Origin of the sequence: Limobrevibacterium gyesilva (assembly GCF_025989185.1) — a bacterium.
GTDB lineage: Bacteria > Pseudomonadota > Alphaproteobacteria > Acetobacterales > Acetobacteraceae > Limobrevibacterium > Limobrevibacterium gyesilva.
The window spans coordinates 1-54,709 of the sequence record NZ_JAPDNT010000030.1 but is presented as its reverse complement, the minus strand read 5'-3'; the positions used below and the strand labels follow the sequence as shown (position 1 = coordinate 54,709).

Sequence of the window (54,709 nt, the reverse complement as noted above, 5' to 3'; positions counted from 1 at the left end):
CCGGACGCGCGAACCCACCCTCACCAGCCACCGGACGTGCCGCACCGCCCTCGCCAGCAACCGGCCGGGCAAACCCACCCTCACCAGCAACCGGCCGGGCAAACCCGCCCTCACCAGCAACCGGACGCGCCGCACCGCCCTCGCCAGCGACCGGCCGGGCAAACCCGCCCTCACCGGCAACCGGGCGCGCGAACCCGCCCTCACCGGCAACCGGACGTGCGAACCCGCCCTCACCGGCCACCGGACGTGCGAACCCGCCCTCGCCGGCCACCGGACGCGCGAACCCGCCCTCGCCAGCAACCGGACGGGCAAAACCGCCCTCGCCGGCAACAGGGCGGGCAAACCCGCCCTCACCAGCCACGGGACGCGCTGCACCGCCCTCACCGGCCACCGGACGCGCGAACCCGCCCTCACCAGCAACCGGACGTGCGAACCCGCCCTCGCCAGCAACCGGACGGGCAAAACCGCCCTCGCCGGCCACCGGACGGGCAAACCCGCCCTCACCAGCCACGGGACGCGCCGCACCGCCCTCGCCAGCAACCGACTTCACAAGCGGGCATCCATCAGGCCCCAAGCCGGATGTCTGGACATTGGGCGTCGGGGCATTAGGCGCCGGGGCATTGGGCGTCTGGGCGTAAGCACCAGCAGACAGCACCAGCGCCAATGCCGTTCCGGCCAGCAGTTCGTTGATTCTCATGATCGATCTTCCTGGTTGGCCGCGCATTCCACTGGAGCGCCAGCCGTTGCAATCCCGAGTCATCGCGGATACCGAAAACCTGCCTGCGCCCTGATTATAATAACGTTCCGGTCGACCCGCTTATAAATACGACACGCTAAGCAGCGTTATGTTACGAAACTTCGTGCAACTGTCGTTTGGTGACGCAAAAGGGCACTCGAGGGCTGCCTGAGTTCACGGCCATACTGCCGTGGCACTTGCCGGTTCGCCGTGGCTTTCAATGCGCTAGGCGGATTTTCCACCAGACAACATAATCTCGGGTCTCTATCTGTCTGGTGAGCGCCCGGCGCACCCGCAGTCAGCCACCGCGCACGCGTGGCACCAGCCGTCCCGACCGATATGGGACCCGCCGGGGGCGGGACAATCTTGCCGCCTCATCACAGCTGCGCGAGGGCAGCGGCCGTGCGCAGGCCGTCCGTGTGGACGCCGTTCCGGCTGTTCAGGTCGGGCCACTCAGGCCCGGACCAGCTCCGGCAGCAACCGGGCCCAGGCGGCGAGCCCCTCATCGAAGCTCGACAGCCGGAAGAACTCGTTGGGCGCATGAATGCGCTCGTCGGCGATGGCGTAGGACAGCATCACCGTCTCCAGCTCCAGCATCTCCTTGGCCATGGCCGAGATCGGCAGGGTGCCGCCCACTCCGACGCGCAGCGGCTTCGCGCCGTGCACGCGCTCGACCACCCGCTCCACGGCTGCCAGATAGGGGTCGTCCTCCGGCACCGCATAGGCAGCGGTGCCTTTGCGCTCGTGGCTGATCTCCAGTTCCACCCAATCCGGGCAATGGGCGCGCAGATGCGCGTCCACCGCGTTGGCCACCTGCGCGGGCGCCTGGCCCGGGCCCAGCCGGCAGCTGATCTTGGCCCGCGCCTCGCACGGAATCACCGTCTTGCCGCCGGGACCGTCATAGCCCCCGGCAATGCCGTTCACCTCCAGCGTCGGGCGGAACCACAGCGATTCCAGCAGCGACACGCCCGGCTCCATCGCACCCGGCCGGGCGCCGATCTCGCTGAAGAACGCCGCCTCGTCGAAGCCCAGCGCATGCATGCTGGCGATGTCGGCGTTGCCCGGCCGTTGCAGGCCGTCGAAGAAGCCGGGCACGGCGATGCGGTTGCGCTCGTCGTGCAGGCTGGCCAGCAGCCGCGCCAGCGCCATCGGCGCATTGCCCACGGGCCCGCCGAAGCGCCCGGAATGCAGGTCGCGCGCCGCCGTGCGCACCGTCAGCTCCAACGCCACGAGCCCGCGGCTGTTGGTATTCACGCTCGACACGCCCGGCCGCCAGCGCCCGCCATCGGCGGAGATCAGCACGTCCGCCGCCAGCAGGTCGCGATGCGCCGCCATGATCGCCGGCAGGCTCTGGCTGCCCACCTCCTCCTCGCCCTCCAGCAGCAGCTTCACGTTCACCGGTAGCCGGCCGGCGACCGCGAGCCACGCCTCGATGGCCGACACCGCGATCCACAGCGGTGCCTTGTCGTCCGAGGCCCCGCGGGCATGGATCCGTCCGTCGCGCAGCGTCGGCTCGAACGGCGGGGTCTCCCACAATTCCAGCGGATCGGGCGGCTGCACGTCGTAATGGCCATAGACCAGGATGGTCGGCTGCCCCGGCGCCCCGAGCCATTCGCCATAGACGCTCTTGTGGCCGCCGCCATCCAGCAGCCGCACATTGTCCAGGCCGATCCGTCGCAAGCGGCCCTCCAGCAGCGCGGCCGCCTGCCGCATCCCCTCGGCATAGGCCGGGTCGGTGGACACGCTGGGGGCACGGATGAAGGCGAACAGCTCGTCCAGCAGCCGCTGGCGGTGCGCCGCCAGCCAGGCGTCGACCGCTTCGATCACCGGCCGCCGTCCACCTGGATCACCTGCCCGTTCACGAAGCCCGCCAGCTCCGAGGCGAAGAAGATCACCGCATTGGCGATGTCCTCGGCGCTGCCCAGCCGCTTCATGGCGATGCGCTCCACCAGCGCCTTCTGCCCGTCCGCCCCATAGCTCTCCCACTGCTTCTCGGTGGAGGCATTGGTGCGGATGAAGCCGGGCGCCACCGAGTTGACGGTGATGCCGAACGGCCCGAACTCGTGCGCAAGCTGCCGGGTCAGCCCGATCACCGCGTGCTTGGCGCTGCAATAGGCCTGGATGCCCGTCAGCGACGCCTGCAGCCCCGCGCCCGAGCTGATGTTGACGATGCGCCCATGCCCCGCCTTCTTCATCGCCGGCGCGGCCGCCCGCGACAGCACCATGGCGGCGCCCACGTTGATGGCGAAGATGCGGTCCCAGTCCTCGTCGGGCACCTCGTCCAGCGGCCGGGGCGCCTGGCCGGCCACGCCGCCGGCATTGTTCACCAGGCAGAACACCGCCCGGCCGCTCGACTGCGCCTCGATGTCATGGATCCACGCCGCCGCCGCCTTGCGGTCGGTCAGGTCCACCACCCGGGTGTAGATGTTGCCGTGCCGCGCGGTTTCGGCCAGTTCCTCGGCCGAAAGGTCGCAACCATGCACGACGGCGCCGAGGCCCGCGAAGGTCTGCGCGATGGTGCGCCCGAAGCCGTGGCCGGCGCCGCTGACCACGACGACCTTGCCGTCGAAACGAAGATTCATGCGGGGATCAACTCCAGAAGGTTGTCGTCGGACATCGGACGCTTGCCGTCCTCGATTTCGTGGATCATCGCCACCAGCTTGGCCACCGTCGGGCAGGCGATGCCGTGCCGCGCGCCGATCTCGGCGATCGGGGCGATCTGCACGTCGATCTCGGTGCGCCGCTTGCGCACCGCGAGGTCGCGCCACACGCCGGAATGGGTCTTGGCGTTGGGACGGTTGAACGCCACCATCGCCTCGACGCAGGCGCGCGCCGCATCCATCGGCGCATTGGGCATGAACGCGCGCGGATCGAAGCCGTTGAAGCCCTGCGGGTCCACGCCTTCGGCCAGCGCCACCTCCACCGCCTCGCGGCCGAGCGCGCGCCAGACCGGCAGCAGCTCGGGCCGCGCCAGGCAGTCGGCGATGCCCTTGTCGCCCAGCGCCTGCGCGAACAGCATCGCGCCATAGCCGAGCTTGCCCCACAGATAGCCCCAGATCGCCGGCGTGGTGATGGCGTTCGGCTCGAAGTCCAGCATCACCCGGTGCAGCTCTTCCAGGCGCGGCGTCATGCGCCCGGTCACCTCGCCCAGCACCGCCGCGCCGCGGCCGCCGAACATGATCTCGCCGGGTGCGATCCAGTCGGCGCTGAAATTGACGAAGGCGCCGATGGTGCGATCGCGCCCGACGATGCGTTCGATCACCGTCTCGCACAGCCCGTTCTGCAGCGACAGCACATAGCCGTCCTGCGCCAGATGCGGCATCAGCGCCCGGCAGGCGGCCTCCGTGTGGTGCGCCTTCACCGCCAGGAAGATGTGCCGCCACGTGCCCGTCACCTGTTGCGGCGTCAGCGCCGGGGCGACGACCGAGAACTGCTCCACCGGTCCGGTGATGCGCAGGCCGGGGCCGCGGATCGCCGCCACATGGTCTTCCACCACATCGACCATGGTCACGTCATGGCCGGCCCGCTTCAGCCAGGCGCCGACCGAGCCGCCGATGGCGCCCGCGCCCCAGATCAGGATCGGCTGCATCACCATGTCTCCAGCATCGCGCGGGTTTCCTCCACGGCGATGTTCCAGATCGCCATCAACTCGTTGTCGCCGCGCTGGGTGCGGCCGCCGAAATTGCCGTCCTCCAGCAGCGTGCGCGCCTCGAACGGCGGCAGTGTCTTCAGCCGGTCGGTGTCGACCATCTCCTTCGCCTCATCGGCCGGCGTGGTCGGCAGGCGCGTCCAGGGGAAATTCTCCATCCAGCTGCCGTGGCTCGCCACGCGGTCGGTGGCCTGCACCTGCGCAAACGTGCGCGGCGCGCGCCACCAGTCGTGGAAGCGCACGCGGCAATCCGGGTTGTCCATCATCCATTCCTGCGCCAGCGCCGCCGCCGGCTGGTTGCCGCCATGCCCGTTGACGATGACGATGCGCCGGAACCCGCTGCGCTTGAGGCTGTCCAGCACGTCCGACACCACCGAGCACAGCGTGGCCACACGCAGCGTGATGCTGCCGGGATAGGCCTGGAAATACGGTGCGAGTCCGAAGGGAATCGCCGGGAACACCGGAATGCCCAGCGGCTCGGCCGCTTCCACCGCCACGCGCTCGGCCAGGATGGCATCGGTGAGCAGCGACAGCCCGGCATGCTGCTCCGTGCTGCCCAGCGGCAGGACCGCGCGGTCGTCGTTGCGCACCCAATCCTCGATCATCCGCCAGTCCATCTCGGCGACGCGCATCGAATCCCCCGGCCTGCTGTTGCGGGATGCACGCTGCCACAGATGGCGCGAAGGTCAATCGGGTGGTTTGTTCAATGGCGCGCGGGCCCGGCCAGGATCACTGAATCCTGGCCACCAGGATGTCGCAATTGGTGCGGCCGGCCATCAGGCAATCCTCGATCGCCGTCTTGGACTGCAGCTCCTTGAACACGAACAGGCAGACGACGACGATGAGCAGGGTCAAGGCCAGTCCGGCCAGACTCGATGTCTGGCGATCCGCTGCCTCGAGATCGTCGTCGGTCGCAACGAGCCGGTAGATCTTGGTCATGACCACGGTCCTTCGGAGCCGTCTCGCGGCAGGGAGCCGAACGAGCCACCTGTCGGATTCCCGCCCGACGTGCTGCAATCTAGCGCCCGCCGCCGGGGACGAAGCAAGCAGCAAGAGCTTGCCGGACACGCGGCACGCGTGCGGTTCACGCTGTCGTGACATCCATCGGTTGCTGGCATGCTGACTCCATGACGCTGCTGATCCAGGCCCTGCCGCTGCTTGCGCTGGTTGCGCTGCTCGCCTCCGGGCGCACCGGGCCGGTGCTGGCCTGCGCCGTGGCGCTGGCGCTCACCCTGCCGGCGGCGTGGCTCGCCGAGCCGGGCGCCGGCGTCATGGCAAGCTTCGTGGCGGACAGCGCCGCCCAGGGGCTGTGGCTTGCGGTCATTCCGGTCGGCATCATCATCGGCGGCCTGGTGTTCCATGCCGCCGTCGGCGCCCATCAGGACACTGCGCAGCCGGACCGGCCCGGCGATGCGGCGGACGTGCTGTTCACCGGCGCCTTCCTGCTCGGCCCCTTCGCCGAGACCGTCACCGGCTTCGGCGTGGGCTGCGTGTTCGCCGTCGCCAGCTTCCGGCGCATCGGCGTCGCCGGCGCGCCGGCCGCGGCGATCGGGCTGTTGAGCCAGTTGCTGATCCCCTGGGGCGGGTTGGGGCCGGGCACCGCCGTCGGCGCCGCCCTCGCCGGCGTGCCGGCGCAGGAGCTGGCGGCGCGCAACGCCATCATCCTGGCGGCCGAATTGCCGTTCGTGCTGCTGCTGTTCTGGCGCCTCAGCGCCATCGCCGGGCATCCTGTTCCCAATTCGCGACGGGCCGAGCAGCTTGCCTGGGTCGGCGCCGTCGGCGGCCTGCTGGTGGTCTGGCACCATCTGGTGCCGTGGGAGGTGTGCGGCCTGCTGGCGACCGGGCCGGTGCTGGCGGCGAAGCTGTTGCGCAACGCGCCCCCGCGCGGCCGCGAAGGCTGGCAGCGCGCAGTGGCCGCGGCCTTTCCCTACACGTTGCTGGCCGCCGTGCTGCTGGGCAGCCGGCTCTGGCGCGACGCTCCCGCCCTGCGCCCTTTCCCCGACCTGCCCGCGCTGCCGCTGAACCACGCCATGGCGGCGCTGTGGCTGGTGGCGCTGGCGCTGTTGCTGCGCCGTGCCAACCCGGCCGGGGTGGCGCTGGGCGCGCTGCGGCGGGCACAGCGGCCGGCGCTGGCCCTGCTGATGTTCGTGCTGCTCGCCCGCTTCCTGTCCAATGCCGGGGTGCCGCAGGCGCTCGCCACCGCGCTGGCCGGCGCGCTCGGCCAGTTCGCGCCGTTCGCGGCGCCGCTGCTGGCCGGGATCGCCGGGTTCTTCGCCGGCACCAATGTCGGCTCGAACGCCGCCATGATGCCGTTGCAGGCCGCCCTCGGCCGCGTCGCCGGGCTCGGCCCCACGGTGCTGCCGGCGGTGCAGAACGGCACCCTGTTCCTGGTCCTGTCGCCCCAGATCAGCGCCATTGCCAGCGGGCTTGCCGGCGACGGCGCCACGCCCGCCCGCGTCTGGCGGCTTGCCTGGCCGCTGTTCGCGCTTGGCCTGGCGGTGGGGCTGGTCGCCGTCGCGGTCGGATGACATTGTTCGTTCCATGAGCGACGCCCTCACCCATCTCCGCCGCGCCTGCCCGAAGATGAAGGCGCTGATCCGCCGCACCGGCCCCTGCGGCCTGGAAGTCAATCGCCACCAGCCTTACGAGGCGCTGGTGCGTGCCATCGCCCATCAGCAGCTCCATGGCACCGCCGCGCGCACCATCACCGCCCGCTTCGTCGCCCTGTATCCAGACACGCCCTTCCCCACGCCCGAGCAGGTGCTGGCGACCGACGAGGCCGCCTTGCGCGGCTGCGGCTTTTCCGCCGGCAAGGTCGCCGCCATCCGCGACATTGCCGCCAAGGCCGCCGACGGCGTGGTGCCCACCCGCCGCGCCGCCGCGCGCCTGTCGGACGAGGCGCTGATCGAACGCCTCACCACCATCCGCGGTGTCGGCCGCTGGACGGTGGAGATGCTGCTGATGTTCACCCTGGGCCGGCCGGACATCCTGCCGGTGGACGATTTCGGCGTGCGTGAGGGGTTCCGGGTGCTGCACGGCCTCGACGCGCAACCGAAACCGAAGGAACTCGCGATGCTCGGTGCCATCTATGCCCCCTATCGCAGCACCGCCGCCTGGTACTTGTGGCGCGCGGTCGACGAGGGCAGGAAGACGAAGATGGTGCTGCCGGGCGGGTAAGGATGCAGCCCGCGGTTGGCCTCCCGTACCTATCGGCACCGCAGGCTCGCGACGCTGGTCAGGCGACCCGCTGGGCGCCGTCAATCCGTCCGTCGTCCTGTGCCGTCGCCTCTTCGGTCCAGACGTCGAACTGCGTCAACGTATGCGCGCCGAAACTGTTGATGAGAGGCACGTCTGCGGCATCGCGGCCACGCGCCATCAACACGCGCCCAATGCGCGGCGTGTTGTGCCGGGCGTCGAATGCGTACCACGTGCCATCGAGATACGCCTCGAACCAGGCGCTGAAATCCATCGGAAAGGGCGCCATCGGCACCCCGATGTCACCCAGATATCCCGTGCAGTAGCGCGCCGGAATATTCATGGCCCGGCACAGTGCGATGGCCAGATGGGCAAAGTCCCGGCACACGCCCTTGCCTTCGCGAAAGGCGTCGACCGCCGTGCGTGTCGAGCGGGCATTTTCGTAGCCGAAGCGGATGTGGCGATGTACGAAATCGCAGATCGCCTGTACCCGCGCCCACCCCGGTTGCGTCGCTCCGAAAAGCTTCCAGGCCGTCTCCGATAGTTCATCCGTTTCGCAGTACCGGCTGCCCATAAGGTAGAGCAGGGCGTCATCGGGAAGCTCGATGACGGGAGTCTCGGCCGCGTCAACTGCGACACGGTCCGGAAGGCCAGTGTCCCTGATGATTGCCTTGTTGACGAACCGCGCCCGGGGCGGTGCGACCACGCGTGTGCAAATATTTCCGAAGCTGTCCCGGTATGTCCGAAGCGGTTCTACGGTGTCGCAAATGACCTTGTCGCCTGCGATGACGTCGCCGGCCCGTGTTGGATGTACGTTCAGCATGAGCACCATGGGCGTCGGCTGCGGGCACTCACACACAATATTGAAGCCGATTCTGATAATCATGCTTTCATACCCCAATCCCTGTCCGGCCCGACATGCGTATCCGCGCATCACTCGATCACGTGTCACGTGAGCGAGATGCGACGTCATCCCGACAACGCCAAGTTCCCGGGCCGGTTCCCATCCTTTCGCTGATGCCGGCAAAACGCGTCCTCCCCAGACGCAACCAACACCGCCAAACCACGTTCTGTGCGGGTGCAGTCGCCGAGGCGGCACGCGCGCATCCATTGGTGCCGAAATCACAAGGGCCCGCATATGAGTGGCATTTCATCGGCCGAAGCGACCCAGGACAAGCAGGCGGCGCGGCCGAAACTGCTGGAGGTGTTGGGCCCCGGGTTGATCACGGGCGCGTCCGACGACGACCCCAGTGGGATTGCAACCTATTCGCAGGTTGGCGCGCAATTCGGTTATGGCCTCGGATGGACCCTGCTCCTGACATTTCCACTCATGTGCGCGATACAACAGATCAGCGCACAGATCGGCTGCGTCACCGGCCGGGGCTTGGCCGGCAATATGCGCCGGCAGTCTTCCGCCTGGGTTCTGCACGCGATCGTCGGACTGCTGGTTGTCGCCAACACGATCAATATCGGCGCCGACCTTGGCGCCATGGGCGCAGCGCTGACACTTCTGGTCGGAGGCCCGACGCTCCTCTACGTCGCGCTGATCGCACTCATCACCGTCGTCCTGGCGGTGTTCGTGCAATATTCTCACTACGTTTCCGTTCTGAAATGGCTGACCTTGTCGCTGTTCGCCTATGTGGCAACGGTATTCGTCGTCGACGTGCCCTGGGGCCAGGTGGGCGCCAACCTGGTCTATCCGCACATCAGCTGGGACAGCGCGTATCTGACGGCCGTGGTCGCTGTGTTCGGGACCACGATCAGCCCCTATCTTTTCTTCTGGCAGGCCGGGCAGGAAGTCGAGGAGCAGAAGGAAGACCCCGCCACCAGCCCGCTGCGCGAGGCGCCGGAGCAGGCTCCGTCCCAGCTCACCCGTATCCGGCTCGATACCTATGTCGGAATGGCGCTGTCGAACCTCATCGCCCTGTGCATTGTCATCACCGCCGCTGCGACATTGCACGCCAACGGCCAGACCGATATCCAGACTTCGTCGCAGGCGGCCGAAGCGCTGCGCCCGATTGCGGGAAAGTTTGCGTTCACCGTCTTCGCGGCCGGCATCATCGGAACCGGATTGCTGGCACTTCCCGTTCTGGCAGGATCGGCAGCCTACGCGCTGGGTGAGGCGTTCCAATGGCCGGTGGGTCTCGCGCGACGGCCCTACGCCGCCCATGCATTCTATGCGACCATTGCGATCGCCACCCTGATCGGCGTGCTGATCAACTTTTCACCAATCGATCCGGTCAAGGCGCTATTCTGGAGCGCGGTCATCAATGGCGTTGTGGCCGTTCCGGTGATGGTCATGACGATGCTGCTCGCCAGCCGCCGCGCCGTCATGGCGCAATTCGCCTTGGGAACGCCGCTAAAGACCATGGGGTGGGTCGCCACGGGCGTGATGACGGCGGCCGCCGTGGGGATGTTCGCCACTCTGTAGCCGCGGTCCTGTCCGGACCGCGGCAGAGCCTCCACTTTCCGCAGGCCCCGAGTGCCGTGTCAAACGTTGATCGGGACGCGGACGTACTCGGGCGGCGCCGACGTGCAAACACAGCGTTCATGAATGGGGAATCTCCGATGGATGACGACACTGCCAGCACGATGGTGTGGAAGCTGATCGGTGACATCGGCACCTGCATGATGGTGACGAACGACGACGCGTGGATGCGCTGCCGTCCAATGGCCGGAATCGCGAGGCCGGATGAAAATGCGATCTGGTTCTATACGGACCGCGGCGCCGACAAGGACAATGAAGTAAGGCGTGATCCGCGCGTCTGCCTGGCATACTCGGACGTGAAAGCGCAGTCGTTCGTGTCCGTCTCCGGCCGCATGGAGATTGTCCACGACCGCAGGATGATTGAAGAGCTGTGGAATCCTGGCGCCCAGCTCTACTACCCCGAAGGGCCGGACGATCCAAACATCCTGCTGCTCCGATTCACCCCTGAATTCGGCGAGTACTGGGATGCGCCCTCAAGCAAGATCGTGCTCGCAATCAAGTTCCTGCAGGCGAAGATTTCCGGGGATCCACCCGAGCTGGGCAGGAATGCAGCCACGAAACTCGGATGACGACCCCACCGATCCGGGAACCTTGGATCGCATCCAGGCGTTGAACATGACCGCACCTGAGGCCGGGCCCGCTGTCACGCAACGCAGATGACAGGGTGATCTCCACGACCCGGAGATCCGTCGGGTGCGCATCACCCTGGAAGAAGGAGCAGATCATGGCGACAACGAATGAAAGCGATATCAAGATACTCAACGGCCTTATCGAAACGACGCTCGATAGTGCCGATGGCTATTCCGAGGCTGCGAAGGAGGCCCGCAATCCGCGCTTCACGACGCTGTTCCAGGCTCGCGCAACCGAGCGCCAGCACCTGATCCGGCAGCTACAGGCCGAAGTCGTCCGCCTGGGCGGCGCGCCGGAAGACAGCGGGACAATGCTGGCGGCGGCGCATCGCGCCTTCCTGAACCTCAAGAGCAGCGTCACCGGCAGCGACCAGAGCGTCGTCGACGAAGTCGAAGCCGGCGAGGACCATGTCAAGGCGAAGTTCGAGGCCGCATTGGACAACGAAGAGCTGTCCCCGAGCGGCAAGGCGCTGGTGACGCGCATCTATGGCTCGATCAAGGCCGGGCATGACGAGATGAGCCAGCTCAAGCACGAACTGAAGTTGCGCGCGGCCTCCTGACCTGACGCGGCAACGCTCGGTCCGATGACGGCACCGGACCAGGATCCAACCCACCAAGGAGTATCGAAAATGGACAAGGACCGCATCGCTGGCGCTGCAAAGCAGGTCAAGGGAACGGCGAAAGAAGTCGCCGGCAAGGTCATTGGCGACGCCAAGCTGCAGGGCGAGGGCAAGGCCGAGAAAGTCGCCGGCAAGGTGCAGAACGCCGTCGGCGGCGCCAAGGACGCGCTCAAGGACAAATAGGTGCCTGGTGCGCTTTCCGGATTAGCCACATGTACGGGCAGGTGGTTCCCCAAGAACGATCTGCCCGTCACTGTCTGAGGAGTAATCAGGATGAGGACTGCCAATTTCATGGTGGTGGCCGTCACCGGCGCCGCATTGCTGGGGCTCCCTGCCTTCGCGCAGGGCGTCAAGCAGACCGTGGTGTTGATGAAGGTGGACCCGGCTTCCCTGGCCACCGGATATCGTACGTCGAAGGTGGTGGGCAGCACGGTGACGAACGAGGCGGACGAAACCGTCGGAACCATCGATGACCTGATCGTGACACCTGGCGAAAAGGTACCCTTCGCCGTTCTGTCCGTCGGCGGTTTCCTTGGAATGGGCACGAAGCTGGTCGTTGTGCCGTTCAATGCGATCAAGGTCACCGACAAGCATATGATGCTGCCAGGCGCCACGCGGGATTCGCTGAAAGCGCTTCCGGAATTCAAATATGCCTACTAATGGACGCTGAGCGCAAAGGAATCGACCGCCACCACGCCGCTGCGCGGCCGTCGGCATCCTTTGCGCTCAGCGGCACCGCCATGCGGGTGAAACCAGCCGCGCAGATGAAGGGTGCCGTTCAGAGCCGCGATCCTGACAACGCCCTATGGAACAAGAAGCTATGTACCCTGCCTCCCGCTTCCCGCCGCCGCCAACGAGATATCTGGCTGCACCTCCGGCTTGCGATCCGGCCCGAACTGCTTATCGGGACGGGCGCTCAATAGCTCCGCCAATTTCTCGCGCGCCCGATGGACCCGACTCTTCATCGTGCCGATGGCACAGCCGCATAGCTGGGCCGCTTCTTCATACGAAAGCCCCGACGCACCGACAAGGATGAGCGCCTCTCGGTGATCGTCGGCAAGGCGGGACAGCGCGGTCCGAAAGTCCTGAAACTCCAGATGGCCGTCCTGCGTCGGATGGGTCGCCAGTTGCGCGGCGAACAGGCCGTCGCTGTCTTGCACCTCGCGGCGGCGCTTGCGGAATTCGCTGTAGAATTCATTCCGCAGGATCGTATAGAGCCAAGCCCCCATGTTGGATCCCGGCTCGAACGAACTCATGTTCGCCCACGCCTTGACCAGCGTTTCCTGAACCAGGTCATCGGCGCGGTCGGGCCTGCCGCATAGTGGCAGCGCAAAGGCACGCAACCGCGGAATGGCTGCAAGCAGGGCAGCCCTCGGGTCTGCCGGCGCGGTCATGATTGGCCGCTCTTCTTGCGTTCCAATTCGTCGAGCAGTTTGACGAAGCGGTCGGGGACCGGTTGGTCGGCAATTTCGGCGTAAAGCGCGCGCAGCTGTCGGCCAATATGCGCCTGAAGCGAGGAGTCCAGAACGGCCCCCTGTGGTGACGCGCGCGGTATCTCTTGCCCTGCGGCAACCGGCTGCTGCGTCGTCTTCGACGCCCGATCAGGGGGGGGGCGGTCACGATCGCTCATGGACATCTCCTATGGCCACGGGTCGGATCACATATCGCGTCGGCGTGCCGGGGCATCGTGCCTTCCTCGCGGGCCGATCGTTGGAATGCGCCAGACGCAAAGAAGTTCCAGGTCGTCGGGAACAATTCTGGATTATGGCCGTTATTCGGCATTACGGCTGCCGCCGATGCGTCCGCTTTGTCACCAGGGGTCAAGAGATGTCAACATCAACCAGGATGGCACCGCTGCTGCCCCAGCTCCGGCGTTTTGCCCGCGCCCTCACCGGAACCCAGGCCGCAGGCGATGCCTATGCCGTCGCGACGTTGGAGGCCATTGTCGCCGGGCCCGGGGTCCTCGCCGACGATATCGACCTTCGGGCGGCCCTTTTCCGGGTTTTCCTGAAGATCTGGACCTCCGTCCCGATCAATCATGAAGCCGGTCGCGAGAGCGACGACACCACCACGGAGATGCCCACGCGGCATCTCGGGGCCATGACTCCGCTGCCCAGGGTGGCCTTTCTCCTGCACGCCGTAGAGGGCTTCGACCGTGACCAGATCGCCACCATTCTCGATCGGCCGGTTGCCGAGATCCAGGCCCTCATCGAGCGCGCAGGGCGCGAGATCGCCGCCGAGATCAGCACCGACGTGCTGATCATCGAGGACGAACAGCTTATCGCCATCGACCTGGAAGCACTCGTCGAGGATCTTGGCCATCGGGTCACGCGGATCGCCCGCACCCATGCGGAAGCGGTCGCCGCCATCGCAGAGAAGGCGCCGGGGCTGGTGCTGGCGGACATCCAGTTGGCCGACGGCAGTTCGGGGCTGGAGGCCGTGAACGAGATCCTTCTGCACGTCCAGGTGCCGGTGATATTCATCACGGCGTTTCCCGAACGCCTGCTGACCGGTCAGCGGCCGGAACCGGCGTTCCTCATCACCAAGCCGTTTCAGCCGGACACGGTCAAGGCCATCATCAGCCAGGCGCTCTTCTTCGGCCAGAATGCCCGCATTCCGAACAAGGCCAGCCCGGCTGCATGACGAAGCCCGGCAGCCACTTGGCGTCCGGCACGCAAGACGAGCCAGGAACCGCTGCACGGGACAGCACCGAACCTTGCTTGACCGCTTGCCCGTTGGACGATGCGGACGAGGAGCCGAACGAACAGGCCAGTGAATTATCCAGCCCCGACATGACGGCGCCATCTGCGCTTCGCAGGGGCCGGGCGCACGGCCGGCGCAACCGGCGCGCAACGCTCACGATCATCACCGGTTTCACCCTTCTTGTCCTCGCCGGCGCGTTGCAGGTGCTGCTGGTCCTGGACAACAATCGAAAGACAAGCGCGGTTCGCTCCGGCTGGGTCATCCACGACGCGGTCGCGCACGTCCTTGGCAACCTCGTCGATGCGGAAACCGGCCAGCGTGGATATCTGCTGACGGGGGACGAGACGTATCTCGAGCCGTTCTACAAATCGCGTCAGGAACTCTCGGGATTGCTGACGCGGCTCCGGGAATTGGCCGCGCCGCTGCAAGGTGTCGTCGGGCTCGTGGAGCAAGTCGATCAGTCGACAATGGCCGACCTGCGCCTGATGGAGGAAGTCATCGCACTCCGGCGGGTGGAGGATTGGCAGAAGATCCGGCAGCTCAATCTGAATGCCGAGGGCAAGAGCCGTATGGACGTCACAAGACGACTTATCGGCGATCTTGAGTCCGCCATCAATGCAGATCAGGTTGTCAAGGCAGATGCTCTCGACGGGGTGGCGAATGCGCTGATGGGTGCTGTCATTGGCGCGTTACTGTGTGTCATTGCTCTTGCCGCCCTGCTGATCCGAGACACCCGGCGGCACTTGCATCTTCTCGAGCGGCGAGAGGGGGCCCTGCGTGTTCTGTCTGCGACGCTCGAGCGACGTGTGTCCTGGCGGACCCGGACGCTTCTGGAGATGAACCAGAGATTTGCCGCTGCATTGTCGGCGTCGGGTGTGACCGTGTTCACCCAGGATCGTGATCTTGTCTACACCTGGATCAGCCAGGCCGACCCTGGCACCGCATTCGCACATTTCCTCGGCCGCTCCGACGACGACGTCATCCCACCCAGAAGCCGCCGCCTGATCGTCGATCTCAAAAGGGACGTCATAGCCACAGGCCAATCCACCCGCACTGAAATCAGCCTCGATATCGACGGCACGGAACGGTGGTACGACGTGGCGCTCGGGCCCCAACGGGCGGTGGACGGCGCGATCGTCGGCGTGATCGGCGGGGCGGTGGAAATCACCGAGCGGAAGGAAACCGCGGCACGAATCTGGTTGCTGATGCGTGAGGTCACGCACCGGTCGAAGAATCTGTTGAGCGTGATCCAGGCGATTGCCCGTCAGACGGCGACAACCAGCGGGTCGATCGAGGACTTCCTGCGGCGGTTCGGCGCACGACTCCATTCGCTGGCCGGATCGCATGACCTCCTGGTCCAGGAAGACTGGCGCGGCGCCTCGATCCGGGAGCTCGTGCAAACCCAACTGGGCCATTATTCCGATCTTGCGAACCCGCAGATCCGACTGATGGGCGACCCGTTGCGCATTCACCCCGATGCCGCGCAGCATATCGGCATGGCGCTGCATGAGCTTGCGACGAATGCCGCAAAATACGGCGCCTTGTCGGTGCCCGAGGGTGAGGTCCAGATTTCATGGACGTTGACCGCGGAGGGCCCCGACGGACCCCGCTGTCGATTGACCTGGGAGGAAAGGAACGGGCCACCGGTCCAGGCTCCAAAACGGCGCGGGTTTGGCCATGTCGTCATCGAACGGACCGTCGCCCGAGCGCTGGGTGGCACAGTGCGACTGGTACACGCGCCTGAAGGGGTTCAATGGACTCTGGATTTTCCCGGCAGCTACATCGTGCACAACGGAACCTCGTCGACATAGGTGCAATGCCGCTCGACGCGAGCCTGCAACTTTCTGCCGCATTTGACGTTGTTTGTTCGAGCACCACGCCTGGTCAAAGCGCCGCAAAGCCATAGAGGACGCGCGATCATGTTCGCCACCGCAATCACATGCCTTTCCGTGGCATTCACGGACGCCATCGTCGGGCTCTCCGGAATCACGACCCCGGCTGGCACTGCAGTCGCACAACACATCTTCGTCATATTCATGGGCATGTTTGCCGTGGCGGCAATGGCTGTCATCTTCGATGTGGAACCGCGCGCTCTAGCCCGTTTGGCCAAGGCTCGACTGCGCCGCAACTGACGGTTTCGGCTACGGACGAGGGAGCGCGCAGGTTCAGGCGCCAAGACGAGGATGGCATAGGCCTGGTTCCGCTCACTGCGCGGCCCGATGATGGACCTTCGTCGGCGTTCGTGGCCGTCACCACGCGGGCGTATGATTCCCTTTCATCGTTCACGATCCGGCAACGCCATCAGGCAATGCCGTAACCTTCTGTCCATTTCACGATGTCGCAGACATTCCCGCCGCACCGAAGTGGTCGCTGATGACGCCCGCGAGCCGGCGGGCGTCATCACCGATCCTCATGAGCGGCGTTCGTCCCTGGCGCGGTCAGATCGGCGGTGGTCGACCGCGCATCACATGCATGACGATGCTGACCAGAAACAGGACCAGAAAGATGACAAACAGCACCTGGGCGATGCTGCTCGCGCTGGCGGCGATGCCGCCGAATCCGAAAGCGGCGGCAACGATCGCGACAAGCAGGAACATCAATGACCACTGAAGCATGACGGCTCCTATTGGAACGTTGGCACGGAGAAGAACGCCCGATTCGAGGACCACAGCCGGTCCGGATACAGAACGCGGATCGCAGATTAATGTTCCGCACAACGCTGCGCCGCTTTCTCACGATTGCGATACCGCAACATGCCAATACGCGCGTAGATGGCGCCCTGTCATGCCGTAACCTCTTTGTTGCCATCCCGTGAGGTATCGGAGCCGACAACCAGCGGCGTCGTGGTCCGCTCGCCGAAATGGAATGTGGGTGGATCCGAAAGCCGCGGACCGTAAGCGGCCAGCGGCACGGTGTAAGACTGTGACCGGTTGTTCCATGCCCATGCGGTGGCGTCGACCACTGTCTCGCGCCGACCCGTATCGTACTCACGGGCGAAGCGGGCCATGCGCACCGCGAGTCCGATCAGCCACATGGATTACATCCGGCTCAGTATCCGTCACGTTGACGACCGCCGAGTGCGGCGGCAACGCAGGCGATAAAGGCTCCGATCAGCATCGACAAAGCCGTGAAGATCGACGCGGAGGAAGCGGCCTTGCGGGCCGCGTCCGCCACCTGACGAGCCTCGGCGGCGGCGCCTTGTTCCTGGGTGACAACCTCGTCGATGCGCTTTTCGGCATCGACCTGGGAGATGCCGGTACGACCCGAAATGAGTTGGGCAAGATAGGTGCGGTCGGCTGGCGGGATCGCCCCCTTGCTCATGCCCATCGCGAGAATGTGGGCACTCTCCGTGCGGACGTTCTGATCGGGCGTGTTGGCGTGGGATTGATCAGAACGGAACAGGCGGTCGAGGTAGTAGGCGCCGGGGTTGAAAGCGTTGCCGGACTGGGCGCCCGCCTGGTCGGCTGCCTGGGCTGTTCCCGCCGCGACTGTGGCCGCCGTGCGGGCCCCGCCACTTACTGCCGACGAGACCACGGCAGCGAGCACGGCCGTGCCGATGATGGCGGCAACGGCCCATGTCAAGAATCCATGCGCCGTATCCCGGAAGAACACCTCATGGGTATGCAAGCCGACCCATTTGGTGCGCAATCGCCCCGTCAGATACCCCCCGACGCCGGATGCGACCCATTGCACGAAAACGAGCCATATCGCCGTCATGACAGTGAAGGTCGTCGCCGACGCGCCGGCATTGGGCCAGGGCGATACCGACGCCAGACCGAGGCCGGCGCCAAGCGTGACGAGGATCAGCGAAGCCGCGGCCATAACGAAAGCCCCGCCGATGATCGCGGGCCAGGAGACGCCGGAGGCGGACGCTTCCACGGTGGCGCCCTGCTCGCCGGCGCCAAAGGTGCCGGCGGGGCCAAGGGCTGGAGTGATTTGCATGGTCATCTTTCCTGGTGGGCGGGCCTGGTGCGCAGACCGTTGCCAGATGGGTCAGTGCCAAGTGCAGGTCGGCACCGGTGCGATCAGTGCCAGAGCAACGCGAGAAGGATGATGATGGGGATTGGCACACCCAGAAGCCAAAGCAGGATACCGCGACCCATGGAGCCCTCCATTCATGTGATGCGAGCATGAACGCAGTGGCGTGCGGCTGGTTCCGGAACCACGGGCATTTGATGACGAGCGCGTGAGTCTGGGACAACGATGAGGCGGAAGTATCCCGTGTACGTCCGCAAGCCTCCGCCTGACAGTTGCACCTGCATTCACGAATGGCGCACAAACATAGCCGGGTTTCCGGAGCCGCTGGCAGGCGCCGAACGGTGGAATGGCACCAAAGAGATCCGCCATCGTCGATGGCTCGACATTCATGCGGCGGCAATTCACAACCACGTGTTCGTCAATATCGGCGGGCGGGAGTTTCCCGCAGCGTCGCGATAAGCGGGAAGGTGAACAGCGTTCAGCCCAATATATTGATTGTATGGGTTGACCGGATGTTCCCACTGGGGCTGCCAGCGGTCTTGACGGCACCACATCGACCGCTATCTCGGTCGATTGAAGAACGACCCGGAGAGGAAGAACGACCCGGAGGCCAATCGATGGATGACACTGAGGCGCTGCGTCTTGAAATCGCTGACCTTCGCGCGGCCATGGGTGCAAATCGTTTGATGCTGCAGGCGATGATGGTGGCGATGGGCTTTACCGACGATGAGATTGCCGAGTTCGGCCGCGTCGCTATGGTCAATGCAGGCAGCGCGGACGTGTCGCGCTTGCTCAGCAATTCATCCGATCCTGCGCTGGTCAAGCAGGAGATCGGCCGCTTCATCGCGAGCTTTCGTGAATCGCCGGCCTGAATAACACGCGCGTGAGATGCCGGGCGCCAGACGCGCACCGCGCCCGGAAACGAGCCGCCGTCCGGGAACCTCTATTGGTGAGGCACGTTCATCGTTCCACATCCCCCGAGGAGGACAAGATGGACAGGATTCCGAAGCCGCCCGCCGGAGCCGGACACCGACAAAGCGACCATCACAAGCGCCAGGAAGAACGGCTTGACCGGGCCCTCGATGACACGTCGCCTGCCAGTGATCCGCCGGCGATCACCAACCCGTCGCGAAGCGTCGTGAAGGTACCGCACCCCAAGTCCGGGGGCGCCAAGAGTCAGCGCCATCAAGGACGCGTCTGATGGCCAGCCTGCCGCAGCCGCCGTCAGCGCCTGAAATGCCGCCCCCGCCAGGCAAGCCAGATCCGCCGCCCGCCGGTCCTCCGATCGAGATCCCGCCCGGACGCGACATTCCATCGGGCGAACCGCCGCCAATCAGGGCCCAGCCGACGCACCCGACCAAACCAGTCGCGAGGCAGGCCCGGCTCACGCCATGAACGTATCGACCACAGCCACGAACCCGTCGGGGTTGTCGGCGTGCAGCCAGTGGCCGGCATCCTTCAGCGTGGCGAAACGCGCCGCCGGAAACAGCCTGCGGATCATCGGGCGGTGTTCGGGGCGAATGTACTCGGACCGGGTGCCGGCCACGAACAATGCCGGGCCGGGATAGGACGGCCCCTCCAGCTCCGGCCAGCCCTCGATGTCAGCCAGCGCTGCCGCGATTTCGGCGAGCCCGATCTTCCAGGCCGGGGCCGCGCCGAAGCGCAGGTTCTGTAGCAGGAAGGCCCGCACCGCCGGCACCTCCACCACATCGGCCAGCGCTGCGTCCGCCTCCGCCCGTGAGAGATCTGGCCGCAGCCTGATGGCCTGCATCGCCTGGGCGAAGGCGCGAAACGCGGGCGGGTAGCGCACCGGCGCGATATCGGCCACCAGCAGCCGCTCGATCGCCGCCGGCGCCTCGATCGCCGCCGCCATGGCGACCTTGCCACCCATGGAATGGCCGGCCAGCGCGCAGGGCAGCGCCGCGTGCTGGCGCAGCGTCTCCAGCACGTCCTCGGCCATGCCGGGATAACTCATGCGCGGCGCGTGCGGGCTCGCGCCGTGGTTGCGCAGGTCCAGCGCCAGCACGCGATATTTCGCCGCCAGCATCTTCTGCACCGTGCCGAAATTGGCGGCCTGGCCGAACAGCCCGTGCAGCAGCGCCAGCGGCCGGCCCTCTCCCTTCTCGACGGTATGGAGAATCATGTCCGCATCACTTCCTTTGCGGCCAGGCCGCACAGCCCACGCCGCCCAGGATCAGCGCCGAGCCCAGCAGCAGGTCGCTGCCAAGCGGCTCGCCCAGCCACCAGGTGGACAGCGCCAGCCCGGCCGCCGGCGTCATCAGGAAGCCGACCGAGGCCACCATCGCCGGCAGCGTCGCCGCCACCTGCATCACGCACCACGTGCCCACCGGCCCCGCGAGCAGGCCGATATAGGCGATCGACCACACCACCGGCGCCGGCCAGGCGCCGATGCCGCCGCCACGCCACAATGCCAGCGGCACCAGTGCGGCGGTGCCGATGGCAAAGCACCAGGGCAGCAGCTGCAGCATCGACAGACGCGGCGGCGCCGCGCGCACCACCGTCATCGCCAGCGCGAAGCAGAACGCGGCGGCAAGCAGGAACACGTGCCCCACCAGCACATCGCGCACCGACCAGTCGATCGCCCAGGGCCCCATCAGCACCACCGTGCCGCCCACGCCCAGCGCCGCCGCGATCCAGCGCCGCGGCGGGATCGCCTCGCGCAGCACCAGCAGCGACAGCGGCACGATCCAGATCGTCGTCACGTTGCACAGGATGGCCGTGCGCCCCGCCGGCACCCAGGCCACGGCCGCATGCGCGAAAGCGAAGAACCCGGCAAGCTGCAGCAGCCCCACCGCCAGCAGCGTCGGCATGTCCTGCCGCCCCGGCAGCCGCAGCCGGCCGAGCAGCCCGAGCACCGCGAAGGCGATCAGCCCGGAGAACCCGGCCCGTCCCACCGCGAACCACAGCGGCGGCGCCCCCGCCGCCAGCGCCGTCTTGGTGATCGGCCAGGCGCTGCTGAGCAGGATGACCGAACTCGCAAGCTGCACCATGCCTGCGGCCGGAACGCCCTGGCGCGCGGCGGCCGCCTGAACCGCGCCGCCGGCGACCATCAGCTCATCATCCAGCCGCCGGCGACGTCCACCGTCTGGCCCGTGACGAAAGCGGCGTCGGGCCCGGTCAGGAAGCACACCATGGCGGCGACATCCTCGGGCGTGCCCAGCCGGCGCAACGCCGTTGCCGCGACGATCGCCTCGTTGGTCGCGGGATCGACGGTGCGCATCAGCGGCGTGTCGATGCGCCCAGGCGCGATGGCGTTGACGGTGATGCCATGCGGCCCGAGTTCGCCCGCCACATGCCGGGTCAGCCCGATCAGCGCCGCCTTGGTGGCCGCGTAATGCGCGCCGACGAACGGCACGAACGCCTTCGCGGCGATGGAGGACTGGTTGACGATCGCCCCGCGCCGCGCGGCCACCATGCCCGGCGACAGGCGGCGGATCATGTTCCACGCCCCCGTCAGGTTCACGCCGACCACGCGGTTCCATTCCGCCGGGTCCATCGCGTGCACCGGCGCCGGCGCGCCGCCCTGGCCCCCTGCCGCATGCTTGGGGCTGATCCCGGCATTGTTCACCAGGATGTCCGGCGCCCCCAGCGCCGCCTCGATCGCCGCACAGGCGGCATCGACCGCCGCATAGTCGGCCACGTCGCACGCGGCCGGGACGCCGCCGATCTCCGCCGCCACCGCGGCGGCGTGCCCGGCATTCACGTCCAGCACCGCCACGCGCGCGCCGCGCGCGGCCAGCGCCCGGGCGATGGCCGCGCCGATGCCCTGGCCGGCGCCGGTCACCACGGCGATGCGGCCGGCATGGCTCATGCCGCGACGTGCAGCACGATCTTGCCGATATGCGCGCTGCTCTCCATCAGCGCATGCGCCGCCGCGGCCTCCGCCAACGGAAACACCTGATGGATCACCGGACCGCATCGCCCGGCATCCAGCACCGGCCAGACCTTGGCGCGCAGCTCGGCCGCGATCGCGCCTTTCTGCGCCGTCGTGCGCGGGCGCATCGTCGAGCCCGTCACCGTCAGCCGCCGGGTCATGATCGGCATGAGGTCGAACCCGTCGATCTTCGATCCCTCCAGGAACGCGATCTGCACCAGCCGCCCGTCCAGCGCGAGGCAGCGCAGGTTGCGCGGGAAATACGGCGCGCCGACCATGTCCAGCACCACGTCGACACCGCGCCCGTCGGTGAGCGTCTTGATCTGCTCAAGGAAATCGGCGTTGCGGTAGTTGATCGCCGCGTCCGCACCGAGTCTGCGACAGGCCTCGGTTTTCGCCTCCGAACCGGCGGTGGCATAGACGGTGCTGCCAAACTCTTTCGCCAACTGGATCGCGGTGACGCCGATGCCCGACGTGCCGCCATGGATCAGCGTGCTCTCGCCGCGCGCCAGCCGGCCGAGCATGAACAGGTTGGCCCAGACGGTGAAATAGGTCTCCGGCAGCGCCGCCGCGCGGATCGGATCATAGCCTTTCGGCCAGGGCAGCGTCTGCGCTGCCGGGGCCACGCAAAACCCGGCATAGGCCCCGCCATTGGTCAGCGCGCACACAAGGTCGCCGGGCTTGTAGCTGGTGACCTCGGCGCCCGTGGCCACCACCTCGCCCGCGACCTCCAGGCCGAGGATCGGGCTCGCGCCCGGCGGCGGCGGATAGGCGCCCTTGCGCTGCTGCACGTCCGGCCGGTTCACCCCGGCGGCCAGCACCCGGATCAGCACTTCGTCCGCCTTCGGCTCCGGCAGCGGGCCGGTGGCAGGCTTCAACACCTCGGGCCCGCCCGCGCCGGCGGCGGCGATGTATGTCATGCTGTCGGGCAAGGCCATGGCCGGGGATCCTTCTGGTCGCTCAGGTCGGGCAATTGGTCGGCCGGACGGGCCGCGCCGTCAAGTTGCCAACGGAATGCGGCTTGCACGCCCCGCTGGCGCGGCGGAGACTTGCGGCAAAGCGTGAATGTTCCGGAGGGATGACCATGCAAACCACCCGCCGCAGCCTGCTGCTGGGTACGGGCCTTGCTGCCACCGCAACTTTCGCCGCCCGCGCCCAGGCCAACACGCTGGCTCTCGGCGCCCTGTATCCGTTCTCCGGCGGTCTCGCTTTGCTCGGGGACGAAAGCTATCGCGGCCTGGAACTCGCCGCCGACGAACGCAATGCCGCCGGCGGCCTGCTGGGCAAGCCGATCCGCCTGGTGAAGGGCGACGCGGTGGACCAGAACCAGGCCATCAGCGAGGCCCGCCGTCTCATGAGCGCCGAGCGCGTGCCGGCGATCTTCGGCACCTATTCCTCCGCCCTGGCTTTCGCCGCGACCCAAGTGACCGAGCTCGCCGGCGTGCCGTATTTCGAGCTCGGCGCCATCAGCGATCCGATTACCGAGCGCGGCTTCAAGTATCTGTTCCGCAGCTGCGCCGTCGCCAGCAACTTCGCGGTCGTGTCGGTGGACACCATCGGCGACGCGCTGGCGCCGCTGTGGAAGGTCGAGGCGAAATCCCTGAAGATCGCGATCCTGCACGAGGACGCGCTGTACGGCAGCACCGTTGCCGGCTTCCAGGAGAAGCGCTGCAAGGAGCAGGGCCTGAACGTCGTCGAGAAGATGGCCTATGCCGCCAGCACCACCGACCTGTCCTCGACCATCCAGCGCTTGCGCGGTGCCGACGTCGATGTCGTGCTGCACACCGGCTTTTCCAACGACATCGTGCTGCTCTACCGCGGCATGAAGCAGGCGGGCTGGAAGCCGCGGATGATCATCGGCTCCGGCGCCGGCTATTCGCTGAACGACACGATGCAGGCGGTGGGCGCGGATTTCGAAGGCACCATGAACGTCGATTTCACGCAGTACAAGGTGAACGAGAAGATGGCGCCAGGTGCCGCCGCCGTGGCCGTCGCCTACCAGAAGAAATACGGCGCGCCGCCGCGCTCCGGCCATTCGCTCGCCAACTACATGGGCGGCAAGCTGTTCCTCGACGTGATCGCCCGCGCCGGCTCCACCGACAAGGACAAGGTGCGCGCCGCCGTGCTGGCCACCGACATCCCGATCGGCCACACCGCCACCGGTTGGGGCGCGAAGTTCGACGACAAGGGCCAGAACACCCGCGCCCAGCCCTTCCTGCTGCAATGGCAGAAGGGCATGCAGGTGACAGTCTTCCCCGCCGACGCCGCGGTGGCCGAACCGCTGGGCGTGTTGGGCAGCTGATCACGCGCAGGCCGCCGATGCCGTTCCTGACGTGCCCGTCTGCCCCGCTTCTATCCCGGCGCGCGGTCCAGCATCACGATGTCAGGCAACCCCCGCATCCGCCCCAGCCACGCCGAGACGCCCGGCCAGCGCGCCAGCTCGAAACCGCCCTCGTCGGCAACCTGGGTGTAGCCGCACAGCGCGATGTCGGCGATCGTGGGCCCCGCATCGGTCAGCCACTGATGTCCCGCCAGCCGCCGCTCCATCACATCCAGCGCCCGCTCCCCGCCCACGCGGCACTGCTCCAGCCGCACCGCCTGCTGCTCGCTCTGGCGCAGGAACGACACGATATTGCGGGCGACGGCGATATAGGGTTCGTGGCTGTACTGCTCGAAGAACAGCCACTCATACACCCGCGTCCGCGCCAGCCCGGCCGCCGGCAGCCAAAGCGTGCCTTCCGCGAAATGCCCGAGCATGGCGTTGGATTCGATCAGCACCGTGCCGTCCTCCAGCTCCGCCACCGGAATCTTGCCGACGGGATTGCGCGCCAGGAATTCCGGCGTGCGCGTCTCGCCCGCGTTGGAATCCACCTCCACCCAGCGAAACGGCCGCCCGGCCAGCCGCAGGATCGTTGCCACCTTCCAGCAATTGCCCGAAGGCGTGTAGCCATACACCGTGATCATCCCATCCCCCGCCCCATATTTCCCCACCCGCCGATCACCCTGTAAGCTCGCGGCCCATGCAGGACCCGATCACCGAAGAGCTGTTCCGCAACGCCATCGTCGCCCTCGGCGACGAGATGGCGCTGACCATCTATCGCGCCGCCTATTCCGGCGTCCTCAAGAACATCATGGACTACAGCACGGCCATCTGCGATTCGCAGGGACGGCTGGTGGCCCAGGGCCTCAGCCTGCCCGGCCATATCTGTTCCATCCCCGTCGCCCTGCAATCCTGCCTGCGCCATTTCGGCGCCGACATCCACGAAGGCGACGTGCTGACCATGAACGACCCCTATGACGGGGGCATGCATCTGCCGGACATCTTCGTGTTCCGCCCCGTCTTCGCCGACGGCAAGCCCATCGCCTGGGCCGCCACCATCTGCCACCACACCGATGTCGGCGGCCGCGTGCCCGGCTCCAACGCCTCCGACAGCACCGAGATCTATGCCGAGGGCCTGCGCATCCCGCCGCTGAAGCTGCACGACCGCGGCGTGCCCAACGAGACCCTGCTGCGCATGATCGACCGCAACGTGCGTCTGCCCGCCCGCGTGATGGGCGACCTGCGCGCCCAGCTCGCCGCCTGCGAGATTGCCGCCCGGGGCCTCGCCGACCTGCTCGCCCGCCACGGCGCCGCCGGCCTGCGCGCGCTGATGGACGCCACCATGGCGCACAGCGAGCGCCTGGCCCGCCACTGCCTGTCCGAACTGCCGGACGGCGAGGCCACGTTCACCGACTGGATCGACGACGATCAGATCGACGCCGGCGTTCCCATCAAGCTCGTCTGCACCGTGCGCAAGCAGGGCGAGCACATGTCGTTCGACTGGACCGGCTCCTCTCCGCAAGTCAAAGGTGCGATCAACAACACCTGGAGCTACACAGCCGCCGCCTCGTTCACCGCGGCGAAGTCGGTACTGTCCGTCAACATGCCCAACAACGACGGCGTGTTCCGCTGCATCGACGTGACCGTGCCCGCCGGCACCGTCACCAACGGCGTGCTTCCCGCCGCCTGCGCCGCCCGCGGCCTCACCGGCTTCCGCGCCGCCGACTGTGCGTTCGGCGCCCTCGCCTTGCTCTACCCCGACCGCGTCTTCGCCGCCTCCGACGGCGGCAACACCGGCATCACCATCGGCGGCTACGACGAGGAACGCCGGCCGTACATCTATGTCGATTTCCTCTCCGCCGCCTGGGGCGCCCGCCCCTGGGCCGACGGCCTCGACTGCAACACCACCATGTTCGCCAACATGGCCAGCTTCAGCATCGAAGTGATCGAGGCGGAAAACCCGCTTGAGATCCTCGACTACGGCATGGTGCCGGACACCGGCGGCCCCGGCCGCTTCCGCGGCGGCATGAGCCTCGCCCGCACCTGGCGCATGCTCGCCCACGAAGGCATCCTGCAGGTCCGCGCCGACCGCCACACCCACCGCCCCTACGGCCTGCACGGCGGCGGCCCCGGCACGCCCAGCCGCAACGCCCTGCTGGGCGAAAGCGAGCTCGCCGCCAAGCTGACCATGACGCTGAAGCGCGGCCAGGTCTTCCGCCACGAACTGCCCGGCGCCGGCGGCTGGGGCAACCCGCTGGACCGCAGCCTCGATCTCGTTGCGAAAGACCTGCGCGACGGCCTCGTCACCATCGAGGGCGCGGCGCGCGACTACGGCGTTGTTGCCGGTGGCGATCCGCCGATCATCGACCACGCCGCTACGCACGCCTTGCGTACGCAACTTCGCGCGAAGCGCAAGCCTGCGCCGATTGTCGCGTGGCGGCCGTTGCATGATGACAATTAAGGCAAGGCCAGGGGCTTTGCCCCTGGACCCCAGCCAAGGCGGAGCCTTGGCAATCCCAGACTCTCTCGGCTGTATCAACGACCTTCAATTGATATCAACTGAAGGAGACAGCCGCAGCCAAGAGCAGATCGGGTTTGCAAAGGCCCCCGGCCTTTGCCGGGTCGAGGGCAGAGCCCTCGCCTTCCTCACTCACAATCACCGGAATCCCTGAATGTCCCTCCGCATCGGCATCGACATCGGCGGCACCTTCACGGACCTTGTCGCGATCGCCCCCGACGGAACGGTGCGCACGCACAAGACCGCCTCCACCCCGCACGACTACAGCCAGGGGATCGCCACGGGGCTCGCCGCCCTGCTGACCGGCGAGGCTGTTGCGGAAGTCCTGCACGCCACCACGGTCGGATCGAACACGATCCTGGAGGGCAAGGGCGCCCGCACTGCCCTGATCACGACCGCCGGCTTCCGCGACGTGCTGGAAATCCGCGACCTGCGCATGCCCCGCCTCTACGACATGCACTGGACCAAGCCGCCCGCGCTCGTCGAGCGCCGGCTGCGCCTGGAGGTTTCCGAAAAGACCCGGCCGGACGGCAGCATCGCCGTCCCGCTCGATCCCGCCAGCATCGCCGCCTGCATCGAGCGCATCCGTGCCGAGGGCGTGCAGAGCGTCGCCATCTGCCTGCTGCACAGCTACGCCAATCCCGCGCATGAACGTGCGGTCGCCGATGCCCTGCGCGCCGCCCTGCCCGACGTCGCGCTGTCGGTCAGCCACGAGATCCTGCCGGAGATCAAGGAGTATCCGCGCACCAGCACGACGGTGGTGAACGCCTATGTGCAGCCCGTGGTGCGCGCCTATCTCACCGCATTGAGCGCCCGGCTGCGCGCGTTGGGCATTACCGCCCCGCTGCACCTGATGCAGTCCAATGGCGGCCTCGCCGCGGCCGGGCACGCGGCCGCCTTCCCCGCCCATATCGTCGAAAGCGGCCCCGCCGCCGGCGTGGTCGGCGCCGCCGCCCTGGCGGCACGATTGCAGGAAGACCGCCTCATCACCTTCGACATGGGCGGCACCACCGCCAAGGCCGGCCTGGTCGAAGACGGCCACGTGCTGCGCACCGAGGCAATGGAAGTGGGCGCCGGCGTCATGGCCGGGGCCCGCCTGCTGGTCGGCGCCGGCTACATGCTGAAGCTGCCGGCCATCGACCTCGCCGAGGTCGGCGCCGGCGGCGGCTCCATCTGCCGGCTCGACGCGGCCGGCGCCCCCAAGGTTGGCCCGCATTCCGCCGGCGCCGATCCCGGCCCGGTCTGCTACGGCCGCGGCGGCACCGAGCCCACCATCACCGACTGCAACCTCGTCCTCGGCTATCTCGATCCCGCGGGCCTCGCCGGCGGCGCCGTGAAGCTGGACCGCGAAGCCGCCCTGCACGCCGTCACCGATCACATCGCGGCACCGCTCGGCCTGCCGCTGGAGCAGGCTGCGCACGGCATGCTGCGCCTCGCCGCCGCCACCATGATGCGCGCCATCCGCGCCGTGTCGGTGGAGCGCGGCCGCGACGTGCGCGGCTTCTCGCTGCTGGCCTTCGGCGGCAACGGCCCGCTGTTTGCCGCCGGCATCGCCGCCGAGCTCGGCATCAGGCGCGTCATCGTCCCGCCCATGCCCGGCCTGTTCAGCGCCTTCGGCCTGCTGCTGGCCGACACCGAACACCACGCCACCCGCTCGCTGCGCATGCGCACTGCCGACCCCGCCGCGCTGCAGACCGCGCTCGACGCCCTGCTGCAGGAGGGCGCGGACCGCCTGGCCGAGGACGGCTTCCCGCCGGACCGCCGCAGCGCCACGCGCACCGCCCGCGCCCGCTATGTCGGCCAGTCCAGCGAGCTCTCCGTGCCGCTGCCCGACGGCGACGCCCCCGCCATCCTCGCCGCCCTGCCCGAAGCCTTCGCCGCCGAGCACGCCCGCACCTACGGCTTCCGCGCCCCGCCCGGCGAGCCGGTGGAACTGATGGGCCTGTCCGTCATCGCCCGCGGCATCCCCGAGCACCCCCGCCTGCCCGCCCGTATCCCACCCGCCACCGCCACGGTCCCGCCCTGCCGCCGCGCCTGGTTCGAGGCCACCGGTTGGACCGACACGCCGGTGCTGGCCCGCGCCGGCCTGGCGACCACGCCGCGCCAGGGGCCCCTGATCGTGCAGGAATACGACGCCACCTGTCTGGTGCCGCCTGGCGCCTCGGCGGCGCTCGATGCGTTCGGGAACGTGCGGATCGAATTGCAGTAGAAGGCACCGGACACAGGAACCGCAGCCATGCCCGACGCAGCGGACCAGGACTCGCCCCGCCCTGTCCTGACGGCCGCCGAGCCGCAGCTCTTCGTCTCCGACATCAAGGCATCCTGCGATTTCTTCACCGTCAAGCTCGGCTTCACCATCGCATTCGTCTACGGCGATCCGCCATTCTACGGCCAGGTGTGCCGGGACGGCGCGCGGCTCAACCTCCGGCATGTCGATCGACCCGTCTTCGACAGCGCGCTGCGCAAGCGCGAAAGCCTGTTGTCCGCCGCCATCGCCGTCGAAGGCATCAGGCAGCTCTTCCGGGAATTCCAGTCCGCAGGCGTCCTGTTCCATGAGGCGCTGACACGGCAGCCCTGGGGTGCGGAGACCTTCATCGTCGAGGACCCGGATGGCAACCTGCTGCTGTTCGCAGGTCGCGCGGACTGAGGCAGTGGCCCTAGAAGGAAACGGCGAGGACGGCCTCGCGCCTTGCCGAACATCCCGGGAGGGACGACCCTGCCAGCCAATTCCAGAGGGGTTGTCATGCCTTGGGTCTATCTCTTCTTCGCCGGCGTGTTCGAGATCGGCTGGGCGATCGGGCTGAAATACACCGAGGGCTTCACCCGCCCGCTCCCCACCGCGCTCACCGTCCTGAGCATGATCGTCAGCCTCGGCCTGCTCGGCCTCGCGTTGAAGACGCTTCCGGTGGGCACGGCCTACGCCGTGTGGACGGGTATCGGCACCGTCGGCACCGCGCTGCTCGGCATCTATCTGCTGGGCGAACCCGCGACCGCCATCCGCCTCTCCTGTATCGGCCTCATCGTGGCAGGCATCGTCGGGCTCAAGCTCGTGGCGTGAGGGCGGACTCCGCGTCATTGGCGCCTCGCGCCGCAGTCGTCTCCCTCCGCAATGTGATCGCCGGCCGCGCAAAGCGGCACGCCAACGTCCCGCCCCTGGCGCTACAGTGATGACCGGCCGATTGCCTCGACGGGCCAACGAACAGACCTGCAACGTTCCTGTGGCGGAGGGATCATCATGGTTGCCTGGCGACACGGGCCGGCTGCGCTGGCCCTTGGCATCGCATTGGCCGGCTGCTCCGGCCAGCCACCCCTGGCCACGCCGGCCGCGGCACCGCCCAGCCCCGCATATGACGGGACGTACCGGGGCGCGGTCGACATCACCTATATCGACCCCATGGCGCAGAAATCGTTCTGCAACACCGACAGGGACGTGACGCTGCAGGTGACAGGCGGAACGTTCACCTACGCCCAGCCGCATCCTGGCTATCCTGACCGGAGGACAGTGACCTATACCGCGGCCGTCGCCGCCGATGGCTCGTTCAAGGGCAACGGCGACCAGACCGGAACGATCAGCGGCCGGATCGCCGGCGGCCACATGACCGGCAACGTCGACGGCGTTGCCTGCTTCTACACGCTGAACGCCGACCGGTCGTGAACGGCCCAACCGCTCACTGAACGCCCGGACACGGACGTTACCCGGCCTGGCGGCGGCGGATCAGGCCAAGGCAGGCAAGCCCGGCACCGAACAGCGCGAGAGACGCAGGTTCGGGTATGGGTTGTGACGCAGGCCCCAGGTCCAGAAGCACGACGTTGTCCAAGCCGTTGCTGTTGTCATTCGCGGGATCGCCGTTGATGAACGTCAACGTCGTTGCGCCGGCACTGGCCACGAAGTTGTGCGTGAATTGCTGCCAATTCAAGGTTGTCGGGCTGGCATTTGAATTGGTGTCGCCGAACGCCGGCACGCCATTGAGGGATACGTTCACCGTGCTGGTCGTTCCGAAAATGCCTCCGCCGGTCGTGTTGCCGATGAAATAAGACAGCTGATACAGGTCGCCTGGATTGGTGGTCACCGCCTGCGCGACCCCCTCCGTGGTGTTGCTGTTGAGTCCGGTGAGATCCAGCCACTGGATACCGTCTTGGGCGGGGAACAAAACCCCGTTCTGCGAGAATGTTCCGCTCACGATCGCGACATTCGTGCCAATGGGCCCCACGACCGTCCATCCCGTGATGCCCGCTGAGCCCGACGGGAATGTCGTGAAATTGCCAATCGGCACCAGAGGGGTTTCGAAGCTTCCATTGCTGAGGAGATTCGCCTGAGCGATCGAGCTCGTGACCAGGATCGCGGCGGCGCAGGCCAGTACTACTCGCAGGGAGCGCATGTCTCGTCTCCTTGAGCTGGAACCGGTACTCCATGATGTCGGGTCGTTGAACATGGCGGACAGGCACGCCTCGGGCCGCCTTGGCCAAACATCCAGGCTGCGCCAGTACCTACGTCGTGATGATGTCAATTGTAAAGTTTTCAGACGTTCGGTTGCATAAACATTGCGAATAACGCCTGATCGACCGGCGCGCGCGGTGGCGCCTCAAGCATCAGCGTGCGGATCGACAGGGTTGGCCGTATGGCCGGGCGTCCCCCTTATTCCGACAGATAGTCCGCCAGGGTGAGGGCCACCACCTCCGTCGCCCGGTGCAGGTCCGTGAGCGGCAGGCGTTCGTCGGCGCGGTGGGCGTTGGCTTCCTCGATCGTACGCGGGCCGGCGCCGTAGAGCACCACGGGCACGCCGGCGGCGGCGTAGTGGCGCGCGTCGGTGTAGAGCGGCACGCCGCCGGCGGCCACGGGCTCGCCCATGATCCGGGTGGCGTGGGCGCAGAGCAGGTCGCTGAGCGGCTTGCCGGCCGGCACGGGGGTCAGCGGGGTGGCCAGCATGATGCGGCGGATGGACAGGCGCGCCTGCGGGAAGGCGCGGGCGGCGCCTTCGATGACCTCGCGCAGCTCGGCCTCCACCGCCTGCGGCTGTTCCTCGGGCACGATGCGGCGGTCGAGGCGAAAGGTCACGCGGTCGGGCACCACGTTGGTGTTGATGCCGCCGGAAATCAGCCCGACCGTCATCTGCGGCGCCCCGATGCCGGCGATGGCGGAGGCGCGGGTGGCAAGGGTTTTCCGCCAGGCGTAGAGGGCCGAGAGGATGTGGTTCGCCGCCTCCAGCGCGTCGATGCCGGTGAACGGCTTCGCGGCATGGGCGGAACGGCCGGTGACTTCCACTTCCAGATGCAGGACGCCGTTATGCGCCTCGGTGACGGCATAGGAGAAGCCGGCGCCGAGCGCGATATCAGGCTTGCTGATGCCCTGCTGCAGCAGCCAGGCGGGGCCGAGCTCGCCGCCGGATTCCTCGTCGTAGGTGATGTGCAGCTCGACCGTGCCGCGCAGCTTCAGGCCGGACTGCTCCAGGGCCACCAGGGCAAAGGCGTAGGTAGCGATGTCGGATTTCGACACCGCGACGCCGCGGCCGTACATCCAGCCGTCGCGGATCTCGGCGCCGTAGGGATCGGCGGTCCAGCCCTCGCCGGGCGGCACCACGTCGCCATGCGCGTTGAGGGCGACGACCGGGCCGTCGCCAAAACGGCGGCGGACGATCAGGTTGGTGATGGAAGTGAGGTTGTGGGTGCGCAACAGCCCGGCCGGCACCGCATGGCGCTCGACGGTGAAGCCCAGGGCCTCCAGCAGCTCGGCGGTGCGGCGGGCGTGCGGGTCGCAGTCGCAGGGCGGGTTGTCGGACGGAACCTTGACCAGCTCGGCGAGGAAGTCCGTCTGCGCGTCGCGGCGCGCCTGCAGGAAGGCGCGGATCGCCGGGTGATCGGTCGGGGTCATGCGGGCTCTCCGGGGTTGCCTCCTTCCCCTAGAGCAATATCGGCACAGATGGAATCGCGTAGCGATTCCATCTGTGCCGATGAAATTGCTCGCCAAAAATGAGCTGGAGCAGGTTCGTTTGAAACGAACCTGCTCCAGCCGGGCGGCCGCGTCACGTCCAGGCGGCGCGGGCGATGCGGGCCGCGCTGGCGGCGGCGCTCCCCGAACGGCCGGTGGAAGCCGGGGCCTCGCGGTGATAAGCCGGCAGCGAAGGGATACATGCCATGTCCGACACGCCTCGCCTGCGCGTCCTCCTGGTCGGCGCCAGCGGCACGCTGGGCCGCGCGGTCGCCGCCGAACTCGGCGCGCGCCACGACATCATTGCCGCCGGCAGCAAGTCGGGCGACATCCGCATCGACATCACCGATCCCGCCAGCATCGCCACGGCGCTGAAACAGGCCGGGGAACTGGATGCCGTGGTCTGCGCGGCCGGCGAAGTGGCCTTCGTGCCGCTGGCCGCAATCGAGCCTGCGGCGATCGCGGAGTCGGTATACGGGCTGGGGCTGCGCAACAAGCTGATGGGGCAGGTGAACCTGGCGCTCGCGGCGCGGGCGCAGCTGCGCGACGGCGGATCGATCACGCTCACCACCGGCATCCTGACCGACAACCCGATCGCCGCGGGATCGTCGGCGACCATGGTGAACGCGGCGGTGGAGGGCTTCGTGCGCGCGGCGGCGATCGAGCTTCCTCGGGGCATCCGCATCAACGTGGTGAGCCCGAACGTGCTGCAGGAATCCATGCCGGCCTACGCGCCGTTCTTCCGCGGCTTCGAGCCGGTGGCGGCCGCGCGTGCGGCGCTGGCGTATAGCCGCAGCGTGGAAGGATTGCAGACCGGGCAGGTCTATCGGGTGGTCTGATACCCTCCCCGCCGGTTACTCGGCGGCCAGCGGCACCGCGGGCTGACGCAGCCGTTCCAGCAGCTTGGCGCGCTCGGCCTCCGCCTGGCGGATGGCGCGCTCCTTCACGTGGCCGAAGCCGCGGATCTTCTCGGGCAGCGATGCCAGGGCGACCGCGGTGGACAGCGTTTCCGGCTTCAGCTTCTGGAGAAGTTCCTCGACCAGGGCTTCGTAGTCGCCGATCAGCGCGCGCTCGGCGCGGCGTTCGTCGGTGCGGCCGAACGGATCGAGCCTGGTGCCGCGCAGGAAGCGCAGCTTCGCCAGCGCCCGGAAGCAGGTCATCATCCACGGGCCGAAACTGCGCTTCTGCAGATGGCCCGTGCGCGGATCGCGTTTGGCCAGCAGCGGCGGGGCAAGATGGAATTCCAGCCGCTCGGGGTTCTCGAACTGGGCCGCCAGCGCGTCGCGAAATTCCTTCGAGGCATAAAGCCGGGCAACCTCGTATTCGTCCTTGTAGGCGATCAGCTTGGCGTAGTTGCGCGCCACGGCCTCGGTGAGCGCGGTCGCGCCGGAGAACATGCGGCCCTCGATCTCGCGCACCCGGTCCACCAGCTTGCGGTAGCGCCGCGCGGTGCGCCGGTTCTGGTACTGCGCGAGATGGCGCATGCGCGCCGCGATGACGTCGTCGAGCGTCTTCGGCTCCGGCTTCTGCGTCGCGACCCCGGCCGCGGCGGCGACGCGGGCGAGATCGGCGGCCGCATGGCGGCCCCAGCCGAACGCGGCCTTGTTGGCTTCCACCGCAGTGCCGTTCAACTCGATCGCCTGCAACAGGCTGTCGAGCCCCAGCGGGACGAGGCCCTTCTGCCAGGCGTAGCCGAGCATGAACAGGTTGGTGGCGATGGCGTCGCCCAGCAGCGCGGTGGCGAGCGCGCTCGCTTCGATCTGGTCGACATTCTCCGCACCGGCCGCGTCCACGATGGTGCGGCGCAGCCGCGCGGCGGGCAGGCGCGTGTCCGTGTCCATCACGAAGTCGCCGGTGGGCACTTCATGCGTGTTCAGCACCACATGCGAGACGCCGCGGCGCAGGCCGGCGATCGACTCCTTGCTGGCGGCCACCACCATGTCGCAGGCCAGCAGCAGGTCGGCGTCGCCACGGCCGATGCGCAGGCCGTGCAGTTGCTCCGCTCGTGCCGCCAGCCGGATATGGCTGAACACGCTGCCGCCCTTCTGCGCCATGCCCATCTGGTCCAGCACCGTCACGTGCTTGCCGTCGAGATGCGCGGCCATGCCGAGCAGCGCGCCGATGGTGACGATGCCGGTGCCGCCGATGCCGGTGACGAGAATATCGAAAGGATGGTCGAGCGCGGGCAGCGCCGGCTCGCCGAGCGCGAAATCCTCCACCGTCACGCGCGCGCGCTTGCGCAGCTTGCCGCCATGCACGGTGACGAAGCTTGGGCAGAATCCCTCGACGCAGGAGAAATCCTTGTTGCAGCTCGACTGGTCGATGCGGCGCTTGGTGCCGAACTCGGTTTCCAGCGGCTGCACCGACAGGCAGTTCGACGTCTTCGAGCAGTCGCCGCAGCCTTCGCACACCGCGGCGTTGATGAAGGCGCGCTTGTTCGGGTCGGGGAAGGTGCCGCGCTTGCGCCGGCGCCGCTTCTCGGACGCACAGGTCTGGTCGTAGACGATGACGGTGGTGCCGGCCGTGTCGCGGAACTGCGCCTCGATGTCCGGCAGCTCGCGGCGATGGTGCACGGTGACGCCGGGCGCGAAATCGGTCACGCCGGCATGCTTCTCCGGCTCGTCGGTCACCACCGCGATCCTGGCGACGCCTTCGGCGGCGACCTGGCGGGTGATCTGCGGCACGGTGAGGGTGCCGTCCACCGGCTGGCCGCCGGTCATGGCGACCGCATCGTTGAACAGGATCTTGTAGGTGATGTTCACGCCGGAGGCGACGGCGGCGCGGATCGCCATGTAGCCGGAATGGAAATAGGTGCCGTCGCCGAGATTGGCAAAGACGTGCTTCTCCTCGGTGAACGGCGCCTGGCCTACCCAGGCCATCCCCTCGCCGCCCATCTGGCTGAACGTGTCGGTGCTGCGGTCCATCCACAGCGCCAGCGTGTGACAGCCGATGCCGCCGAGGGCGCGGCTGCCGTCGATCACTTTCGTCGAGGTGTTGTGCGGGCAGCCCGAGCAGAAATACGGCCGACGCGTGGCGGCGACCTCGACGTGCTCGCTCGCCTGCATCTGCTCGCGCAGGAAGGCCATGCGGGCGCGCAGTCCCTCGCCGTCCATGAAGCCCGCGAGGCGGCCGCCGAGGGCGAGCGCGATCTCGGCCGACGAGAACTCGCCGGCGAGCTTGAGGAACGCAGCCCCGGTCTCGTCGCGCTTGCCGAGCACGCGCGGGCGCACGGCGCAGTCGTAGAGGATGTCGCGCACCTGCTGCTCGATCAGCGGCGCCTTCTCCTCGACGACGATGATCTCGTCGAGCCCGGCGGCGAAGTGCCGGATGATGGCGGGATCGACCGGCCAGACCAGCGCGAGTTTCAGCAGGCGGACGCCATTGTCGATGCCCAGTTCGGACAGCGCCTGCCGCGTGTCGTGGTACGACTTGCCGGCGGTGATGATGCCGATGCGCGTGCCGGGCGGGTCGAGCATGATGCGGTCGAGGCCGTTGGCGCGGACGTAGTCCTGGGCGGCGGGAATGCCGACATTGAAGACGCGGGCCTCCTGCTCCATCGGCGGGTCGGGCAGGCGGAAGCCGGCATCGGGGTGCGGGCCTTCGGGAGTGCGGATGCGGAACGCCGCGAGGTCGAAGGCGACGGAGGCGGAGCTGTCCACCACGTCGGCGACCGTCTTGAAGCCGATATAGCGGCCGGACCAGCGCGACATCGCCCAGCCATGCAGGCCGAGCTCCAGCAGGTCGCGCACGTCGGCCGGCACCAGCACGGGGATGGAGCCGGCAATCAGCGCCGGCTCGCTCTGGTGCGGCACGGTCGAGGACTTGCAGGCATGGTCGTCGCCGGCGAGCAGCAGCACGCCGCCGGTGCGGGTGGTGCCGGCATAGTTGGCGTGGCGGAACACGTCGCCGCTGCGGTCGACGCCCGGCCCCTTGCCATACCAGTAGGCGAAGACGCCGTCATATTTCGCGCCGCGCAGCAGCGGCACCTGCTGGCTGCCCCAGATGGCGGTGGCCGCCAGCTCCTCGTTCACGCCGGGCTGGAAGTGGATGTGCTGCTCTTCCAGGTGCTTGCGGGCCTGCCACATCTGGATGTCGACCTGACCCAGCGGCGAGCCGCGATAGCCGGAGACGAAGCCCGCGGTGTTGAGCCCGGCCGCGACATCGAGCCGCCGCTGCAGCAACGGCAGCCGCACCAGCGCCTGCGTACCCGTAAGGTAGAACCGGTCGCTGTCGATCTGGTACTTGTCTTCGAGCGTGACGGCTGAATGCTTCATGTCACCGGCTCCGTTTCCACCCGTTTACCCGAGATTATGGCAGACATGCTGGCGTATCAAAGCGCCGAATGGGCCCGCAGCAAATAAGCACATTCGCATCGTCCGGCAGACACGTCCGGTATGACCATAAAAGGATCGAACTGGCATCACGCAAGCTTCTGTCGTGCGCTGCAGCGCGGCATCGCCTGGGCATCTACTCCGTGGGCTCCAGCACGAAATCGACCAGGTCCACCCCCTCCTGCACCATGTCGCCGACAGCGCAGCGCACGGCCTTCACCGCCCCGTCCATGGCCGAGGTCAGGGTCAGCTCCATCTTCATGGCTTCCAGCACGACCAAAGGCTGCCCGCGGGTGACGGTGTCGCCGGGCTTCACCAGCACGCTGGCGACGCGGCCGGGGATCGGCGCCATGACACGCCCGCCCCCGGCGACCTCGGCCTCGGGGGGCAGCAGTGGATCGACGCGGTCGAACGCATGGTTCGTGCCGGCAATGACGACGGTGATGCGGCCATCGTCCTGCACCACGGTGGCGGGGTGCACGGCATCGTCGAGCCGCACCGTGCCGGGAAGCGCGGCAGCGACATGGCTCGCCTCCACCCAGTCCAGTTGCCATGCGCCGTCCGCCTGCGGCTGGGCGCGAATGCGGAAGGTGTCGCTGCCGGCGCGCAGGTGCACGGTCTGCGCGCCCGCGAGGTTCATCCGCCAGCAATCGGTGGCCGACCAGGGCGAGTGCGGATCGGTCTCGACATGCGCCGTCTGCGCGCGGGCGTCCAGCACGGCCAGCGTCGCGGCGGCGATGGCGAGCGGTGGCGGCGAGGCCGGCGGCGGCAGCAAGGCGGGGTGGCGGGCGATGAAGCCGGTGTCGAAATCGGCGGCACGGAAGCTCGGATGCGCGGCGATGGCGGACAGCAAGGCGAGGTTGGTCTGCACGCCCACCACCTCGCTGGCCGCCAGCGCCGCCGACAACAGGCGCAGGGCGGCGGCGCGGTCCGGCCCGTGCACGATCAGCTTGGCGATCATGGGGTCGTAGTCCGGCGTGATGCGGTCCCCGGCACGCACGCCGGACTCGATGCGCGCAGTCCCGGGCAGGCGCAGATGCACCAGCCGGCCGACCGACGGCAGGAAGCCGCGGGCGGGGTCCTCGGCATAGAGCCGCACCTCGACGGCGTGGCCGTCGATCGCCAACGCGTCCTGCAGCTTCGGCAGGCGCTCGCCGGCGGCGACGCGGAACTGCCACTCCACCAGGTCCTGGCCGGTGATCGCCTCGGTGACGGGATGCTCCACTTGCAGGCGGGTGTTCATCTCCATGAAGTGGAAATCGGTGCCCTCCACGATGAATTCCACCGTGCCGGCGCCGACATAGCCGACCGCCTTCGTGGCGGCCACGGCGGCCTCGCCCATGGCCCGACGCATCGCGGCGGTCATGCCGGGGGCCGGCGCTTCCTCGATGATCTTCTGGTGGCGGCGCTGGATCGAGCAGTCGCGCTCGAACAGGCTGACGGCGTTGCCGTGGGTGTCGGCAAACACCTGGATCTCGATGTGGCGCGGGCGGGTCAGATAGCGTTCGATCAGCACGCGGTCGTCGCCGAAGGACGACAGCGCCTCGCGCCTGGCCGCGGCGATCGCGGCGGACAGATCGGCTTCGGCCTCGACGACGCGCATCCCCTTCCCGCCGCCGCCGGCCGAGGCCTTGATCAGCACGGGGAAGCCGATGCGGGCGGCCGCGGCGACCAGGGTGGCGTCATCCTGTGCCGCGCCGTGATAGCCGGGCACCAGCGGCACGCCCGCCCGCTCCATCAGCGCCTTGGCCTCGGACTTGCCGCCCATGGCGCGGATGGCCGCAGGCGGCGGGCCGATGAACACCACGCCGGAAGCGGCGCAGGCTTCGGCGAAGGCCGCGTTCTCCGACAGGAAGCCGTAGCCGGGATGCAGCGCTTGCGCGCCGGAGCGGCGAGCGGCCTCCAGGATCGCGGCGACGTTGAGGTAGCTGTCGCGCGGCGCGGCGGGGCCGATGCGATAGGCTTCGTCGGCCATGGCCACGTGCAGCGCGTCGGCGTCGGCGTCCGAGTAGACGGCGACAGTGGAAATGCCGAGGCGGCGGGCAGTGCGGATGACGCGGCAGGCAATCTCGCCGCGGTTGGCGATGAGGATCTTCGTGAACATGGCCGTCACATCCTGAACACGCCGAAGCGCGTCGGCGGTATCGGCGCGTTCAGGGCGGCGGACAGGCCGAGGGCAAGCACACGGCGCGTATCCGCGGGGTCGATGATGCCGTCATCCCACAGCCGCGCGCTGGCGTAGTACGGGTGCCCCTGGCTTTCGTACTGGGCGCGGATCGGGCGCTTGAACGCTTCCTCCTCCTCCGCCGGCCAGGTTTCGCCGCGTGACTCCATGCCGTCGCGGCGCACCGTGGCCAGCACGCTGGCGGCCTGCTCGCCGCCCATGACGCTGATGCGCGCGTTCGGCCACATCCACAGGAAACGCGGATCGTAGGCGCGGCCGCACATGCCGTAATTGCCGGCGCCGAAGCTGCCGCCGATGATGACGGTGAATTTCGGCACCTGCGCGGTGGCGACCGCCGTGACCATCTTGGCGCCGTCCTTGGCGATGCCGCCGGCTTCGTATTTGCGCCCGACCATGAAGCCGGTGATGTTCTGCAGGAACACCAGCGGAATGCCCCGCTGCGCGCACAGCTCGATGAAATGCGCGGCCTTCTGCGCGCTCTCGCTGAACAGGATGCCGTTATTGGCGATGATCCCCACGGGATAGCCCCACACATGGGCGAAGCCGGTCACCACCGTGGTGCCGTACAGGCGCTTGAACTCGTCCAGTTCGCTGTCGTCGACGATGCGGGCGATCACTTCGCGCACGTCATACGGCCGGCGCCGGTCGGCGGGCACCACGCCATACAGCTCGGCGGGATCGTAGCGCGGCGGCCGCGGCGCCTGCAGCGCCACCGCCGGCCGCTTCACGCCGTTCAGGCCGGCGACCGCGCGGCGCGCGAGAGCCAGCGCGTGCGCGTCGTTCTCGGCGTAATGGTCGGTGACCCCGGAGGTGCGGCTGTGCACGTCGGCGCCGCCGAGATCCTCGGCGCTCACCACCTCGCCGGTCGCCGCCTTCACCAGCGGCGGGCCCGCCAGGAAGATGGTGCCCTGGCCGCGCACGATGATGCTCTCGTCGGACATCGCGGGGACATAGGCGCCGCCGGCGGTGCAGGAGCCCATGACCACCGCGATCTGCGCGACGCCATCCGCGGACATGTTGGCCTGGTTGAAGAAGATGCGGCCGAAATGGTCGCGATCCGGGAACACCTCGTCCTGGTTCGGCAGGTTGGCGCCGCCGGAATCCACCAGGTAGATGCAAGGCAGCCGGTTCTGCGCGGCGATCTCCTGCGCGCGCAGATGCTTCTTCACGGTGATCGGGTAGTAGGTGCCGCCTTTCACCGTGGCGTCGTTGCACACAATGACGCATTCGCGGCCGGAGACGCGGCCGATGCCGGTGATGATGCCGGCCGCGGGCACCTCGTCGCCATACATGCCATACGCCGCGAGTTGCGAAAGCTCCAGGAACGGCGTGCCCGGATCCAGAAGCGCCTCGATGCGCTCGCGCGGCAGCAGCTTGCCGCGCCCGAGATGCCGCTTGCGCGCCACCTCGCCGCCGCCCTGCGCGGTGCGTCCGACCTTCGCGCGCAGATCGGCCACCAGCTCGGCCATTGCGGCGGCGTTGGCGCGGAAGGCGGCCGAGCGCGGATCGGCCTCGCTGGCGAGCCGCATCACGCGGTTTCCTTGAACAATTCGCGCCCGATCAGCATGCGCCGGATCTCGCTGGTGCCGGCACCGATCTCGTACAGCTTGGCGTCGCGCAGCAGGCGGCCGGTGGGATAGTCGTTGATGTAGCCGTTGCCGCCCAGCACCTGGATCGCTTCCAGCGACATCCAGGTGGCCTTCTCGGCCGCGTACAGGATGGCGCCGGCCGCGTCCTTGCGGGTCGTCTGGCCACGGTCGCAGGATTTCGCGACGGCGTACACATAGGATTTCGCCGCGTTCATGGTGGTGTACATGTCCGCGATCTTGCCTTGCATCAGCTGGAACTCGCCGATCGGCTGGCCGAATTGCTGGCGTTCGTGCACGTAGGGCAGCACCACGTCCATGCAGGCCTGCATGATTCCCAGCGGCCCCGCCGCCAGCACCGCGCGCTCGTAGTCGAGCCCGCTCATCAATACGGCCACGCCGCCATCCACGGCGCCCAGCACGTTCTCGGCGGGCACCTCGCAATCGGTGAACACCAGTTCGCCGGTGTTGGAGCCGCGCATGCCCAGCTTGTCCAGCTTCTGCGCGCAGGAGAATCCCGGAAAGCCCTTCTCCACCAGGAAGGCGGTGATGCCGCGCGCGCCGGCTTCCGGGTCGGTCTTGGCATAGACCACCAGCACGTTCGCCTCGGGGCCGTTGGTGATCCACATCTTGGTGCCGTTCAGCACGTAGCGGTCGCCGCGCCTGTCCGCGCGCAGGCGCATGGACACGACGTCGGAGCCCGCCCCCGGCTCGCTCATCGCCAGCGCGCCGACATGCGCGCCGCTGATCAGCTTCGGCAGATAGGCCTGCTTCTGCGCCGGGGTGCCGTTGCGGCGGATCTGGTTGACGCAAAGATTGGAATGCGCGCCGTAGGACAGCCCCACGGAGGCGGAGGCGCGGCTGATCTCCTCCATGGCCACGCAATGCGCCAGGTAGCCCATGCCGGCGCCGCCATAGTCCTCCTCGACGGTCAGGCCGAGCACGCCCAGGTCGCCCATCTTGCGCCAGAGATCGGCGGGAAAGTCGTTGATCCGGTCGATCTCCGCGGCACGCGGCGCGATCTCGGCATCGGCGAAGCGGCGCACGCTGTCGCGCAGCATGTCGATCTCCTCGCCAAGATCGAAGTTCAGGCCGTAATCGGTGTTGGAGGCCATGGCATCAGCCCTGTTCGGTGAGTTCGGGAAAGTCGTCCTCGCGGTATTCGCCTTCGGCGCGCCCGCTGCGCGCCGCCTCGGCACGGCGCAGCTCGACCCGGCGGATCTTGCCGGAGATGGTCTTCGGCAGCTCGGCGAACTCGATGCGGCGAACGCGCTTGTACGGCGACAGGCGGGCGCGCAGATGCGCGAAGATGGATAGCGCCGTCGCCGCCGACGGTTCGGCATCGGCGGTCAGCGCCACATAGGCCTTGGGCACAGCCAGGCGCAGCGGATCGGGCGCCGGCACCACCGCCGCTTCCGCGACCGCGGGATGCTCGATCAGCACGCTCTCCAGCTCGAACGGGCTGATGCGGTAGTCGGAGGCTTTGAAGATGTCGTCGCCACGGCCGACATAGGTCAGGTAGCCGTCGGCATCGCGGGCGGCGACGTCGCCGGTGCGGTACACCGCGCCGCCGATGGCGGCGATGCTGCCGTCGTCGTTCTGGTAGCCGCGCATCAGCCCGGCCGGGCGCGGATCGAGCGGAATGCACACCGCCCCTTCGTCGGCGTCCTTGTCGTCGGTGTCGATCAGCCGGATCGTGTAGCCCGGCAGCGGCCGGCCCATCGAGCCCGGCTTCACCGCCTGCCCCGGCGGATTGCCGATCTGCGCGGTGGTCTCGGTCTGGCCGTAGCCGTCGCGGATGGTCAGGCCCCAGGCCGCCCGCACCTGGTCGATCACCTCGGGGTTCAGCGGCTCGCCGGCGCCGGTGACCTCGCGCAGCGCCGTCTTCCAGGTTTTCAGGTCCTCCTGGATGAACATGCGCCACACCGTGGGCGGGGCGCACAGCGTGGTGACGCCGTTCTGCGCGATGGCGTCGAGCAGGCCGCCCGCGTTGAAGCGGGGCTGGTTGGCGATGAACACGGTGGCGCCGGCGTTCCAGGGGGCGAAGAAGCAGCTCCAGGCATGCTTGGCCCAGCCGGGCGAGGACACGTTCAGATGCACGTCGCCGGGCAGCAGCCCCAGCCAGTACATCGTCGAGAGATGGCCGACGGGATAGGAGCGGTGGCTGTGCAGCACCAGCTTCGGCCTGGCGGTGGTGCCGGAGGTGAAATACAGCAGCATCGGGTCGTCCGGATCGGTCCTGCCGTCCGGCACGAAGCCGGCCTCGCCCAGCAGCAGCGTGGCATAATCGACGCAGCCCGCCGGCGCGCCGCCGACGGTGATGCGGGTGACGCCCTGCGGCAGGGCGGCGAGCTTGCCGGCATCCTCGGACGCGGCGACAGTGAAGCGCACGCGGGCGCGGCCCACCCGCTCGTTCAGGTCGTCCGCCGTCAGCAGCGTCGTTGCCGGCACCACCACCGCACCCAGCTTCATCGCGGCCAGCGTCACCTCCCACAGCGGCGCCACGTTGCCGAGCATGAGCAGGATGCGGTCCCCCCGCTTCACGCCCAATGCACGCAGCCCGTTGGCCACCCGGTTGGAACGTACCGAAAGCTCACCGAAGGTCAGTGTTGCTGACCCATTCCCGATGATGCGCAAAGCCGGCCTGTCACGCAACTCCCCGCGCGCCAGCTCCGCGTCGAACCAGTCGAGCGCCCAGTTGAACGCCCCAAGCTCGGGCCAGCGGAACTGCGCATACGCGGAAGCGTAGTCGGTGCGGTGCGCGAGCAGGAAGTCGCGCGCCGCCTTGAAGTCCCGCGCCATGTCAGACCGCCTCCTTGCGCGACAGCCCGGATAGCCACGGGAACACCACCGAGAAATCGCGCCCGGACTCGCCGGCCTCGGCGACCGCCTGGTACAGCCGTGCCGCGTGCGCGCCGAGCGGGGTCGCCGCCCCCACCGCCTCCGCGGCTGCCTGCGACAATTGCAGATCCTTCAGCATCAGGGCGGCGGCGAAGCCGGCGGCGTAGGCGCGGTTCGCGGGCGAGGCCGGCACCGGCCCCGGCACCGGGCAATAGCTGGTCAGCGCCCAGCACTGGCCGGAGGAGGTGGAACTGACCTGGAACAGCTTGGCGCGGTCGAGCCCCAGCTTGTCGGCCAGCACGAAGGCTTCGGACACGCCGAGCATGGAGATGCCCAGGATCATGTTGTTGCAGATCTTCGCCGCCTGCCCGGCGCCGGCCGGGCCGGTATGCACGATGTTCCGGCCCATCGCCTGCAGCACCGGCAGCGCGCGGGCGAAGGCGGCGTCGGGACCGCCGACCATGAACGTCAGCGTGCCCGCGGTGGCGCCGCCGACGCCGCCGGACACCGGGGCGTCGAGCATGTCGAGCCCGGCCTTCGCGGCCGCGGCAGCGACGCGGCGGGCGGTCTCCACGTCGATGGTGGAACTGTCGATCAGCAGCGGCGTGTCGGTGGCGTTGGGCAGGATGCCGTCCAGGACCACTTCGGCCACATGCTTTCCGGCCGGCAGCATGGTGATGACGATGTCGGCGGCGCGCACGGCCTCGGCCACCGACGCGGCGACGCGCCCGCCCGCCTTGGCATGCGCCTGCAGGGCCGCCGGCACCAGATCGAAGCCGAGCACGTCATGGCCGGCCTTCAGCAGGTTGGCCGCCATCGGCAGGCCCATGTTGCCGAGGCCAATGAAGGAGATGTTCATGCAGCCTCCAGCAGTTTGCGGGCGATGATCACGCGCATGATCTCGTTCGTCCCTTCCAGGATGCGGTGCACGCGCAGGTCGCGCAGGTAGCGCTCGATCTGGTAGTCCTTGATGTAGCCGTAGCCGCCATGCAGCTGCAGGGCCTCGTCGCAGATGCGGAAGCAGACGTCGGTGGCGTAGCGCTTGGCCATGGCGCAGTGCTTGATGGCGTCGAGCGCGCCGGCATCGAGGGAAGCCGCGGCGCGGTGCACCATCAGCCGCGCGGCATCGAGCTCGGTCGCCATGTCGGCGAGCTTGAACTGCAGCGCCTGGAAATCGGCGAGCTTGCGGCCGAAAGCGCGGCGCTCCTTCACATAAGCCAGGGCCGCATCCAGGCAGGCCTGCGCGCCGCCCAGCGAGCAGGCGGCGATGTTGATGCGCCCGCCGTCGAGCCCCATCATCGCGAAGCGGAACCCCTCGCCTTCGTCGCCCAGGCGGTTGGCCACCGGCACCAGGCAATCAGCGAAGGTCACCAGGCTGGTCGGCTGGCTGTTCCAGCCCAGCTTGCGTTCCGGCTTGCCGAAGGCGAGCCCGGGGGTGTCCTTCTCGATCACCACGCAGGAGATGCCGCGCGGACTGTCGTCGCCGGTGCGCAGCATTGTCACGTACAGGTCGGAGATGCCGCCGCCGGAAATGAACGCCTTGGTGCCGTTCACCTTGTACTGGGCGTTGCCCACCGGCTCGGCCCGGGTCGCCAGCGCCGCCGCGTCCGAGCCCGAGCCCGGCTCGGTCAGGCAGTAGCTCACGAAATGCTCGGCGGTGAGGATCTTCGGCAGGAAGCGCGCGCGCTGCTCGTCGTTGCCGAAGCGGGCCACCATGCCGGCGACCATGTTGTGGATGGTCAGGAAGGCGGCGGTCGAGGGGTCGGCATAGGCCAGCTCCTCGAAGATCAGGGCGGCGTCGAGCCGGGTCAGGCCGGTGCCGCCATGCGCCTCGTCCACATAGATCCCGGCGAAGCCGAGGGCGGCGGCCTCGCGCAGCGCGGCGGCGGGGAAATGCCGCTCCTCGTCCCAGCGTCCGGCATGGGGCAGCAGCTTTTCCCGGGCGAAGCCACGCGCGGTGTCCTGGAAGGCACGCTGGTCCTCGGTCAGGTTGAAGTCCATCGCGCTTCCCCTCCCTTGCCTGACCCTAGTCTTGGGTGGGAAGACGGGACGGCGTCAAGCGGCCAGCCCGGCCGCTTCGCCCTCGCGACCATCGCCGATCCCCTGACAGGAGCCCCCATGCGCGCCCGCATCCGTGACACCGAGATCTATTTCGACATCGAGGGCGCCGGCCTGGTGCCCAACGGCACGCGGATGCGCGAGAAGCCGCCGGCTTTCGTCCTGCATGGCGGCCCCGGTGGCGACCACACCGGCTTCAAGCCGGGGATGAGCCCGCTCGCCGAGAAGATGCAGCTTGTCTATGTCGACCATCGCGGCCAGGGCCGTTCGGCCAAGGGCGACCCGGCGACCTATACGCTGGACGAGAATGTCGAGGACCTGGAGGCGCTGCGCCGCCATCTCGGCCTGGGGCCGGTGGTGACCATCGGCACCAGCTATGGCGGCATGGTGGCGATGGCCTATGCCGCGCGCTATCCGGCCTCGGTGTCGCATCTGGTGCTGATCGTGACCGCCGCGCATGCGGGGTTCAATGCCCGCGCCCGCCAGATCGTGGCCGAGCGCGGCACGCCGGAGCAGAAGTCGGTGTGCGACCAGCTCTGGGCCGGCGAGCTCGATACGGTGGAGAAGCTGCGCCGCTATTACGACGTGATGGGGCCGCTGTATTCGCGCAAGTTCGACCCGGTGGCCGCCGCCGCCAGCCGCGCGCGCGGCAGCCTGACCCCGGAGGCGCTGAACCGAGCCTTTGCCCCCGGCGGCTTCCTGCAGAGCTTCGACCTGCGGCCGGAGCTGTCCGCCATCACAGCGCCGACCCTGATCCTGGCGGGCCGCCACGACTGGATCTGCCCGCCCGAGTTCTCCGAGGAGATCCATCGGCTGATCCCCGGGTCCGACCTGCGCATCTTCGAGGAGAGCAGCCACTCCATCCGCGGCGACGAGCCGCAGGCGCTGCTGGACGCGATCGCGGGGTTCATCGTCTACAACACCCGGTAGGGATGGCTCGTCTCGATTGTTGAGCACCGTCTACTGACGTGATCACCACGCGCCGTGGCGCGGCGCGATACAGCGAATCGAGCGGCGGGAAACAATCATGACCAGGTGTGACGTTCGCCGGCAGCGGCGCTGCACGCCGGGCGGCCATCCGTATCGACTTGTCAGGGACTTATACGAACCGTTTCGCCAGCGGTTAATCCCGCCTGTATGATAAAAAGGTGATCGGACTCACGGTTACGTGAGAGTTGTAAAGATTGGATGAATGCGATAGCAATGAGACAGAATACAGTTCCGTAAGGATCTGGGTGCATGCCACCGGCCATGCGCCGGCCGTCGGGAATGCCTTCGCGGTCCCGATGGCCGAGTTCGGCCGGCGGGACCCTGGAACGTGCGGAACCGTGGGGTCGCTCCGGCCACGCCGGCGGACCTGAACCTTGGACGTCTGAAGCGAAGGTGAAATGAGATGGCGACTTTTACTGCGGGCGACCTGACGGTCAGCGGCTTCGACAACAGTTCTACCGACCTGGGCTTGTACAACAGCAGCCGCACCGGTGGCTTCGCCGGCAACTTCGGCTTCGATGATGATTTCGTGTGGAACTGGAGCGCCGGCACCGACGCCAATGGCAATCCGACCGGGCCGCAGATTGTGTCGGCAGCCGGCACGAACTCGTGGTCGCTGCACATTGAATTTCAGTACGTAGGCGGGAATCTGGGCGCCGAAGAGCTGCAATATGGCGGCAGCACGGTTGCAGATGCAGACAACCACCTGGCTGCCAATTTCACGGGGACTGGGGCGGACTCCCTCACGACGATATTCCAGAACCTGAATCTGTACGCGCCGGCAGGGGCTCCCGACTCGTTTGCGATCACGTTCACCCTCACCGACACGACGGCGGGGGGCGCCACAGCCTGGACCCAGTACTTCGAGAACACGGGCGTCGCCTGCTACGCCACCGGAACCCGCATCGCCACGCCGGCCGGCGAGGTTGCGGTCGAGGCCCTGCGGATCGGCGATCTGGTCGCCACCAGCAGCGGCGTTGCCAAGCCGATCAAGTGGATCGGCCGCCGCACCTACACGGCCGCCCAGGTCGCCGCCCACCAGCACCTGCGCCCGGTCACCATCCGCAAGGACGCGCTGGCCGAGGGCATGCCGCATCGCGACCTCGTCGTCTCGCCCATGCACGCGATGTTCATCGACGACGTGTTCATCCCCGCCGCCGCGCTGATCAACGGCGTCACCGTCCTGCGCAACGATGACCTGGCCCCGGTCAGCTACGTGCATATCGAGCTCGATGCGCATGACGTGGTCTTCGCCGAAGGCGCGCCGGCCGAAACCTTCGTGGACGACAACAGCCGCCTGATGTTCGACAACGCCGACGAGTACTACGACATGTTCGGCGCCGACGAAGCGCCGCGCGGCTTCTCGGCCCCGCGCGTCGAGGAAGGCTACCAGCTTGAGGCGGTGCGCCGCCGCCTGGCCGCCCGCGCCGGCATCGCCACCTTCGCCGCCGCCCACGGCCCCCTGCAGGGCCATGTGGAGCGGCTCGCGGACGGCACGCTGGAAGGCTGGGTGCTCGACACCGCCACCCCGTCGGTTCCGGTGGAGCTCGATGTCCTGGTGGATGGCGAGACGGTCGCCCGCGTGCTGGCCAACCGCTACCGCACTGACCTCGACCATGCCGGCCTCGCCGGCGGCCGCTGCGCCTATTCGGTGGCGCTGCCGGCCTCGGTGGTCAGCATCGACCAGGTCGAGGTCCGCCGCGTCGCCGACGGCGCCCGGCTGCCGGTCGCCCGTACCGCCGCCCTGGCCTCCTGATCCCCGGCCGGGAGCCTTCGGGCTCCCGGACCGGATACCGGACACTGTTTGCGCCGCCCGGTCCCGCCGGGCGGCGCAAGCTTTTCTGGCCACTCCGCACAACCCGGACGCGCCCGGCATCCGGGAAGGCCCCCCTCACCCGGCCGGCCGCTCCGGCTTCGGCCGCGGGATCTCGTCGCCCGCCAGCGATTCGCGCGCGAGCAGGGTTTCCGCCCCCGAATCGAGCACGGCGCGGTTGTCGCGCAGAATCGCCAGCGCCCGCTCCAGCGAGCGCTGCAGCAACGTGCGCACCGCATCGTCGATCTCGTGCGAGGTCGCGTCGCTGAACCGGCGCGGGCGCCAGAACGCGCCGGGCTCATCCAGGAACCGGCCCTGCTCGGTGTCCCAGGCGACCGGGCCGAGCTTCGGGTCCATGCCGAAGCGCAGCACCATGCCGCGGGCGATGTCGGTGGCCTTGGCCAGATCATCGGCCGCCCCGGTGGACACGTCCGGCCCGATCAGCGTTTCCGCCGCCCGGCCGCCCATGAGCACCGCCATGCGCGCCTCCAGCTCGTGCTGTCCCATCAGGAACCGGTCCTCGGTGGGGTGTTGCATGGTGTAGCCCAAAGCGGCAATGCCGCGCGGAATGATCGAGATCTTCTGCACCGGGTCGGTGCCGGGAATCGCCATGGCGACCAGCGCATGGCCCATTTCATGAAACGCAACAATCCGCCGCTCGCGCGGGATCAGCACGCGCGAGCGCTTCTCCAGCCCGGCCACGATCCGCTCCACCGCCTCGGCAAAATCCTCCATGGCGATGGCATCGGCGCCGCGCCGCGTGGCCCGCACCGCCGCCTCGTTGGCGAGGTTGGCCAGGTCGGCCCCGGTAAAGCCGGGCGTCAGCGCCGCGATTGCGTCCAGGTCGACATCGGGGGCCAGCTTCAGGTTCTTCAGGTGCACCCTCAGGATCTGCACACGCCCCTTCTTCTCCGGCCGGTCCACCAGCACCTGGCGGTCGAACCGTCCGGCCCGCAGCAAGGCGGGGTCGAGGATCTCCGGCCGGTTGGTGGCGGCGAGGATGACGATGGCAACCGACCGGTCGAACCCGTCCATCTCCGCCAGCAGCTGGTTCAGCGTCTGCTCCTTCTCGTCCTGGCCGGTGATCGGCGAGGCGCCGCGGGCGCGGCCGAGCGCGTCCAGCTCGTCGATGAAGATGATGCACGGGGCGAGCTTGCGCGCCTGCTCGAACAGGTCGCGCACGCGCGCCGCGCCCACACCCACGAACATCTCCACGAACTCGGCGCCGTTGGTGGAGAAGAACGGCACCCCGGCCTCGCCCGCCACGGCGCGGGCCAGCAGCGTCTTGCCGGTGCCGGGCGGGCCCACCAGCAGGATGCCGCGCGGGATATGCGCGCCGAGGCGGCCGAACTCTTGCGGCTTCTTGAGGAACTCGACGATCTCGTGCAGCTCCTCCTTCGCCTCGTCCACGCCGGCGACATCGTCGAAGCTGACCTTCACGTCGGTTTCCGCGACCAGCTTGGCCCGGCTGCGGCCGACCGACAGCAGGCCGCCGCCGAACCCCCCGCGTCCGCCGGACATGAAATACGAGGCCCCCAGCCACACGCCCACGAACAGCAGCGGCGGCAGCACCCAGCCGAGCAGCGTGCCCAGCGGGCCGGTGGCCGGCACGGCGGCGAACTCGACCCCGGTCTTGGCGAGCTGGCCCGCCAAGTCCGCCGGCACGCGCTGCGTGGTGAAGCCGGTGGTGCCGTCCGCCTGCTTCTCCTTGTACTCGCCGCGGATGGTGTCGCCGGCAACCGTCACCTTGGCCACCCGCCCGTCGTCCAGCAATTGCTGGAACCGGCTGTAGGGAATCGGCTCGTTGCCGCCGCCGCCCTGGTTCAACAGGCTCAGCAACACCAGCGCCAGCGCGATCGCCCAGCCGATCTGGATCAGCGGCAGTTTGGTCATGGCGGCGTCACTGTGCCACAGGCGTCAGGGCAAGGTCAGTCTCAGTGCGCCATCAGCACCGGCAGGTCCGCCCCGCGCAGGATGCGCTGGGTGAAGCCGCCGAAAACCACTTCGCGCAGCCGGCTGTGGCTGTAGCCGCCCATCACCAGCAGGTTGGCGCCCACGCCGGCGGCCGCCCCCAGCAGCACCTCGACGGCCGGCCGCCCGTTGCGGGCCAGATGCTGCACCGAGGTGTTGGCGTTGTGCCAGCGCAGGGCGCGCTGCAGGCGCTCGCTGGTCTCCTCCTTCGTCTGCTCGTCCTCCTCCACCGAAATGATCACCACGCGCTCGGCGGCTTCGATCATCGGCATGGCCGCGCTGACCGCGCGCGCCGCCTCGGGCGAGTCCTTCCAGGCGATGGCCACCGTGCCCGGCAACGCCGCCTGCGCCTGAGCGGCCGCGATCAGCAGCGGCTTGCCGGTGTCCATCAGGGCGGCCTCCAGCACGTCCAGGGCCACGTCCTCGCCGTTGCGCGTGCGCCCGACCACCACAAGGTCCGCGAAGCGGCCATACTCGGCCAGCCACTGCGCCTCGTTGCCGGTCTCCACCACCAGATCGGCGCACAGGCCGGTTCCCGGGGCCGATCCGCCGGTCGCGATTCCGGCTTCCGCGCAGAAGCTGGAGAAAGCCTGCCAGGCTTTCTGCTCCAGGGCCTTGTTCTCCGCCTCCAGCCGGTCGATTACACTCTGGATCGCGCCACCGCCGCCGATGCCGCCGGCGGTCATCGCCACCACCACGTCGGTGACATCGACGCGCACGTGCAGGAACTCCAGATGCGCCCCGAACGGCCTGGCCGCCAACAGCGCCGTCTCGAAGACCGCCTTGTCGCTGTCGGCCCCAGTGGCCGGTACGAGTACGTGCTTGAACATCCAATTTCTCCTTCGGCGAAGACCTTACGCCGGACCCGGGCAAGGCAGACTGATCTGGATCAATGCCCCGTACGCTGACAGACGTTCTTGTTGCGAACAAGCCAACGAAGTGGAGAGTGCCATGAATGCGGGCGACGTGATGACCACGGATGTCGTGACCGTCGGGCCGGAGACCCCGGTCCTGCAGGTCGTGAAACTGCTGCTGGCGCGCGGCATCAGCGGCGTTCCGGTGGTCGACGACGCCGGCCGGGTGGTCGGGCTGATCAGCGAAGGCGACCTGCTGCGCCGCGCAGAGCTGGGCACGCAGAAACGCCGTGGCGCATGGCTGGAGTTCTTTACCGGCACGGCGACGCTGGCAGAGGAATATGTGCGCACGCACGGCACCCTGGCGCGCGACGTGATGACTCGCGCCGTGGTCTGCGCCGACCGCGCCACCCCCCTGGCGGAGATCGCCGACCTGATGGAGCAGAAGCACATCAAGCGCGTGCCGGTGGTCGATGCCGACCGGCTGGTGGGCATCGTCAGCCGCTCCAACCTGCTGCGCGCCTTCGCCTCCACGGCGCCTGAACCGAAATCCGGCAACGTCGACGACGGCAAGATCCGCGAGGTGCTGCTGGGCGAGCTGGCGCGCCAGCCCTGGAGCCGCCGCGCCGAGAACAGCGTGGTGGTCACCGACGGCGTGGTTCACCTCTGGGGCCTGGTGACGACATCGGAGGAACTGCGCGCACTGCAACTCGCGGCCGAAGGCGTCCCCGGCGTGCGCGCGGTGAAGAACCACATGATCGTCCTGTCCGAGGAGCCATATCCCCTGTTCCCCGGCAGCTTCGTGGGCTGATCGCCGGGCGGAAGGTCAGGGAGGGTCGGCGGGTTCAGTCGTCGCGGCGCCAGTCGACGCGCAGGAAATACCCATCCTCGTCGTACTGGAAATCGAGTTCGCCGCCGAAGGCACTGTCCAGCGCCCGGCCGATCCGGTGCGGCAGATGGATATCCGTCGTGGTGACGACGACCCGCTCCGGCGCTTCCTCGATATTCATGATGCGGTTGAACGGGTGTTCAGGCTTCTCCAACTCCTCCTGGCGCCGGATGACGTGCAGAAGCGCGTCCCGGTGCGCGTCCACGAACCGGCCGGTCAGCGTCACCACGCCGGCCGGGAAGGCGTCGTTGATACGGTGGCATGCCTGGCAGAGCTCTTCATGCGCGCCGGCGGGCCGTTCGCGCCATTGCCAGCGCCCTTCGTGATACACCGCCCCGCATTGCGGGCAGACCGTGGGCTCGTGCAGCTTCTTCGTACGCTTGTACGGATCGGTGACGCTGCGATCCTGCGCGCGCCCCCAGCGGCGGGGGCCTGTCGCGGAACCGAAGGGCGTGGCGGGCACTGTCATGGCACACACCTGCTGCATCTGCTGCCGCCCCGGTTCCGCGCCCCGATGGAACGGGCCAACCGAGGAACCCACGGCCGGTCGCCACCATCGCAGCGATCGGCGGCGCCGGCCTTGATCTGGGTCAAGGAAGCGCGCGCCGCGGCGGCGCGGGCATTCGACGTGAAGACGGACTTCCGGCCGGGGCGGCACGCCACTGCCGCCACACCGCTCAGGAGTCCTCGGCTTCCTCGGCCCGCAGAATGCCGTAGACCGTCCTGACCATGCCGTGCGGCGGGCGGAAAGCCGCCGGGCCACGCCCGAATCTGACCTGCCGGCGCGTGTGGCGGTCGGCATTGGCATGGGTCAACGCCCGCAGCTCTCCGCAAGCGCCGGCACGCCCGGCGGCATCCGTCGCGCCAGCGTCGCCTGCTCGAACGCATAGGCAAGCCGCAGCAGCGTCGCCTCGCTCCAGGCCCGGCCGGTGAACGTCGCGCCGATGGGATACTCCGGCGTCGCCTGCTCGCCGATGCCGGAGACGAACCCCGCCGGCACCTGCACGCTGGGATAGCCCGCCTTCGCCGCGATCGCCGCCCCGGCATTGCCGGGGAACAGCACCGCGTCCAGCCGGTTCTCTTCCATGTATGCATCCAGCCCGCGCGTGCGCGCCGCGCGCAGATCCATCTGCCGGGCAGAGAGGTATTCCGGGTCTTTCAGGTCGCCGCGCGTACTCTCGGCCGCCAGGAAGATGTCCTGGCCGAAGCGCAGCGCGGTGTCGGCATGTTCCGCGTTGAAGGCGATGATGTCGCCCAGCGTGCGCATCTTCGTCCCCTTCGCCCAGTCGCGCAGGTACTGGTTCATGTCGTGCTTCAACTCGTACACGAACACGATCGGCAGCCGAGCCACCTGGTCTTTCGTCGGGCTCTCGGGGTTGCGGTTCAGGATCGCCATCTCGGTGCCGGGCCCGCCGATCCAGCCCTCGGTCGGGATGTTCTCGCGCACGATCACCGCACCTTGCGCCTCCAGCACCGTGATCGCCGCCTGCATCACGGCAGCCGCGGCCGGCGGCAGCGGGCGGTAATAGACGTCGTTGCCGGGATCGGCCGGATTGCTCGGCACCCCGATGCGCGCGCCCTTCAGCCCGTCCTTGTCCAGCGCCTTGAGGTAGTCGGGCGCCTTCGGGGCGTGCGCCGTCGCCGGGTCCAGCGGGTCCGGCCCGGCCAGCACGCCCAGCAACAGGGCGGCGTCGCGCACCGTGCGCGTCATCGGCCCGGCGGTGTCCTGGCTGGCGGCGATGGGGATGATGCCGGCGCGGCTGATCAGCCCCACCGTCGGCTTCACCGTCACCAGCCCGTTCTGGTTCGCCGGCGACAGCAGCGAGCCCGACGTCTCCGTGCCGATCGACGCCGCCGCGAACCCCGCCGCCACCGCCACCGCCGACCCGGCGCTGGACCCGCCCGGCGGCACGACCGGCACGCCCTTGTCGTCCAGCGCCGGCGCATAGGCGTTGCGCACCTGCCCGCCCAGCGATGAATAGCCGGACGGCATGCCCACCGCGAGGATATTGGCGAACTCCGTCAGGTTCGCCTTGCCCAGGATCACCGCGCCGGCGCGGCGCAGCTTCGCCACCACGGTGGCATCCCGTTTCGCATACGCATCCGCCAGCGCCAGCGAGCCCGCCGTGGTGTGCTGGTTGTCGGCGGTGGCGATGTTGTCCTTGACCAGGATCGGAATGCCCTGCAGCGGCGGCTGCTTGCCGCGTGCCGGCGCCGCATCGATCTTCTCCGCGATCGCCAGCGCGTCCGGGTTCACCTCGCGCACCGCGTTCAGCTGCGGCCCGGCGCGGTCATACGCCTCGATGCGCGCGAGATAGGCCCGCACCAGCGCAGCCGCCGTCGTCCTGCCCTCCGCCAGCGCCTGCTGCAACTCGGCGATCGTCGCGTTCTCGACGCACAGGGCGGTCTCTGGCTTGGGCATGGTCGGGGTCTCCGTCGTGGCTTCTGCGTGCGGTGATGCGGGTGGCGGTGCGCCTTCGGGCGGCGGCGGCGGCACCGGCGGCGGCAGCGGGATCGCCCGCACCGGCGCCCGC

52 protein-coding genes and 1 pseudogene are annotated in these 54,709 nt (G+C 68.3%); 22 read left to right on the top strand and 31 right to left on the bottom strand.

Annotation, left to right across the window (positions count from 1 at the left end):
* The 6 genes and pseudogenes from OL599_RS21580 to OL599_RS21555 form a co-directional block, all read right to left on the bottom strand.
* A pseudogene (locus OL599_RS21580) lies at positions 1-697 on the bottom strand (hypothetical protein); the annotation flags it as partial.
* Positions 698-1,189: 492 nt separating this feature from the next.
* On the bottom strand, positions 1,190-2,563 hold the full coding sequence (locus OL599_RS21575; RefSeq protein ID WP_264716088.1) for a dipeptidase: 1,374 nt from the start codon (positions 2,561-2,563) through the stop codon (positions 1,190-1,192).
* A complete protein-coding gene (locus OL599_RS21570; RefSeq protein ID WP_264716087.1) occupies positions 2,560-3,318 on the bottom strand; it encodes an SDR family NAD(P)-dependent oxidoreductase in 759 nt (252 codons plus the stop codon). Before OL599_RS21570 ends, OL599_RS21575 begins: the two co-directional genes overlap by 4 nt.
* Positions 3,315-4,325, bottom strand: coding sequence for a ketopantoate reductase family protein (locus OL599_RS21565; RefSeq protein WP_264716086.1), 1,011 nt, complete (start codon positions 4,323-4,325; stop codon positions 3,315-3,317). Before OL599_RS21565 ends, OL599_RS21570 begins: the two co-directional genes overlap by 4 nt.
* Complete coding sequence (locus tag OL599_RS21560) at positions 4,325-5,017, bottom strand: creatininase family protein (RefSeq protein WP_264716085.1); 693 nt, start codon at positions 5,015-5,017, stop codon at positions 4,325-4,327. Before OL599_RS21560 ends, OL599_RS21565 begins: the two co-directional genes overlap by 1 nt.
* 97 nt (positions 5,018-5,114) lie before the next feature.
* Positions 5,115-5,324: a hypothetical protein gene (locus tag OL599_RS21555; protein WP_264716084.1), complete on the bottom strand. Its 210-nt coding sequence runs from the start codon at positions 5,322-5,324 to the stop codon at positions 5,115-5,117.
* A 188-nt stretch (positions 5,325-5,512) separates the two neighbouring features.
* On the opposite strand from OL599_RS21555, the gene OL599_RS21550 reads away from it, so the two are divergent.
* A complete protein-coding gene (locus tag OL599_RS21550) occupies positions 5,513-6,913 on the top strand; it encodes an L-lactate permease (protein ID WP_264716083.1) in 1,401 nt (466 codons plus the stop codon).
* Positions 6,914-6,926: 13 nt separating this feature from the next.
* Positions 6,927-7,562: a DNA-3-methyladenine glycosylase family protein gene (locus OL599_RS21545; RefSeq protein WP_264716082.1), complete on the top strand. Its 636-nt coding sequence runs from the start codon at positions 6,927-6,929 to the stop codon at positions 7,560-7,562.
* A 58-nt stretch (positions 7,563-7,620) separates the two neighbouring features.
* Here the strand turns inward: OL599_RS21545 and OL599_RS21540 are convergent, their stop codons facing one another.
* Positions 7,621-8,466 (bottom strand): transglutaminase-like domain-containing protein, encoded by an 846-nt coding sequence (locus tag OL599_RS21540; RefSeq protein WP_264716081.1) that lies wholly within the window; start codon positions 8,464-8,466, stop codon positions 7,621-7,623.
* A 252-nt stretch (positions 8,467-8,718) separates the two neighbouring features.
* On the opposite strand from OL599_RS21540, the gene OL599_RS21535 reads away from it, so the two are divergent.
* From OL599_RS21535 to OL599_RS21515, 5 genes are all read left to right on the top strand, one after another.
* Positions 8,719-10,011 (top strand): NRAMP family divalent metal transporter, encoded by a 1,293-nt coding sequence (locus OL599_RS21535; RefSeq protein ID WP_264716080.1) that lies wholly within the window; start codon positions 8,719-8,721, stop codon positions 10,009-10,011.
* Positions 10,012-10,148: 137 nt separating this feature from the next.
* Positions 10,149-10,637, top strand: a complete 489-nt coding sequence (locus OL599_RS21530; RefSeq protein WP_264716079.1) for a pyridoxamine 5'-phosphate oxidase family protein — start codon at positions 10,149-10,151, stop codon at positions 10,635-10,637.
* A gap of 155 nt (positions 10,638-10,792) precedes the next feature.
* Positions 10,793-11,257, top strand: coding sequence for a PA2169 family four-helix-bundle protein (locus OL599_RS21525; protein ID WP_264716078.1), 465 nt, complete (start codon positions 10,793-10,795; stop codon positions 11,255-11,257).
* 69 nt (positions 11,258-11,326) lie between these two features.
* Positions 11,327-11,500: a CsbD family protein gene (locus OL599_RS21520; RefSeq protein WP_264716077.1), complete on the top strand. Its 174-nt coding sequence runs from the start codon at positions 11,327-11,329 to the stop codon at positions 11,498-11,500.
* A 90-nt stretch (positions 11,501-11,590) separates the two neighbouring features.
* The gene (locus OL599_RS21515) at positions 11,591-11,977 is read left to right on the top strand and encodes a PRC-barrel domain-containing protein (RefSeq protein WP_264716076.1); all 387 of its coding nucleotides are present in this window, start codon (positions 11,591-11,593) and stop codon (positions 11,975-11,977) included.
* A 158-nt stretch (positions 11,978-12,135) separates the two neighbouring features.
* On the opposite strand, the gene OL599_RS21510 is transcribed toward OL599_RS21515, so the two are convergent.
* On the bottom strand, positions 12,136-12,711 hold the full coding sequence (locus tag OL599_RS21510) for a sigma-70 family RNA polymerase sigma factor (RefSeq protein WP_264716075.1): 576 nt from the start codon (positions 12,709-12,711) through the stop codon (positions 12,136-12,138).
* Positions 12,708-12,947 carry a NepR family anti-sigma factor gene (locus tag OL599_RS21505; protein ID WP_264716074.1) on the bottom strand — a complete coding sequence of 80 codons (240 nt, stop codon included), beginning with the start codon at positions 12,945-12,947 and terminating at the stop codon, positions 12,708-12,710. Before OL599_RS21505 ends, OL599_RS21510 begins: the two co-directional genes overlap by 4 nt.
* 215 nt (positions 12,948-13,162) lie before the next feature.
* On the opposite strand from OL599_RS21505, the gene OL599_RS21500 reads away from it, so the two are divergent.
* The 3 genes from OL599_RS21500 to OL599_RS21490 all read left to right on the top strand — a co-directional run bounded on the left by OL599_RS21500 (position 13,163) and on the right by OL599_RS21490 (position 16,152).
* On the top strand, positions 13,163-13,960 hold the full coding sequence (locus OL599_RS21500; RefSeq protein ID WP_408886971.1) for a response regulator: 798 nt from the start codon (positions 13,163-13,165) through the stop codon (positions 13,958-13,960).
* A gap of 92 nt (positions 13,961-14,052) precedes the next feature.
* Positions 14,053-15,831, top strand: coding sequence for a sensor histidine kinase (locus OL599_RS21495; RefSeq protein WP_264716072.1), 1,779 nt, complete (start codon positions 14,053-14,055; stop codon positions 15,829-15,831).
* Between the two features lie 108 nt (positions 15,832-15,939).
* The gene (locus OL599_RS21490) at positions 15,940-16,152 is read left to right on the top strand and encodes a hypothetical protein (RefSeq protein WP_264716070.1); all 213 of its coding nucleotides are present in this window, start codon (positions 15,940-15,942) and stop codon (positions 16,150-16,152) included.
* A 306-nt stretch (positions 16,153-16,458) separates the two neighbouring features.
* On the opposite strand, the gene OL599_RS21485 is transcribed toward OL599_RS21490, so the two are convergent.
* The 3 genes from OL599_RS21485 to OL599_RS21475 all read right to left on the bottom strand — a co-directional run bounded on the left by OL599_RS21485 (position 16,459) and on the right by OL599_RS21475 (position 17,962).
* The gene (locus OL599_RS21485) at positions 16,459-16,689 is read right to left on the bottom strand and encodes a DUF1328 domain-containing protein (protein ID WP_456306710.1); all 231 of its coding nucleotides are present in this window, start codon (positions 16,687-16,689) and stop codon (positions 16,459-16,461) included.
* Positions 16,690-16,802: 113 nt separating this feature from the next.
* Positions 16,803-17,054 carry a hypothetical protein gene (locus OL599_RS21480; RefSeq protein WP_264716069.1) on the bottom strand — a complete coding sequence of 84 codons (252 nt, stop codon included), beginning with the start codon at positions 17,052-17,054 and terminating at the stop codon, positions 16,803-16,805.
* A 14-nt stretch (positions 17,055-17,068) separates the two neighbouring features.
* Positions 17,069-17,962 (bottom strand): hypothetical protein, encoded by an 894-nt coding sequence (locus OL599_RS21475; protein WP_264716068.1) that lies wholly within the window; start codon positions 17,960-17,962, stop codon positions 17,069-17,071.
* A 653-nt stretch (positions 17,963-18,615) separates the two neighbouring features.
* On the opposite strand from OL599_RS21475, the gene OL599_RS21470 reads away from it, so the two are divergent.
* Both OL599_RS21470 and OL599_RS21465 read left to right on the top strand, forming a co-directional pair.
* The gene (locus OL599_RS21470) at positions 18,616-18,870 is read left to right on the top strand and encodes a hypothetical protein (RefSeq protein WP_264716067.1); all 255 of its coding nucleotides are present in this window, start codon (positions 18,616-18,618) and stop codon (positions 18,868-18,870) included.
* A 119-nt stretch (positions 18,871-18,989) separates the two neighbouring features.
* Positions 18,990-19,199, top strand: coding sequence for a hypothetical protein (locus OL599_RS21465; protein WP_264716066.1), 210 nt, complete (start codon positions 18,990-18,992; stop codon positions 19,197-19,199).
* A 183-nt stretch (positions 19,200-19,382) separates the two neighbouring features.
* Here the strand turns inward: OL599_RS21465 and OL599_RS21460 are convergent, their stop codons facing one another.
* From OL599_RS21460 to OL599_RS21445, 4 genes are read right to left on the bottom strand one after another with little or no spacing between them, the layout of a single operon-like run.
* A complete protein-coding gene (locus OL599_RS21460) occupies positions 19,383-20,141 on the bottom strand; it encodes an alpha/beta fold hydrolase (RefSeq protein ID WP_264716065.1) in 759 nt (252 codons plus the stop codon).
* A 7-nt stretch (positions 20,142-20,148) separates the two neighbouring features.
* On the bottom strand, positions 20,149-21,069 hold the full coding sequence (locus tag OL599_RS21455) for a DMT family transporter (RefSeq protein WP_264716064.1): 921 nt from the start codon (positions 21,067-21,069) through the stop codon (positions 20,149-20,151).
* Positions 21,069-21,830 carry an SDR family oxidoreductase gene (locus OL599_RS21450; RefSeq protein WP_264716063.1) on the bottom strand — a complete coding sequence of 254 codons (762 nt, stop codon included), beginning with the start codon at positions 21,828-21,830 and terminating at the stop codon, positions 21,069-21,071. The genes OL599_RS21455 and OL599_RS21450 overlap by 1 nt, the downstream gene beginning before the upstream one ends.
* The gene (locus OL599_RS21445) at positions 21,827-22,831 is read right to left on the bottom strand and encodes an NAD(P)H-quinone oxidoreductase (RefSeq protein ID WP_264716062.1); all 1,005 of its coding nucleotides are present in this window, start codon (positions 22,829-22,831) and stop codon (positions 21,827-21,829) included. Before OL599_RS21445 ends, OL599_RS21450 begins: the two co-directional genes overlap by 4 nt.
* 146 nt (positions 22,832-22,977) lie before the next feature.
* Here OL599_RS21445 and OL599_RS21440 point away from each other — a divergent pair, with 146 nt between their 5' ends.
* Entirely contained in the window at positions 22,978-24,195 is a 1,218-nt protein-coding gene (locus OL599_RS21440) for an ABC transporter substrate-binding protein (protein ID WP_264716060.1), read from the top strand.
* Positions 24,196-24,245: 50 nt separating this feature from the next.
* Here the strand turns inward: OL599_RS21440 and OL599_RS21435 are convergent, their stop codons facing one another.
* Positions 24,246-24,857, bottom strand: a complete 612-nt coding sequence (locus OL599_RS21435; protein ID WP_264716059.1) for a glutathione S-transferase family protein — start codon at positions 24,855-24,857, stop codon at positions 24,246-24,248.
* A gap of 56 nt (positions 24,858-24,913) precedes the next feature.
* Between OL599_RS21435 and OL599_RS21430 the strand changes: the two genes are divergently transcribed.
* From OL599_RS21430 to OL599_RS21410, 5 genes are all read left to right on the top strand, one after another.
* Positions 24,914-26,674 (top strand): hydantoinase B/oxoprolinase family protein, encoded by a 1,761-nt coding sequence (locus tag OL599_RS21430; RefSeq protein ID WP_264716058.1) that lies wholly within the window; start codon positions 24,914-24,916, stop codon positions 26,672-26,674.
* 211 nt (positions 26,675-26,885) lie between these two features.
* Entirely contained in the window at positions 26,886-28,940 is a 2,055-nt protein-coding gene (locus tag OL599_RS21425; protein ID WP_264716057.1) for a hydantoinase/oxoprolinase family protein, read from the top strand.
* 27 nt (positions 28,941-28,967) lie between these two features.
* Positions 28,968-29,378 (top strand): VOC family protein, encoded by a 411-nt coding sequence (locus tag OL599_RS21420; RefSeq protein WP_264716056.1) that lies wholly within the window; start codon positions 28,968-28,970, stop codon positions 29,376-29,378.
* Between the two features lie 96 nt (positions 29,379-29,474).
* Positions 29,475-29,789, top strand: coding sequence for a quaternary ammonium compound efflux SMR transporter SugE (gene sugE / locus OL599_RS21415; RefSeq protein WP_264716055.1), 315 nt, complete (start codon positions 29,475-29,477; stop codon positions 29,787-29,789).
* A 177-nt stretch (positions 29,790-29,966) separates the two neighbouring features.
* Positions 29,967-30,386, top strand: a complete 420-nt coding sequence (locus OL599_RS21410) for a hypothetical protein (protein WP_264716054.1) — start codon at positions 29,967-29,969, stop codon at positions 30,384-30,386.
* Between the two features lie 37 nt (positions 30,387-30,423).
* Here OL599_RS21410 and OL599_RS21405 read toward each other — a convergent pair whose 3' ends face one another.
* Together OL599_RS21405 and OL599_RS21400 are read right to left on the bottom strand one after the other, a co-directional pair.
* Positions 30,424-31,110, bottom strand: coding sequence for a DUF642 domain-containing protein (locus OL599_RS21405; protein WP_264716053.1), 687 nt, complete (start codon positions 31,108-31,110; stop codon positions 30,424-30,426).
* A 257-nt stretch (positions 31,111-31,367) separates the two neighbouring features.
* Positions 31,368-32,600 carry a M20/M25/M40 family metallo-hydrolase gene (locus tag OL599_RS21400; protein ID WP_264716052.1) on the bottom strand — a complete coding sequence of 411 codons (1,233 nt, stop codon included), beginning with the start codon at positions 32,598-32,600 and terminating at the stop codon, positions 31,368-31,370.
* A gap of 263 nt (positions 32,601-32,863) precedes the next feature.
* On the opposite strand from OL599_RS21400, the gene OL599_RS21395 reads away from it, so the two are divergent.
* Positions 32,864-33,496: a short chain dehydrogenase gene (locus OL599_RS21395; protein WP_264716051.1), complete on the top strand. Its 633-nt coding sequence runs from the start codon at positions 32,864-32,866 to the stop codon at positions 33,494-33,496.
* Positions 33,497-33,511: 15 nt separating this feature from the next.
* Here the strand turns inward: OL599_RS21395 and OL599_RS21390 are convergent, their stop codons facing one another.
* From OL599_RS21390 to OL599_RS21360, 7 genes are all read right to left on the bottom strand, one after another.
* Positions 33,512-36,931, bottom strand: a complete 3,420-nt coding sequence (locus OL599_RS21390) for an indolepyruvate ferredoxin oxidoreductase family protein (protein ID WP_264716050.1) — start codon at positions 36,929-36,931, stop codon at positions 33,512-33,514.
* Between the two features lie 193 nt (positions 36,932-37,124).
* Positions 37,125-39,092: an acetyl/propionyl/methylcrotonyl-CoA carboxylase subunit alpha gene (locus OL599_RS21385; RefSeq protein WP_264716048.1), complete on the bottom strand. Its 1,968-nt coding sequence runs from the start codon at positions 39,090-39,092 to the stop codon at positions 37,125-37,127.
* Positions 39,093-39,097: 5 nt separating this feature from the next.
* The gene (locus tag OL599_RS21380; protein ID WP_283949874.1) at positions 39,098-40,702 is read right to left on the bottom strand and encodes a carboxyl transferase domain-containing protein; all 1,605 of its coding nucleotides are present in this window, start codon (positions 40,700-40,702) and stop codon (positions 39,098-39,100) included.
* Positions 40,702-41,874, bottom strand: coding sequence for an isovaleryl-CoA dehydrogenase (locus OL599_RS21375; protein WP_264716046.1), 1,173 nt, complete (start codon positions 41,872-41,874; stop codon positions 40,702-40,704). Before OL599_RS21375 ends, OL599_RS21380 begins: the two co-directional genes overlap by 1 nt.
* A 4-nt stretch (positions 41,875-41,878) precedes the next feature.
* Positions 41,879-43,561, bottom strand: a complete 1,683-nt coding sequence (locus OL599_RS21370) for an AMP-binding protein (RefSeq protein ID WP_264716045.1) — start codon at positions 43,559-43,561, stop codon at positions 41,879-41,881.
* Between the two features lies 1 nt (position 43,562).
* Positions 43,563-44,459 (bottom strand): 3-hydroxyisobutyrate dehydrogenase, encoded by an 897-nt coding sequence (gene mmsB / locus OL599_RS21365; RefSeq protein ID WP_264716044.1) that lies wholly within the window; start codon positions 44,457-44,459, stop codon positions 43,563-43,565.
* Positions 44,456-45,601: an acyl-CoA dehydrogenase family protein gene (locus OL599_RS21360; RefSeq protein ID WP_264716042.1), complete on the bottom strand. Its 1,146-nt coding sequence runs from the start codon at positions 45,599-45,601 to the stop codon at positions 44,456-44,458. Before OL599_RS21360 ends, mmsB begins: the two co-directional genes overlap by 4 nt.
* Before the next feature lie 117 nt (positions 45,602-45,718).
* Here OL599_RS21360 and OL599_RS21355 point away from each other — a divergent pair, with 117 nt between their 5' ends.
* Positions 45,719-46,588 carry an alpha/beta fold hydrolase gene (locus OL599_RS21355; protein WP_264716040.1) on the top strand — a complete coding sequence of 290 codons (870 nt, stop codon included), beginning with the start codon at positions 45,719-45,721 and terminating at the stop codon, positions 46,586-46,588.
* Between the two features lie 463 nt (positions 46,589-47,051).
* Positions 47,052-48,404 (top strand): Hint domain-containing protein, encoded by a 1,353-nt coding sequence (locus OL599_RS21350; RefSeq protein WP_264716039.1) that lies wholly within the window; start codon positions 47,052-47,054, stop codon positions 48,402-48,404.
* 135 nt (positions 48,405-48,539) lie between these two features.
* Here the strand turns inward: OL599_RS21350 and ftsH are convergent, their stop codons facing one another.
* Both ftsH and OL599_RS21340 read right to left on the bottom strand, forming a co-directional pair.
* Positions 48,540-50,354, bottom strand: coding sequence for an ATP-dependent zinc metalloprotease FtsH (gene ftsH / locus OL599_RS21345; protein ID WP_264716038.1), 1,815 nt, complete (start codon positions 50,352-50,354; stop codon positions 48,540-48,542).
* Positions 50,355-50,395: 41 nt separating this feature from the next.
* Positions 50,396-51,262: a universal stress protein gene (locus OL599_RS21340; RefSeq protein ID WP_264716037.1), complete on the bottom strand. Its 867-nt coding sequence runs from the start codon at positions 51,260-51,262 to the stop codon at positions 50,396-50,398.
* A 121-nt stretch (positions 51,263-51,383) separates the two neighbouring features.
* Between OL599_RS21340 and OL599_RS21335 the strand changes: the two genes are divergently transcribed.
* A complete protein-coding gene (locus OL599_RS21335; RefSeq protein ID WP_264716036.1) occupies positions 51,384-52,097 on the top strand; it encodes a CBS domain-containing protein in 714 nt (237 codons plus the stop codon).
* A gap of 34 nt (positions 52,098-52,131) precedes the next feature.
* Here OL599_RS21335 and OL599_RS21330 read toward each other — a convergent pair whose 3' ends face one another.
* The 3 genes from OL599_RS21330 to OL599_RS21320 form a co-directional block, all read right to left on the bottom strand.
* Positions 52,132-52,644, bottom strand: coding sequence for a BCAM0308 family protein (locus tag OL599_RS21330; protein ID WP_264716034.1), 513 nt, complete (start codon positions 52,642-52,644; stop codon positions 52,132-52,134).
* A 208-nt stretch (positions 52,645-52,852) separates the two neighbouring features.
* Positions 52,853-52,990, bottom strand: a complete 138-nt coding sequence (locus OL599_RS21325; RefSeq protein WP_264716033.1) for a hypothetical protein — start codon at positions 52,988-52,990, stop codon at positions 52,853-52,855.
* Positions 52,987-54,709, bottom strand: a 1,723-nt coding sequence (locus OL599_RS21320) for an amidase family protein (RefSeq protein ID WP_264716032.1), incomplete at its 5' end; no start/stop codon positions are given. The genes OL599_RS21325 and OL599_RS21320, both read right to left, overlap by 4 nt.

Bases quoted from the DNA above. Each gene is read 5' to 3' on its own strand.
- OL599_RS21570 (WP_264716087.1), bottom strand. From the start codon at position 3,318: ATGAATCTTCGTTTCGACGGCAAGGTCGTCGTGGTCAGCGGCGCCGGC.
- OL599_RS21565 (WP_264716086.1), bottom strand. From the start codon at position 4,325: ATGCAGCCGATCCTGATCTGGGGCGCGGGCGCCATCGGCGGCTCGGTC.
- OL599_RS21560 (WP_264716085.1), bottom strand. From the start codon at position 5,017: ATGCGCGTCGCCGAGATGGACTGGCGGATGATCGAGGATTGGGTGCGC.
- OL599_RS21555 (WP_264716084.1), bottom strand. From the start codon at position 5,324: ATGACCAAGATCTACCGGCTCGTTGCGACCGACGACGATCTCGAGGCA.
- OL599_RS21550 (WP_264716083.1), top strand. From the start codon at position 5,513: ATGACGCTGCTGATCCAGGCCCTGCCGCTGCTTGCGCTGGTTGCGCTG.
- OL599_RS21545 (WP_264716082.1), top strand. From the start codon at position 6,927: ATGAGCGACGCCCTCACCCATCTCCGCCGCGCCTGCCCGAAGATGAAG.
- OL599_RS21540 (WP_264716081.1), bottom strand. From the start codon at position 8,466: ATGATTATCAGAATCGGCTTCAATATTGTGTGTGAGTGCCCGCAGCCG.
- OL599_RS21535 (WP_264716080.1), top strand. From the start codon at position 8,719: ATGAGTGGCATTTCATCGGCCGAAGCGACCCAGGACAAGCAGGCGGCG.
- OL599_RS21530 (WP_264716079.1), top strand. From the start codon at position 10,149: ATGGATGACGACACTGCCAGCACGATGGTGTGGAAGCTGATCGGTGAC.
- OL599_RS21525 (WP_264716078.1), top strand. From the start codon at position 10,793: ATGGCGACAACGAATGAAAGCGATATCAAGATACTCAACGGCCTTATC.
- OL599_RS21520 (WP_264716077.1), top strand. From the start codon at position 11,327: ATGGACAAGGACCGCATCGCTGGCGCTGCAAAGCAGGTCAAGGGAACG.
- OL599_RS21515 (WP_264716076.1), top strand. From the start codon at position 11,591: ATGAGGACTGCCAATTTCATGGTGGTGGCCGTCACCGGCGCCGCATTG.
- OL599_RS21510 (WP_264716075.1), bottom strand. From the start codon at position 12,711: ATGACCGCGCCGGCAGACCCGAGGGCTGCCCTGCTTGCAGCCATTCCG.
- OL599_RS21505 (WP_264716074.1), bottom strand. From the start codon at position 12,947: ATGAGCGATCGTGACCGCCCCCCCCCTGATCGGGCGTCGAAGACGACG.
- OL599_RS21500 (WP_408886971.1), top strand. From the start codon at position 13,163: ATGGCACCGCTGCTGCCCCAGCTCCGGCGTTTTGCCCGCGCCCTCACC.
- OL599_RS21490 (WP_264716070.1), top strand. From the start codon at position 15,940: ATGTTCGCCACCGCAATCACATGCCTTTCCGTGGCATTCACGGACGCC.
- OL599_RS21480 (WP_264716069.1), bottom strand. From the start codon at position 17,054: ATGTGGCTGATCGGACTCGCGGTGCGCATGGCCCGCTTCGCCCGTGAG.
- OL599_RS21475 (WP_264716068.1), bottom strand. From the start codon at position 17,962: ATGCAAATCACTCCAGCCCTTGGCCCCGCCGGCACCTTTGGCGCCGGC.
- OL599_RS21470 (WP_264716067.1), top strand. From the start codon at position 18,616: ATGGATGACACTGAGGCGCTGCGTCTTGAAATCGCTGACCTTCGCGCG.
- OL599_RS21465 (WP_264716066.1), top strand. From the start codon at position 18,990: ATGGACAGGATTCCGAAGCCGCCCGCCGGAGCCGGACACCGACAAAGC.
- OL599_RS21460 (WP_264716065.1), bottom strand. From the start codon at position 20,141: ATGATTCTCCATACCGTCGAGAAGGGAGAGGGCCGGCCGCTGGCGCTG.
- OL599_RS21455 (WP_264716064.1), bottom strand. From the start codon at position 21,069: ATGGTCGCCGGCGGCGCGGTTCAGGCGGCCGCCGCGCGCCAGGGCGTT.
- OL599_RS21450 (WP_264716063.1), bottom strand. From the start codon at position 21,830: ATGAGCCATGCCGGCCGCATCGCCGTGGTGACCGGCGCCGGCCAGGGC.
- OL599_RS21445 (WP_264716062.1), bottom strand. From the start codon at position 22,831: ATGGCCTTGCCCGACAGCATGACATACATCGCCGCCGCCGGCGCGGGC.
- OL599_RS21440 (WP_264716060.1), top strand. From the start codon at position 22,978: ATGCAAACCACCCGCCGCAGCCTGCTGCTGGGTACGGGCCTTGCTGCC.
- OL599_RS21435 (WP_264716059.1), bottom strand. From the start codon at position 24,857: ATGATCACGGTGTATGGCTACACGCCTTCGGGCAATTGCTGGAAGGTG.
- OL599_RS21430 (WP_264716058.1), top strand. From the start codon at position 24,914: ATGCAGGACCCGATCACCGAAGAGCTGTTCCGCAACGCCATCGTCGCC.
- OL599_RS21425 (WP_264716057.1), top strand. From the start codon at position 26,886: ATGTCCCTCCGCATCGGCATCGACATCGGCGGCACCTTCACGGACCTT.
- OL599_RS21420 (WP_264716056.1), top strand. From the start codon at position 28,968: ATGCCCGACGCAGCGGACCAGGACTCGCCCCGCCCTGTCCTGACGGCC.
- sugE (WP_264716055.1), top strand. From the start codon at position 29,475: ATGCCTTGGGTCTATCTCTTCTTCGCCGGCGTGTTCGAGATCGGCTGG.
- OL599_RS21410 (WP_264716054.1), top strand. From the start codon at position 29,967: ATGGTTGCCTGGCGACACGGGCCGGCTGCGCTGGCCCTTGGCATCGCA.
- OL599_RS21405 (WP_264716053.1), bottom strand. From the start codon at position 31,110: ATGCGCTCCCTGCGAGTAGTACTGGCCTGCGCCGCCGCGATCCTGGTC.
- OL599_RS21400 (WP_264716052.1), bottom strand. From the start codon at position 32,600: ATGACCCCGACCGATCACCCGGCGATCCGCGCCTTCCTGCAGGCGCGC.
- OL599_RS21395 (WP_264716051.1), top strand. From the start codon at position 32,864: ATGTCCGACACGCCTCGCCTGCGCGTCCTCCTGGTCGGCGCCAGCGGC.
- OL599_RS21390 (WP_264716050.1), bottom strand. From the start codon at position 36,931: ATGAAGCATTCAGCCGTCACGCTCGAAGACAAGTACCAGATCGACAGC.
- OL599_RS21385 (WP_264716048.1), bottom strand. From the start codon at position 39,092: ATGTTCACGAAGATCCTCATCGCCAACCGCGGCGAGATTGCCTGCCGC.
- OL599_RS21380 (WP_283949874.1), bottom strand. From the start codon at position 40,702: ATGCGGCTCGCCAGCGAGGCCGATCCGCGCTCGGCCGCCTTCCGCGCC.
- OL599_RS21375 (WP_264716046.1), bottom strand. From the start codon at position 41,874: ATGGCCTCCAACACCGATTACGGCCTGAACTTCGATCTTGGCGAGGAG.
- OL599_RS21370 (WP_264716045.1), bottom strand. From the start codon at position 43,561: ATGGCGCGGGACTTCAAGGCGGCGCGCGACTTCCTGCTCGCGCACCGC.
- mmsB (WP_264716044.1), bottom strand. From the start codon at position 44,459: ATGAACATCTCCTTCATTGGCCTCGGCAACATGGGCCTGCCGATGGCG.
- OL599_RS21360 (WP_264716042.1), bottom strand. From the start codon at position 45,601: ATGGACTTCAACCTGACCGAGGACCAGCGTGCCTTCCAGGACACCGCG.
- OL599_RS21355 (WP_264716040.1), top strand. From the start codon at position 45,719: ATGCGCGCCCGCATCCGTGACACCGAGATCTATTTCGACATCGAGGGC.
- OL599_RS21350 (WP_264716039.1), top strand. From the start codon at position 47,052: ATGGCGACTTTTACTGCGGGCGACCTGACGGTCAGCGGCTTCGACAAC.
- ftsH (WP_264716038.1), bottom strand. From the start codon at position 50,354: ATGACCAAACTGCCGCTGATCCAGATCGGCTGGGCGATCGCGCTGGCG.
- OL599_RS21340 (WP_264716037.1), bottom strand. From the start codon at position 51,262: ATGTTCAAGCACGTACTCGTACCGGCCACTGGGGCCGACAGCGACAAG.
- OL599_RS21335 (WP_264716036.1), top strand. From the start codon at position 51,384: ATGAATGCGGGCGACGTGATGACCACGGATGTCGTGACCGTCGGGCCG.
- OL599_RS21330 (WP_264716034.1), bottom strand. From the start codon at position 52,644: ATGACAGTGCCCGCCACGCCCTTCGGTTCCGCGACAGGCCCCCGCCGC.